The organism is Paracoccus onubensis (genome assembly GCF_003591515.1).
GTDB lineage: Bacteria > Pseudomonadota > Alphaproteobacteria > Rhodobacterales > Rhodobacteraceae > Paracoccus > Paracoccus onubensis.
The window spans coordinates 227564-284618 of sequence record NZ_QZCG01000004.1 but is presented as its reverse complement, the minus strand read 5'-3'; the positions used below and the strand labels follow the sequence as shown (position 1 = coordinate 284618).

General features: G+C 60.5%; 52 protein-coding genes (2 of these 52 cut by a window edge). 24 read left to right on the top strand and 28 right to left on the bottom strand.

What is annotated here, in order from left to right; translation table 11 throughout:
- The 3 genes in view from D3P04_RS07935 to cobO are tightly spaced (at most 24 nt apart) and all read left to right on the top strand, a layout consistent with a single transcriptional unit that may run on beyond the window.
- Positions 1–948, top strand: partial view of a S41 family peptidase gene (locus D3P04_RS07935; RefSeq protein WP_119747592.1) — the 3' portion only. 471 nt of this gene lie to the left of the window's left edge; the window shows 948 of its 1419 coding nt (coding positions 472–1419); its start codon lies beyond the left edge, outside the window; it ends in the stop codon at positions 946–948.
- A complete protein-coding gene (locus D3P04_RS07930; RefSeq protein WP_119747590.1) occupies positions 945–1457 on the top strand; it encodes an RNA pyrophosphohydrolase in 513 nt (170 codons plus the stop codon). Before D3P04_RS07935 ends, D3P04_RS07930 begins: the two co-directional genes overlap by 4 nt.
- A 24-nt stretch (positions 1458–1481) precedes the next feature.
- Positions 1482–2111, top strand: a complete 630-nt coding sequence (gene cobO, locus D3P04_RS07925) for a cob(I)yrinic acid a,c-diamide adenosyltransferase (RefSeq protein ID WP_408634363.1) — start codon at positions 1482–1484, stop codon at positions 2109–2111.
- Positions 2112–2224: 113 nt separating this feature from the next.
- Here the strand turns inward: cobO and D3P04_RS07920 are convergent, their stop codons facing one another.
- Positions 2225–3607, bottom strand: a complete 1383-nt coding sequence (locus D3P04_RS07920) for an L-serine ammonia-lyase (RefSeq protein ID WP_119747588.1) — start codon at positions 3605–3607, stop codon at positions 2225–2227.
- Between the two features lie 242 nt (positions 3608–3849).
- On the opposite strand from D3P04_RS07920, the gene dusB reads away from it, so the two are divergent.
- The 5 genes from dusB (at position 3850) to ntrX (ending at position 11131) form a co-directional block, all read left to right on the top strand.
- Positions 3850–4866: a tRNA dihydrouridine synthase DusB gene (dusB, locus tag D3P04_RS07915; RefSeq protein WP_119747586.1), complete on the top strand. Its 1017-nt coding sequence runs from the start codon at positions 3850–3852 to the stop codon at positions 4864–4866.
- Entirely contained in the window at positions 4863–5981 is a 1119-nt protein-coding gene (locus tag D3P04_RS07910; protein ID WP_119747584.1) for a two-component system sensor histidine kinase NtrB, read from the top strand. Before dusB ends, D3P04_RS07910 begins: the two co-directional genes overlap by 4 nt.
- A 12-nt stretch (positions 5982–5993) precedes the next feature.
- A complete protein-coding gene (locus tag D3P04_RS07905; RefSeq protein WP_119747582.1) occupies positions 5994–7406 on the top strand; it encodes a response regulator in 1413 nt (470 codons plus the stop codon).
- An 84-nt stretch (positions 7407–7490) separates the two neighbouring features.
- Positions 7491–9743, top strand: a complete 2253-nt coding sequence (locus tag D3P04_RS07900; RefSeq protein WP_119747580.1) for a sensor histidine kinase NtrY-like — start codon at positions 7491–7493, stop codon at positions 9741–9743.
- Positions 9740–11131: a nitrogen assimilation response regulator NtrX gene (ntrX, locus tag D3P04_RS07895; RefSeq protein ID WP_119747578.1), complete on the top strand. Its 1392-nt coding sequence runs from the start codon at positions 9740–9742 to the stop codon at positions 11129–11131. Before D3P04_RS07900 ends, ntrX begins: the two co-directional genes overlap by 4 nt.
- A 40-nt stretch (positions 11132–11171) precedes the next feature.
- Here ntrX and hisH read toward each other — a convergent pair whose 3' ends face one another.
- Genes hisH through D3P04_RS07875 form a run of 4 tightly spaced genes read right to left on the bottom strand, consistent with a single transcriptional unit; the run spans position 11172 to position 14427 of the window.
- Positions 11172–11801 (bottom strand): imidazole glycerol phosphate synthase subunit HisH, encoded by a 630-nt coding sequence (gene hisH / locus D3P04_RS07890; protein ID WP_119747576.1) that lies wholly within the window; start codon positions 11799–11801, stop codon positions 11172–11174.
- Positions 11801–12388: an imidazoleglycerol-phosphate dehydratase HisB gene (gene hisB / locus D3P04_RS07885; RefSeq protein WP_119747575.1), complete on the bottom strand. Its 588-nt coding sequence runs from the start codon at positions 12386–12388 to the stop codon at positions 11801–11803. Before hisB ends, hisH begins: the two co-directional genes overlap by 1 nt.
- 45 nt (positions 12389–12433) lie before the next feature.
- Positions 12434–13774, bottom strand: a complete 1341-nt coding sequence (locus D3P04_RS07880; RefSeq protein WP_408634361.1) for a TrkH family potassium uptake protein — start codon at positions 13772–13774, stop codon at positions 12434–12436.
- Positions 13771–14427, bottom strand: a complete 657-nt coding sequence (locus D3P04_RS07875) for a potassium channel family protein (protein ID WP_119747571.1) — start codon at positions 14425–14427, stop codon at positions 13771–13773. The genes D3P04_RS07880 and D3P04_RS07875 overlap by 4 nt, the downstream gene beginning before the upstream one ends.
- Positions 14428–14813: 386 nt before the next feature.
- Between D3P04_RS07875 and D3P04_RS07870 the strand changes: the two genes are divergently transcribed.
- From D3P04_RS07870 to zapA, 3 genes are all read left to right on the top strand, one after another.
- The gene (locus D3P04_RS07870; RefSeq protein ID WP_182912772.1) at positions 14814–16466 is read left to right on the top strand and encodes a BCCT family transporter; all 1653 of its coding nucleotides are present in this window, start codon (positions 14814–14816) and stop codon (positions 16464–16466) included.
- Positions 16467–16572: 106 nt separating this feature from the next.
- Positions 16573–17196, top strand: a complete 624-nt coding sequence (locus D3P04_RS07865; RefSeq protein WP_182912771.1) for a hypothetical protein — start codon at positions 16573–16575, stop codon at positions 17194–17196.
- On the top strand, positions 17197–17559 hold the full coding sequence (gene zapA, locus D3P04_RS07860; RefSeq protein ID WP_119747567.1) for a cell division protein ZapA: 363 nt from the start codon (positions 17197–17199) through the stop codon (positions 17557–17559).
- Between the two features lie 65 nt (positions 17560–17624).
- Here zapA and D3P04_RS07855 read toward each other — a convergent pair whose 3' ends face one another.
- Positions 17625–18398, bottom strand: a complete 774-nt coding sequence (locus tag D3P04_RS07855; protein WP_119747565.1) for an alpha/beta fold hydrolase — start codon at positions 18396–18398, stop codon at positions 17625–17627.
- A 94-nt stretch (positions 18399–18492) separates the two neighbouring features.
- Between D3P04_RS07855 and D3P04_RS07850 the strand changes: the two genes are divergently transcribed.
- The gene (locus D3P04_RS07850; protein WP_119747563.1) at positions 18493–18852 is read left to right on the top strand and encodes a hypothetical protein; all 360 of its coding nucleotides are present in this window, start codon (positions 18493–18495) and stop codon (positions 18850–18852) included.
- Positions 18853–18945: 93 nt separating this feature from the next.
- The gene (locus D3P04_RS07845) at positions 18946–20130 is read left to right on the top strand and encodes an MFS transporter (protein ID WP_119747678.1); all 1185 of its coding nucleotides are present in this window, start codon (positions 18946–18948) and stop codon (positions 20128–20130) included.
- Here D3P04_RS07845 and D3P04_RS07840 read toward each other — a convergent pair.
- Entirely contained in the window at positions 20051–20812 is a 762-nt protein-coding gene (locus D3P04_RS07840) for a DUF599 domain-containing protein (protein WP_119747561.1), read from the bottom strand. The genes D3P04_RS07845 and D3P04_RS07840 overlap by 80 nt on opposite strands.
- 579 nt (positions 20813–21391) lie before the next feature.
- Between D3P04_RS07840 and D3P04_RS07830 the strand changes: the two genes are divergently transcribed.
- On the top strand, positions 21392–21844 hold the full coding sequence (locus D3P04_RS07830; protein WP_119747557.1) for an Hsp20 family protein: 453 nt from the start codon (positions 21392–21394) through the stop codon (positions 21842–21844).
- 123 nt (positions 21845–21967) lie between these two features.
- Here the strand turns inward: D3P04_RS07830 and recR are convergent, their stop codons facing one another.
- The 9 genes from recR to D3P04_RS07785 form a co-directional block, all read right to left on the bottom strand.
- Positions 21968–22567, bottom strand: a complete 600-nt coding sequence (recR, locus tag D3P04_RS07825; RefSeq protein WP_119747555.1) for a recombination mediator RecR — start codon at positions 22565–22567, stop codon at positions 21968–21970.
- 4 nt (positions 22568–22571) lie between these two features.
- Positions 22572–22916: a YbaB/EbfC family nucleoid-associated protein gene (locus D3P04_RS07820; protein WP_119747553.1), complete on the bottom strand. Its 345-nt coding sequence runs from the start codon at positions 22914–22916 to the stop codon at positions 22572–22574.
- A gap of 3 nt (positions 22917–22919) precedes the next feature.
- Positions 22920–24713: a DNA polymerase III subunit gamma/tau gene (locus tag D3P04_RS07815; RefSeq protein ID WP_119747551.1), complete on the bottom strand. Its 1794-nt coding sequence runs from the start codon at positions 24711–24713 to the stop codon at positions 22920–22922.
- Positions 24714–24769: 56 nt separating this feature from the next.
- A complete protein-coding gene (locus D3P04_RS07810; RefSeq protein ID WP_119747549.1) occupies positions 24770–26254 on the bottom strand; it encodes an inorganic phosphate transporter in 1485 nt (494 codons plus the stop codon).
- A gap of 106 nt (positions 26255–26360) precedes the next feature.
- On the bottom strand, positions 26361–27386 hold the full coding sequence (locus D3P04_RS07805) for an oligopeptide/dipeptide ABC transporter ATP-binding protein (protein ID WP_119747547.1): 1026 nt from the start codon (positions 27384–27386) through the stop codon (positions 26361–26363).
- Positions 27383–28408: an oligopeptide/dipeptide ABC transporter ATP-binding protein gene (locus D3P04_RS07800; protein ID WP_119747545.1), complete on the bottom strand. Its 1026-nt coding sequence runs from the start codon at positions 28406–28408 to the stop codon at positions 27383–27385. Before D3P04_RS07800 ends, D3P04_RS07805 begins: the two co-directional genes overlap by 4 nt.
- Position 28409: 1 nt before the next feature.
- Entirely contained in the window at positions 28410–29333 is a 924-nt protein-coding gene (locus tag D3P04_RS07795) for an ABC transporter permease subunit (RefSeq protein ID WP_119747676.1), read from the bottom strand.
- A 6-nt stretch (positions 29334–29339) separates the two neighbouring features.
- Positions 29340–30263 carry an oligopeptide ABC transporter permease OppB gene (oppB, locus tag D3P04_RS07790; protein ID WP_119747543.1) on the bottom strand — a complete coding sequence of 308 codons (924 nt, stop codon included), beginning with the start codon at positions 30261–30263 and terminating at the stop codon, positions 29340–29342.
- 114 nt (positions 30264–30377) lie between these two features.
- Positions 30378–31982: a peptide ABC transporter substrate-binding protein gene (locus tag D3P04_RS07785; protein WP_119747542.1), complete on the bottom strand. Its 1605-nt coding sequence runs from the start codon at positions 31980–31982 to the stop codon at positions 30378–30380.
- Between the two features lie 126 nt (positions 31983–32108).
- On the opposite strand from D3P04_RS07785, the gene cobU reads away from it, so the two are divergent.
- The 5 genes from cobU to D3P04_RS07760 all read left to right on the top strand — a co-directional run bounded on the left by cobU (position 32109) and on the right by D3P04_RS07760 (position 36924).
- A complete protein-coding gene (gene cobU, locus D3P04_RS07780; RefSeq protein WP_119747540.1) occupies positions 32109–32639 on the top strand; it encodes a bifunctional adenosylcobinamide kinase/adenosylcobinamide-phosphate guanylyltransferase in 531 nt (176 codons plus the stop codon).
- The gene (gene cobT / locus D3P04_RS07775) at positions 32626–33579 is read left to right on the top strand and encodes a nicotinate-nucleotide--dimethylbenzimidazole phosphoribosyltransferase (RefSeq protein ID WP_119747538.1); all 954 of its coding nucleotides are present in this window, start codon (positions 32626–32628) and stop codon (positions 33577–33579) included. Before cobU ends, cobT begins: the two co-directional genes overlap by 14 nt.
- Complete coding sequence (cobS, locus tag D3P04_RS07770) at positions 33572–34285, top strand: adenosylcobinamide-GDP ribazoletransferase (RefSeq protein WP_232844925.1); 714 nt, start codon at positions 33572–33574, stop codon at positions 34283–34285. The genes cobT and cobS overlap by 8 nt, the downstream gene beginning before the upstream one ends.
- Positions 34286–34414: 129 nt before the next feature.
- Positions 34415–35056, top strand: a complete 642-nt coding sequence (locus D3P04_RS07765; RefSeq protein WP_119747534.1) for a TRAP transporter small permease subunit — start codon at positions 34415–34417, stop codon at positions 35054–35056.
- A complete protein-coding gene (locus D3P04_RS07760) occupies positions 35053–36924 on the top strand; it encodes a TRAP transporter large permease (protein WP_119747532.1) in 1872 nt (623 codons plus the stop codon). Before D3P04_RS07765 ends, D3P04_RS07760 begins: the two co-directional genes overlap by 4 nt.
- A gap of 166 nt (positions 36925–37090) precedes the next feature.
- Here D3P04_RS07760 and D3P04_RS07755 read toward each other — a convergent pair whose 3' ends face one another.
- Positions 37091–37921: a phosphogluconate dehydrogenase C-terminal domain-containing protein gene (locus D3P04_RS07755; RefSeq protein ID WP_119747530.1), complete on the bottom strand. Its 831-nt coding sequence runs from the start codon at positions 37919–37921 to the stop codon at positions 37091–37093.
- A gap of 98 nt (positions 37922–38019) precedes the next feature.
- Here D3P04_RS07755 and D3P04_RS07750 point away from each other — a divergent pair, with 98 nt between their 5' ends.
- A complete protein-coding gene (locus D3P04_RS07750) occupies positions 38020–39381 on the top strand; it encodes a four-carbon acid sugar kinase family protein (RefSeq protein WP_119747528.1) in 1362 nt (453 codons plus the stop codon).
- A 68-nt stretch (positions 39382–39449) separates the two neighbouring features.
- Here D3P04_RS07750 and nanR read toward each other — a convergent pair whose 3' ends face one another.
- The 7 genes from nanR to D3P04_RS07715 form a co-directional block, all read right to left on the bottom strand.
- Positions 39450–40169, bottom strand: coding sequence for a transcriptional regulator NanR (gene nanR, locus D3P04_RS07745; protein ID WP_119747526.1), 720 nt, complete (start codon positions 40167–40169; stop codon positions 39450–39452).
- A gap of 32 nt (positions 40170–40201) precedes the next feature.
- Positions 40202–41953: a hypothetical protein gene (locus D3P04_RS07740; RefSeq protein WP_119747524.1), complete on the bottom strand. Its 1752-nt coding sequence runs from the start codon at positions 41951–41953 to the stop codon at positions 40202–40204.
- Complete coding sequence (locus D3P04_RS07735) at positions 41950–42972, bottom strand: Gfo/Idh/MocA family protein (protein ID WP_119747522.1); 1023 nt, start codon at positions 42970–42972, stop codon at positions 41950–41952. Before D3P04_RS07735 ends, D3P04_RS07740 begins: the two co-directional genes overlap by 4 nt.
- 14 nt (positions 42973–42986) lie before the next feature.
- Complete coding sequence (locus tag D3P04_RS07730) at positions 42987–44054, bottom strand: ABC transporter permease (protein ID WP_119747521.1); 1068 nt, start codon at positions 44052–44054, stop codon at positions 42987–42989.
- The gene (locus D3P04_RS07725) at positions 44051–45619 is read right to left on the bottom strand and encodes a sugar ABC transporter ATP-binding protein (protein ID WP_119747520.1); all 1569 of its coding nucleotides are present in this window, start codon (positions 45617–45619) and stop codon (positions 44051–44053) included. The genes D3P04_RS07730 and D3P04_RS07725 overlap by 4 nt, the downstream gene beginning before the upstream one ends.
- 1 nt (position 45620) lies before the next feature.
- Positions 45621–46265 (bottom strand): DUF2291 family protein, encoded by a 645-nt coding sequence (locus D3P04_RS07720; protein WP_119747519.1) that lies wholly within the window; start codon positions 46263–46265, stop codon positions 45621–45623.
- Positions 46266–46337: 72 nt separating this feature from the next.
- Positions 46338–47285 (bottom strand): D-ribose ABC transporter substrate-binding protein, encoded by a 948-nt coding sequence (locus D3P04_RS07715; RefSeq protein WP_119747518.1) that lies wholly within the window; start codon positions 47283–47285, stop codon positions 46338–46340.
- A 133-nt stretch (positions 47286–47418) separates the two neighbouring features.
- Here D3P04_RS07715 and oiaX point away from each other — a divergent pair, with 133 nt between their 5' ends.
- A complete protein-coding gene (gene oiaX, locus D3P04_RS07710; RefSeq protein WP_119747517.1) occupies positions 47419–48678 on the top strand; it encodes a 3-oxo-isoapionate-4-phosphate decarboxylase OiaX in 1260 nt (419 codons plus the stop codon).
- A gap of 130 nt (positions 48679–48808) precedes the next feature.
- Here the strand turns inward: oiaX and D3P04_RS07705 are convergent, their stop codons facing one another.
- The 3 genes from D3P04_RS07705 to D3P04_RS07695 all read right to left on the bottom strand — a co-directional run bounded on the left by D3P04_RS07705 (position 48809) and on the right by D3P04_RS07695 (position 52249).
- Positions 48809–49492 (bottom strand): ZinT family metal-binding protein, encoded by a 684-nt coding sequence (locus D3P04_RS07705; protein ID WP_119747516.1) that lies wholly within the window; start codon positions 49490–49492, stop codon positions 48809–48811.
- A gap of 251 nt (positions 49493–49743) precedes the next feature.
- A complete protein-coding gene (locus tag D3P04_RS07700; RefSeq protein ID WP_119747515.1) occupies positions 49744–51546 on the bottom strand; it encodes an ABC transporter transmembrane domain-containing protein in 1803 nt (600 codons plus the stop codon).
- 70 nt (positions 51547–51616) lie between these two features.
- Positions 51617–52249, bottom strand: coding sequence for a 5'-methylthioadenosine/S-adenosylhomocysteine nucleosidase (locus D3P04_RS07695; protein WP_119747513.1), 633 nt, complete (start codon positions 52247–52249; stop codon positions 51617–51619).
- Positions 52250–52306: 57 nt separating this feature from the next.
- Between D3P04_RS07695 and zapE the strand changes: the two genes are divergently transcribed.
- The 3 genes from zapE to pnp all read left to right on the top strand — a co-directional run bounded on the left by zapE (position 52307) and on the right by pnp (position 56128).
- A complete protein-coding gene (gene zapE / locus D3P04_RS07690; RefSeq protein ID WP_408634360.1) occupies positions 52307–53461 on the top strand; it encodes a cell division protein ZapE in 1155 nt (384 codons plus the stop codon).
- Between the two features lie 140 nt (positions 53462–53601).
- On the top strand, positions 53602–53871 hold the full coding sequence (gene rpsO, locus D3P04_RS07685; RefSeq protein ID WP_119747511.1) for a 30S ribosomal protein S15: 270 nt from the start codon (positions 53602–53604) through the stop codon (positions 53869–53871).
- A 112-nt stretch (positions 53872–53983) separates the two neighbouring features.
- Positions 53984–56128, top strand: coding sequence for a polyribonucleotide nucleotidyltransferase (gene pnp, locus D3P04_RS07680; RefSeq protein WP_119747509.1), 2145 nt, complete (start codon positions 53984–53986; stop codon positions 56126–56128).
- Between the two features lie 54 nt (positions 56129–56182).
- Here pnp and D3P04_RS07675 read toward each other — a convergent pair whose 3' ends face one another.
- On the bottom strand, positions 56183–57055 hold the 3' portion of the coding sequence (locus D3P04_RS07675) for a glycosyltransferase family 8 protein (RefSeq protein ID WP_182912770.1). Its footprint extends 33 nt past the window's final position; only the last 873 of its 906 coding nucleotides appear in the window; the start codon falls outside the window, past its right edge; the stop codon is at positions 56183–56185.

Sequence of the window (57055 nt, the reverse complement as noted above, 5' to 3'; positions counted from 1 at the left end):
CCGGTCGGCAGCGAACTGACCATCACCATCCTGCGGGAGGGAGAGAATGAGCCGTTCGATGTCAAGATCACCCGCGACACGATCAAGCTGACCGTGGTGAAGACCCGCATCGAAGGACATGCGATCATCCTGAGGGTTTCGACCTTCAATGACGAAACCTATGACACGTTGAAGGCGGAAATCGAAAAGGCCGTGGAAGAGGCGGGTGGCATCGAGAAGGTCACTGGCTTCGTGCTGGATCTGCGCAACAATCCGGGTGGCTTGCTTAATCAGGCGATCAACGTGTCGGATGCGTTCCTGAATGCCGGCGAGATCGTCTCGACCCGCGGGCGCAAGCCCGAGGAAAGCGAAAGATGGAACGCCGAGGAGGGCGATCTGGCCGAGGGCAAGCCGATGGTCGTGCTGATCAATGGCGGCTCGGCCAGTGCTTCCGAGATCGTCACCGGCGCGCTCAAGGATCATCGCCGCGCCATTGTCGTGGGCGAGAAAACATTCGGCAAAGGCTCGGTCCAGACAGTGATGCCGGTCACCTCGGAAAGCGCGATCCGGCTGACGACAGCCCTGTATTACACACCGTCGGGGCGCTCGATTCAATCTCTGGGCATTCAGCCCGACATTATCGTGGCGCAGCCGAAACGCGCTCCCGAAGAGGAGAATGCGGACGAGCCGCGCACCAATTCGAGTTTCAACCGCTCGGAAGCCGATCTTCGCGGTGCGCTGAACAACGATTCGATCAGCGACGATGAACGCAAGCAGATGGAAGAAGAAGCCGCCGAGGTCGAGGCGACCGCCAAGCTGCGCGAAGAGGATTATCAGCTTGCCTATGCGGTTGACGTGCTCAAGGGGCTTGCGGCGGTGAATTTCAATGCGTCCCAGATACCCGCCGACACGACTCCGGCAGTGACCGGCGAGGGTTCGGTGGATAATGAAGGGGCGGCTAACGAATGACCGGCGCTTCCGGACCGGAGGACCTGCCTTACCGGCCCTGCGCCGGGGTGGTGCTGCTTAATCGGGAAGGGTTGGTTTTTGCGGGTCAGCGTATCGACCGGCCCGCTGACCGTCCCGCCGCCTGGCAGATGCCGCAGGGTGGGATCGATAATGGCGAAACACCGGCGCAGGCGGCGCTGCGCGAACTGACCGAGGAAACGGGGGTCAGTGCCGACCGGGTGGAAGTGCTGGCCGAGACTCCTGACTGGGTCTATTACGATCTGCCCCCCGAACTTCTGGGCAAGGTCTGGAAAGGAAAATATCGGGGGCAGAAGCAGAAATGGTTTCTGATGCGTTTTCTGGGCGAAGATACGGATATCGATATCAAGACCGATCACCCGGAATTCGATCGCTGGCGCTGGATGGCCGCGGATGATCTGATCACCCATATCGTACCCTTCAAGCAAGCGGTTTACCGCAAGGTCTTCACGGCCTTTCGCGATATGCTGACAAGAGCCGGCACTGCCTGACGCATCGCTTGAAAGGATGAATTCTTGACCGATAGCCGCGACATCACCGAAGAGGAACAGATCCGCCATGCGCAGAAAATGGCGAAGATCAAGGCCGCGCGGGACCGGATGATGGCGGGCAAGACCGGCGAAAAGGGCCTGGTGATCGTCCATACCGGACCCGGCAAGGGCAAATCCAGTTCCGGTTTCGGAATGATCATGCGCTGCATCGGGCACGGGATGCCCTGCGCGGTGGTGCAGTTCATCAAGGGAAGCTGGGACACCGGAGAACGCCGGATATTGACCACGCATTTTTCCGAACTCTGCCAGTTTCATGTCATGGGCGAAGGGTTCACATGGGAAACGCAGGACAAACGCCGCGATATAGAGGCCGCGGGCGCGGCATGGCGGCGGGCGCAGGAGCTGATCCGCGATCCGGCGATTCGCATGGTGCTGCTGGACGAGATCAATATCGCCTTCCGCAATGGCTATCTGGACCCGGCAGAGGTCGTTTTGTTTCTTGCGGATGAAAAGCCTCCCATGACCCATGTCGTGCTGACAGGGCGCAATGCGCCTCCTGTCCTGATCGAAGCGGCGGATCTGGTCAGCGAAATCACCGTGGTCAAACATCCATTCCGCGAAGGGATCAAGGCTCAGCCCGGCGTCGAGTTCTGATCCCGCGGGGTCTGACGGCTCGGATGATGCCGCCGCCTTTTTCCGTGGATTTCAAGCCGCTTTCGTGATGACAGTGAAACCGGGCGGGCGCGATATGCTCTGATCACGCGGAATCAGCAATTCGGCACATTGACGGCCAGACCGCCCAGCGAGGTTTCCTTGTATTTCTCACTCATGTCCTGACCGGTCTGGCGCATGGTTTCGATGGCGGAATCCAGCGGCACCAGATGGCTGCCATCCCCGCGCAGGGCCAGACTGGCCGCACTGACCGCCTTGATTGCCCCCAAACCGTTACGCTCGATGCAGGGGACCTGCACCAGCCCTTTCACCGGATCGCAGGTCATGCCCAGATGATGCTCGAGCGCGATTTCCGCGGCATTCTCGATCTGGTGGGGCGTGGCTCCCAGTACGGCGGCCAGACCTGCCGCCGCCATGGCAGCGGCGCTGCCGACCTCGGCCTGACAACCGCATTCCGCCCCCGAGATCGAGGCGTTATGCTTGACCAGCCCGCCGATAGCGGCGGCTGTCAGCAGGAAATCCGGCAGGTCGCGTTCGCTTGCGCCCGGCACGTGATCCAGCCAGTAGCGGATCACGGCAGGCACCACCCCGGCGGCGCCATTGGTGGGGGCCGTGACGACCTGCCCGCCTGCCGCATTCTCTTCGTTCACGGCCATGGCATAGGTGGACATCCAGTCATTGATGACATGCGGTGCGGTCAGATTCATGCCCCGCTCGGCCATCAGCTTCTCATGTATCCCGCGCGCGCGCCTGCGGACATGCAGCCCGCCCGGCAGGATGCCCTCGGTGCTTAGCCCGCGCTCCATGCAATCGCGCATGACCTGCCAGATCCGCAGCAACCCGTGACGCAATTCGGCCTCATTGCGGAAACTCAACTCGTTGGCGCGCTTCATCGCGGCTATGGATTTTCCCGACCGTTCCGCCATCTCCAGCATTTCGGCGGCATTGGCGAAAGGATAGGGAACCTTGTCGACGGCATCGCTGCGATCTTCGTCACCTTTGCGGGCCAGTTCCTGATCGGTCAGCACGAAGCCGCCGCCGATCGAATAATAGATCTGATGAAAGATCACATCGCCCTGCGCATCTGTGGCCGATAGCGTCATGCCATTGGCATGACCGGGCAGGGAATTCTCGAAATCGAAGCAGAGATCCCGTTCGGGGTCGAATTGCAATTCGCCCAGCCCGTCGACGGTCAGCACCCGATTCTCGCGATTGGCGGCCAGCACCGTCTCGGCGGCATCGGCATCCATCGTCTCGGGGACGAAGCCGGCCAGCCCAAGGATCGTCGCCCGGTCCGTCGCATGGCCTTTGCCGGTGAAGGCGAGGCTGCCATGCAGGCTTGCCCGCAGCCCATGCGGCTGGAATGGGCTGTTCCGCAATGCCTCGAGGAACCGCGCACCGGCCACCATTGGACCCATGGTATGTGACGAAGACGGGCCAACGCCGATTTTGAACAGATCGAAGACCGACAAGAACATGAATCGCCTTTCATTGCCGCCTGATGCGGATTGAACGCCAAGTAATCAGCCCGCGCGCCAAAGCTCCATGCCGGATGCGACGGACTGGTATGCGAATTGCGACATGGCGTCGGAAACCTTCTGCCTATATTGTAAGCAGTAAGCATGAAATTTAAGCAGCACCTCGCATCCTCGATATGGGAAGGCCGAGGCTGGGGGGCAAGCACTTGCGGCGAGCCCGCGGCGGGACGAAGGAACAGGATATGCAATCACCCGATCCGATCATTCTTGGCGAAACGCGACTGGGCATGCCGGTCTTTCTGGCGCCGATGGCCGGAATCACTGATCTGCCATTTCGCCGCGCCGTGGCCCGGTTCGGGGCGGGATTACTGGTCAGTGAGATGGTCGCCTCGACCGAAATGGTGACACCGCGGCCCTCGACGCGGGCGGCGGTACGGGCAAAGGCATTGACCGAAGGGGGCCTGTCCGTCTCGGTGCAGATCGCAGGGCGCGAGGCCGCAGCCATGGTCGAGACCGCGCGGATCGTTCAGGGAATGGGTGCGCGAATCATCGATATCAATATGGGCTGTCCGGCCAAGAAGGTGACGGGTGGATTGTCGGGTGCGGCCCTGATGCGCGATCTTGATCACGCGCTTGGGCTGATCGATGCCGTGGTGGCGGCGGTTTCCGTTCCGGTGACGCTGAAGATGCGGTTGGGTTGGGATGACAGTAGCCTGAATGCCGCCGAACTTGCGCGGCGCGCGGCGGATGCCGGGATACGGATGCTGACCGTGCACGGCCGAACCCGGGCGCAGTTCTACAAGGGCCGCGCGGATTGGGCGAAAATCGCAGCGGTTGCAAATATCCCGAACCGTCCGCCTTTGGTCGCGAATGGCGATGTGGTCTGCGCGGCATCCGCGCGGGCGGCATTGGCGGCCTCGGGGGCGGATGCGGTCATGGTCGGGCGGGGTGCACAAGGCGCGCCGTGGCGGCTGGCGCAGATCGCGCATGAGCTTTGGAATGCGCCCGCCCCCAGGATTCCACGCGGCGCGGCGTTGGCGGAACTGGTCGAAGAACATTACGAAGACATGCTTGATTTCTACGGGTCCGAATTGGGGCTACGGGTCGCCCGCAAACATCTGGGCTGGTATGCCGAGGCGAACAATGCCCCGCTTCGCGCCGAAATGCTGCGCGCGCCCAGCGCCCCTGAAACCATCGCCCTGATCCGCCGCGCCTTCGCCGAGGCGCCGGGGCAGGCGGCAGGACGGGTTGCGGCATGACAGATGCCCGCTCGGTCGATTTCCGGCAGGCGGAGCCCGGTCCGGGCTGGATGCAATTGCCGATGCCGGCGCTGATCATTGACCGGCAGGGGCGTGTGGCAGAGATGAACGACGCTGCCGAGATATGGCTGAACATGTCGCGCAATTCGACGCTGGGCAAACCGCTGGACGGAGACGGCATGATCGCGCGGCTGCGTATCCGGCCGTCGCTGCAACCGCTGTTCAACCGGGTGATCGCAAGCGATGACGTATTGCACCAGCCCGGAGTGCATTTCGAAATAGGCGACCGGGCGGGCGGGCACGAAACGCGGCCTGCCTCGGTCCATGCCGGACCGGTGGAGGGACTCCCGGGCACGGTCTCGATCCTGATCGTGCCCGAGGGGGGCGGCGGGATGCAGTATCAAAGCCGTGCCGTCCGCTCTGCTGCCCGCAGCGCTATCGGCATGGCCGAAATGCTGGCGCATGAGATCAAGAACCCGCTGGCCGGGATCAGGGGCGCTGCGCAGCTCATGGCGATAAACGCCTCGCCCGAGGATCGTGAAATGGCCGAACTGATCGTCAGCGAATCCCGGCGGATCGTTACGCTGCTCGAACAGGTCGAGCGTTTCGGGGATACCTCGACCCCCGATCTTCAACCGGTGAATATCCATGATGTGCTTGAGAAGGTCCGGCATTCGGCGCGGGTCGGTTTTGCCCGAAAGGCGCATATCGTTGCAGATTACGACCCCTCGCTTCCCCTTGCGCTTGCCGACGCGGATCAACTCATGCAGGTCTGCCTGAACCTCGTCAGAAATGCCGCCGAGGCATTTGGCAAGGGGCAGGGCGGCACCATCCGGCTGCGCAGCTCTTATGATCATGTGCTGCGCCTGCCGCCCGAGGACGCTTGGCCCCAGGGCCGGGCCCTGCCGCTTCAGATCGAGATCGAGGATGACGGCCCGGGCCTGCCCGAAGCCATCGCCGAGCAGGTGTTCGAACCATTCGTATCCGGGCGTGAGAATGGCACCGGGCTGGGTCTGGCGCTGGTCAGCAAGATCGTGACCGATCACGGCGCATTGATCCGGGTGGACAGCAGGCCCGGACGCACATTGTTTCGCATTTCACTTCCCAAGGCATAAGGACCAGACCTCATGGACGGAACCGTTCTGATCGCCGATGACGACCGCACCATCCGCACGGTGCTGACGCAGGCATTGACGCGGGCGGGCTGCCGGGTGCACGCGACCGGCAGTCTCTCGCAATTGTCGAAATGGGTCGAGGAAGGTCGCGGCGATCTGGTGATTACCGATGTGATGATGCCGGATGGCAACGGGATCGATCTGATCCCCCGGATCCGCGGGCAGCGGCCCGATCTGCCCGTTATCGTCATCTCGGCACAGAATACGATCGTCACGGCGATCCGGGCAACCGAGGCGGCGGCTTTCGAATATTTGCCCAAACCCTTCGATCTGCCGGATCTGATGACCAAGGCCGGTCAGGCACTGTCCCGCAGGCCGCGAAAATCGGATCCAGCACTTGAAAGCCCGTCTCCGCGCGAAGGGGCCGATCCGGCCATGCCTCTGATCGGCCATGCGCCTGCCATGCAGGCATTGTTCCGCATGGTTGCGCGAGTGCTGAACGCGGATCTGCCGGTGCTGATCGCCGGAGAGCCCGGCACCGGGAAATCGATCATTGCCCGCAGTTTCCACGATCTTTCAGACCGCAGCGGCAACGATCATGCGGTCCTGACTCCGGCGGATGCGGGTGAGGAAACTTTTAGCCGCATCATCGAAAAAACCCGTGGCGGCACGATCATCATAGAGAATCCGTCCTCTTTCGATCAGGCGGGGCAGGCGCGGCTGATCGGTCTGATCGAGACGCTGGAGGCACGGGCGGAGCGTGCGAATTTGCCACGGCTGATCAGTACGACTGGCGCGGATCCGCAACGTGAAATGGTGGCGGGCAGTTTGCGCTCGGATCTCTATTACCGGCTTGCCGGCGTTACGATTTCGGTTCCGCCCCTGCGCTCCCGGGTGGACGATATCCTGCCGCTGGCCGATCATCTGCTCGCCCGGGCTGCCGTGCAGGGTTTGCCGGAACGAAAGCTGTCGGAAGAGGCGGCAGGAAATCTGCGGGTGTATTCCTTCCCCGGAAATGTGCGCGAGCTCGAAAACCTGATGCGCCGTCTTGCACTTACCGCGTCGGGCCCCGAGGTTTCGGCGGATGAGTTGCGCGAAGCGCTGGATCAGCCGCGCGGTCAAGATGCTGCGGTTGTGCCGGACGCGGGGGCAAGCGGGATTTCGGTGACCAGTGCGCCGCTTTCCGATATGGTCGAAGCACATCTGCGCCGTTATTTCGACCTGCATGGCGGCGAATTGCCGCCTCCTGGCCTTTACGAGCGCATATTGCACGAATTCGAACGGCCGCTGCTGGAGGTCGCATTGGATGCAACGGGGGGAAATCAGCTTAAATGTGCCGATTTGCTTGGAATTAATCGCAATACGCTGCGCAAGAAGCTGACAGATCTAAATATCGAGGTGACACGCCGCCGCAAACTGATGTAAAACCGCCACATGAAGTGGTGCCTGAGTCACGGCGCTGCAACAGTCAAGCCGCGATAGACGGCTAGCGAAGGTTAGGGCGGGTCCGTGTCCGGGCTGAGTTGGGATAGTTTAGCGCAAATCCGGCTTGGCCGGCAGTGGCGCGGCATTGTATTCTGGAGCCTGCTGACTGCTGGTGGCCTGTTGATGCTGGCGACGCTGGCGGTTCTGGGGCCGATCAATATCGATGCGCAGGGGCAGTCCCTTCGCACGGTGTTGCTGCTTGATCTGTTTTACCTGATCATCCTGATTGTCGTCGTGATCGCCCGGATGGCGCGGTTGATTACGGCCCGGCGCCATTCCGGCAATGCGGGCGCGCGGCTGCATCGAAGACTTGTGCTTGTGTTTGCCGGTCTGGCGCTTGTTCCGACGGTTCTGGTCGCGTTATTCGCAGGCTTTCTTGTCAATATCGGGCTTGAAGGATGGTTCTCGGAGCGGGTGCAGCAGGTGGTCACCAATTCCCAGGCCGCCGCCGAAGCCTATCAGGAAGAACATCGCCGGGATCTGACCGAGGATGCCCATGCTCTGGCAGGCGTATTGGTGCAGGCGGGGCGCGCCAATCCGCTGATTGACGATGGCGAGATGCGCCAGCTTCTGGTGCAGGGCCAGTCGCTGATCCAGCGCGGTCTGCGCGAGGCTTATATCATCGACGGCTCGGGCGAGATCCGTTCGCGTGGCGAGCGCAGTTATCAGTTCTGGTACGAGGCGCCGGGCAGCGAACAGCTTGACAAGGCGCAGTCCGATGGGCTGGTCCTGATCGAAGACTGGGAGAATAACGAGTTCCGGGCGCTTGTCGCCTTGCCGCCGCTGGCGGATCGCTATCTTTATGTGACCCGCGATGTCGATGGTAATCTGCTGGGGCTTCTTGACGAGACCCGCGCCACGGTCGGCGACTACCGGCAATTGAAAGAGACGCGCGGGCAGGTGCTGTTCGAGTTTTCTCTGGTCTATCTTGGCTTCGCTTTGCTGTTGGTTGCGGCCGCGGTCTGGATGGGCCTGTGGTTCGCAAGTCGTCTGTCGCGCCCGATCGGCCTTCTGGCGGATGCAAGTGAACAGGTCGGGCGGGGCAATCTGGATCTTCAGGTGCCTGAGCTGGATACCGGTGACGAGATTCAGATACTTGGGCAAAGCTTCAACCGTATGACACGGCAGCTCAAGACGCAGCGCGAAGAACTGGTGGAAAGCTATCGCGCTTCGGATGAACAGCGGCGGTTATTCGACAATGTGCTGAGTTCGGTGACATCAGGGGTGATTGGGCTCGATCCGCAGGGTGGGATCGATTTTCTGAACCGTTCGACCATCCGCCTTCTGGGCCTTGACCCGCAGCGTGACATCAACGCTTTGCTTTCGACGGCGGTGCCGGAATTTGCACCGCTGTTCCAGCGTCTTTCCGGCTCTGTCGCGGAAACCTTGCAGGATGAGGTGCGCCTGACACGCGACGGGCAGCTGCAAAGCCTTCTGGTGCGGATGGCGGTTCGGCGTGCGGGGGATGGCGGGCTTGAAGGCTTCGTGGTGGCTTTCGACGATGTAACGGAACTGGTCAGTGCCCAGCGGATGGCCGCATGGGGCGACGTCGCGCGGCGCGTGGCCCATGAGATCAAGAATCCCCTGACCCCCATTCAGCTTTCGGCCGAACGTTTGCGGCGCAAACTGACTCCGCTTGCCGATCCCGAGGAAAAGACCTCGTTGGATCAGTATGTTGATGTCATCATCCGCCAGACCAACGATTTGCGCCGGATCGTCGATGAGTTCAGCCGCTTTGCCCGGATGCCCGAGCCGGATCGCAGCGAAGTCGATCTTGCGGCGCTGTTGCGTGAAGCCGTGCTGCTTCAGCAGGACGCGCTGCAAGGGGCAATCGAGGCGAGTATCCCGGAAGAACCGGTCGTCGTGGACTGTGACCGGGGGATGCTGAGTCAAGCCTTCACGAACTTGCTTAAAAATGCAGGGGAAGCCGTTGAAGAACGGGCGAAATCCTCTCCTGAAGACTGGCATCCGCGGGTCGCCGTCACGATGAAGACAGGTTCGGATTTCGTCACGATCCGCATCATCGACAACGGGCCCGGTCTGCCCGCGGACCGGTCGCGTCTGTTCGAGCCCTATGTGACGCTGAAATCGCAGGGAACCGGACTGGGATTGCCGATCGTCAAGAAGATCGTCGAGGAACATGGCGGCAGTCTTGCCCTGACGGATGCTCCGGATCGTGACGGCGCCATGGCCGAGATCCGGCTTCCGCGAGAGCGGAACCCCATACGCGGCAAACAACGTAAACCCAAAGAGAAAGACGAGGCAGGTGTGATATGAGCGATATTCTGATCGTCGATGACGAACGCGATATCCGTGAACTGGTCGCCGATATTCTGAAGGATGAAGGCTTCGCGACCCGGACGGCCGCGAATTCCGATGAGGCGGTCGCGGCGTTGAATGACGGGGAGCCCGCGCTGATGATCCTTGATATCTGGCTGAAAGACAGCCGGATGGACGGGATCGACATTCTCAAACAGGTCAAGCGCGACAATCCCGACGTTCCGGTGATCATCATTTCGGGCCACGGCAATATCGAGATCGCGGTCGCCGCCATCCGGCAGGGCGCCTATGATTTCATCGAGAAACCGTTCAATATCGACCAACTCATGGTGGTCATCAATCGCGCGATGGAAACCAGCCGTTTGCGGCGCGAGAACAGTTCCCTCAAACGCGGGGACAGCCGTCCGACCGAAATGATCGGGCATTCCGTTGCCTTCAAGCGGTTGCGCGACAATCTGGACAAGGTAGCCAAGTCGAATGGCCGTGTCATGCTGGCAGGAGAGCCGGGAACCGGCAAGGAACTCGCCGCGCGTTATATCCACGCCAATTCCCCTCGCGAATCCGCCTCCTTCATCACGGTCTCATGCGCCGCGATCGAACCCGAGCGCATGGAAGAGGTGTTGTTCGGTCGTGAAAGCCCCGAACGCGGGGTCGAGCCGGGGCTGCTGGAACAGGCGCATGGCGGGGTGATCTATTTCGATGAGGTCGGGGATATGCCCCTTGGTACCCAGCCCAAGATCCTGCGCGTCCTGACCGAACAGCAATTCACCCGCGCGGGCGGCTCGGACAAGGTGCGGGTCGATCTGCGGGTGATTTCTTCGACCAATCGTGACCTGCCGGCCGAAATCGCGGCTGGCCGTTTCCGGCAGGAGCTTTACGACCGCCTGAACGTGGTTCCGCTTGCCGTTCCCTCATTGGCAGAGCGGCGCGAGGATGTCGGGCCACTGGCATTGCATTTCATCGAGCAGTTTCAGAAGCATCAGGGATTGGTTGCCCGGGAATTGCCGGATGAAACCATCGCCGCGCTTCAGGCCATGCGCTGGCCGGGCAATATCCGCCAGTTGCGCAATGTGATCGAGCGCGTCCTGATCCTTGCCGAGGAAACCGGATCGATCAAACCGTCCGAGCTTGAGCCGCAAGGGGCCACGCCCGACAACAGCGACGCCCTGAGCCTTGGTCCGCAGGTGATCGCCATGGCATTGCGCGAAGCGCGGGAGATGTTTGAACGCGAATATCTGCTTGCCCAGATCAACCGTTTCGGCGGCAATATCAGCCGCACAGCGCAATTTGTCGGGATGGAGCGCAGCGCGCTGCACCGCAAGCTGAAATCCCTTGGCGTTGTCGGCGGCGTTCGCAACGATGAAGAGATGATCAGCGGAAAGTAAAGCGGCGGCCATAGCTGTTGCCGCCGGATCCGGATCGGTCTTAAGGGGCCCACCGCAGGAAATTGGCGATCAGGTGCAGGCCGATCTTTTGCGATTTCTCGGGGTGGAACTGAGTGCCGACGATATTGTCCCGGCCAACCACCGCCGTAACCGCGCCGCCATAGTCGACATGGGCCAGAAGATGCCGGGGCTCGGCCACGCGGAATTGCCAGCCATGGACGAAATAGGCGTGATCGCCCGTGCTGATACCCTCAAGTATCGGGTGCGGCCGGTCGATCACCAGATCGTTCCAGCCCATATGAGGCACCTTAAGCCCCGGTGCATTGATCGCTTCCACCTCTCCGCCGATCCAGTCCAGCCCTGTCGTTTCCCGATATTCGTAACCCCGGGTTGCCAGCATCTGCATGCCGACACAAATTCCCATGAAGGGAATGCCACGCCCAAGAACGGCTTCGCACAAGGCCTCAGCCATACCATTGACCTCGCCCAGTGCCGTGCGACATGCGGGAAAGGCCCCGTCGCCGGGCAGCACGATCCGGTCGGCCCGCGCAGCGATGTCCGGATCCGACGTCACGATCACCTCGGCGCCCGCATCACGCCCCATAAGCTGGAACGCTTTTGCTGCCGAATGCAGATTGCCGCTGTCATAATCGATCAGGGCGACCCGCATCACAGTGCGCCCTTGGTGGAAGGTAATGCGTCCGACATGCGGGGATCAGCCTCGACCGCTTCGCGCAGGGCGCGGGCAACCGCCTTGAAGCTGGCCTCGGCGATATGGTGACTGTTGATCCCATGCAGCCGGTCGACATGCAGGGTGATGCCGCCATGCGTGGACAGGGCCTGAAAGAACTCTCGCACCAGTTCGCAATCGAATGTGCCGATCTTCGGGCTGGGAAAATCGACATTCCAGATCAGATATGGCCGTCCCGACAGATCCAGCGCAGCACGCAGAAGCGCGTCATCCATGGCCAGATGAAAGCTGCCGTAGCGCCGGATCCCGATCTTGTCCCCAAGTGCCTGCACCAAAGCCTGCCCGATGGCGATACCGGTATCCTCTACCGTGTGATGATCGTCGATATGCAGGTCGCCATCCGCGCGGATCGTCAGATCGATCAGCGAGTGGCGCGATAGCTGGTCCAGCATGTGATCGAAGAACCCCACGCCGGTCCGGTTGTCATATTGGCCGGTGCCGTCGAGATTCAGCGTGACCTCGATTTTCGTCTCGGCGGTCTTGCGGGTGATCGTGGCCTTGCGCATGGGATTCCCTTTCATATCGGGGCGCTTATAGGACGGGCGCGGCCATCAGCCAAGATGCACCTGACCTTCCGGATAGCGGACGCGGGGTGTCACCCGCGCGGCAAGGAAGAAGCCAAGTGTCAGAGGTCCGACCCGTCCCAGAAACATTATCATCATGATGATTGTCCGACCTAATCCATCCAGTTCTGATGTATATCCGCGCGACAGGCCGACATTTCCGAAAGCCGAGACGACTTCAAAACCGATCGCCAGAAAATCACCATCCTGCGTGGCCAGCATCAGGAATGTTGCGGAAAACACCAGAACGACGGCAATGGCGATCAGGGCCATGACCTTCAGCACCTCTTCCAGCCCGATCGAACGCCCGAAGGCCCAGATTTCGGTCCGGCGGCGGAAGAAAGCCAGCGTTGCCAGCAGCATGACCACAAGCGTCGTGACCTTGATACCTCCGGCCGTCGAGGTCGATCCGCCACCGATCACCATCAATGCCATGTAAAGAAGCGAGGTCGACTCATGCAGCGCGCCGGTATCGATGGTGACAAAACCCGAGCTTCTTGGCGTCACTCCGTGAAACCATGCCAATGTCATACGCGCCGCAACGCTGTCATAGGCTCCAAGCGTGTGCGGATTGTTCCATTCCAGAAGGGCGGTCAATCCTACGCCCACCACGATCAGCGCCGCGCTTCCAACCAGCATCAGCCGCGTATGCAGTGACCAGCCATGCCAGAACCGTTGGTGGAAGATATCCGAGATGACGACATAGCCGATGCCTCCTGTGATGAAGAGCAGAGGGATCACGCTGTTCACTACGGGGTCGGTCGCATATGCTGTCAGACCTTGCGGAAAGGTCGAGAATCCCGCGTTGTTGAAGGCCGAGATCGAGTGAAAGACCGCATGCCACAGCCCCGGCCCCAGCCCGGTGCTGGGAACGAAGGTCAGGCATAGCAGCAACGCACCGGCAATCTCTGCCAACAGCACGACACGGAATATCGTCTTTACGAGCTGGATCAGCCGCTTGTATGAAGTCTGTTTCAGATCCTCGCGCAGATAGGTGTGATGGGTGATCCCCAGCGGGACACCCAAGGCGGACAGGACCAGCACGGCGAAGGTCATCAGCCCCAACCCGCCAAGTTGTATCAGCAGCAGGATCACCAGATGACCCCAGAATGTCAGCATTTCCGCTGTATTGATCACTGCCAGTCCGGTCACGGTGACTGCCGCGGTCGACGTGAACAGCGCATCACTGATGCTGATGGCCCCATATGTCATGAAGGGCAGTTTCAGGGCGGCCGCGCCCAGAACGATCAATGTCATGTACGAGATGGCCAGCACGGCGGGCGGGGGCGTCCGTCCGAGCCATGCCTGCACCGCCCTGCGAGGCGTCACAGCTGGTCGCCGAATTGCGTCAGCTCCGCCCGTTTGCCCAGCAGCAGCAGCCGGTCATTGGTCAGCAGCCCCGGATCCCCCCCGTGAAGATCGACATATTCGGTGCCACGCATGATGCCCAATGCGATAATCCCCTCGCTGAACGGCAGCTCCGAAAGTTTCCTGCCCTCCAGCCTTTCGGGGATCAGCAGATTGACCACCGAGAAACCGTTGCCCAGATTGATGTAATCCTGCACCGCCGGGTTGTTCAGCATTTGCGCGGTATGCTGTCCCATCTCGGTCTCAGGCAGAACGATCCGGTCCGCGCCGATCTTCGAAAGGATGCGGTGATGGGTGCGGTTCAGCGCCTTGGCCCAGACCGTCTCTACCCCGATCAGACGGAGATTCATGGTGGCAATAATGCTGCTTTCCAGATCGTTGCCGATCGAGATCAGCCCGACATCATATTGCCCCGCCCCCGCTTCTCGTAGCGCACCTTCGTCGGTGGCGTCCAGAATAACGACATTCGAAAGCTGTTCGGCCAGCGCTGCCACTCGTTGGTGATCCTTGTCGATACCCAGAACCCGATTTCCGAATCGCGCCAGCTCGGTTGCGACCACGCCGCCGAAAGAGCCAAGGCCGACTACGACGAAAGTTCTGTTTGGTTTGCCCATCGGGTCCCCGGCCGAATGTCCAAATGCTTACATTCTGGATCTGCGCTGCAAGAAAGGTCAAGACGAAGCGGGGAAGAGTCGCTTCTGCCGTTTAACATGTCGTTATTTTGGCTGTTTTTGCAGCCCCTGGGTCATTGTGATACGGATGTGAATGTGAGTGAGCGTTGTGTGAGGTTTTCCGATCGATAGCAACATCGATGGCAACGCTGAATCGACCCGATCGACACATAATGAGAAAGGGACGCATGTCAGATCAAACTCCAAATCCGCCCGGTAAGGACCCTAAAAAGGGACATAAGGGCCGCCCAGGCGATGAGCGGCGAGAACGTGAAGTTCTGGGCGGTCGCCACGAACCGGAGCCAACGCCCGATACTGGCCAAGAGGCTATGCCAGTGCCCGAAGGACCGACCGAGATCATCAAGACATCATTCCAGGTCGGACAGGATAATATCGAGGGTGAAGCACCGTTTCCGTTCGATATTCATAATCCGGTCTTTGTGATTTCCGCAGGTGCCGTTGTTCTCTTTACGGCCATTACGATCATCCTGCAATTTGCGACTTCCGTTCCGCCGATAGATGGCGCGGAGCAGGTAAGTGGCGTGCAGGTGGCATTCGAAGGAGTGCGCGATTGGGTGACATCGACTTTTGACTGGTTCTTCCTGATTGCAGGCAACATCTTTGTGCTGCTTTGCCTCGGGTTGATCGTGACGCCGCTGGGCAAGGTCCGCCTGGGCGGGCCCGAAGCAACGCCAGACTTCACGATGATCGGCTGGTTCTCGATGCTTTTTGCTGCCGGTATGGGCATCGGCCTGATGTTTTATGGCGTCAGCGAACCGCTGGGGCATTTCCAGGCCGCCTTCACTGGTCCGGTCGTGGAAAACGGCGTACGGACGGATTGGGCGCCTCTTGGCGGCGCCGCGGGAGACGAGGCTGCCGCGCGGAGTCTGGGTATGGCGGCGACGATCTTCCATTGGGGACTTCATCCCTGGGCGATCTATGCTGTGGTGGCGCTGTCGCTTGCGCTGTTTGCTTATAACAAGGGCCTGCCCTTGACGCTGCGCTCGGTATTCCATCCGTTGCTTGGCGAGTCCGTCTGGGGCTGGCCGGGGCATATTATCGATGTGATGGCAGTGCTGGCGACCCTGTTCGGTCTTGCGACTTCGCTGGGTATCGGGGCCGAGCAGGCCGCGGCCGGGTTCGCGTTTCTTGGCATGTTTGAAGCAAGCGATACCGCCAAGGTGGTTCTGATTGTAGCGATTACCGCCGTGGCAACCATGTCGGTAGTCCTTGGCGTCGAAAAAGGTGTCAAGCGCCTGTCCGAGCTGAATATGGGTCTGGCGGTAATACTGTTGTTCTTCGTCATCCTGGTCGGACCAACCGGCGAGATTATCGGTGGATTCTTCAGCAGCCTGGGCGCTTATGCGAAGGAAATCGTGCCACTGTCGAATCCGTTCGGGCGCGATGACGACAATTTCCGCCATGGCTGGACGGCGTTTTACTGGGCATGGTGGATCAGCTGGTCTCCCTTTGTCGGCATGTTTATCGCCCGCGTGTCGCGTGGCCGCACCGTGCGCGAATTCCTGATCGCCGTGCTGATCGTGCCGATGCTGATCTCGGTTCTGTGGATGACTGCGCTTGGCGGCACCGCAATTACCAAGACGATCGAAGGGATTAGCACCATCGGCGATGCGGCGCTGGAAATCCAGCTATTCGAGATGCTGCTGCATCTGCCGCTGACCACTATCACCAGTACGGTGGGGATCATTCTGGTCATCGTATTCTTCGTGACCTCGTCCGATTCCGGTTCATTGGTGATCGATACGATCTCGGCGGGTGGCAAAGTCAATGCGCCAGTTCCGCAGCGGATTTTCTGGTGCACGATCGAGGGTGTCGTGGCGCTTGCCTTGCTGTTGGGCGGCGGTCTGGGCGCCCTGCAGGCGATGGCGGTTTCGACCGGCTTGCCCTTTACGCTGGTGCTGCTTGGCGCAAGCTGGGCGACGGTCAAAGGGCTGCTGGCAGAGCGGCGAGAACTTGCCTGAATTTACCTTCTTAGAGATCGGAACGGGCGGGATTTTCCTGCCCGTTCTTGTTTTATTGTCTTATGGGTGCGAAAACCGGGAATAACGATTCCGAAGGACTGCCAAGATGAGCGATATTGCCGCCAGTGAACGCCGCCTCAGCGCTGCACTCGACCGGATGGATCAGCTTCTGGATTCGAGCGTTTTTCCGAGGAACAAGACCGGAGCTGTCATCCCGGACCCGGATATTAGCCAAGAACTCGCAGCGGTAAGGGCCGAGAATGCGCAACTCCGCGCCGAGATCGACGAATTGCGCCGGGTAGAAGAATCCGTCGCTGCCACAACTTCCGAGGCCGCGGTTGACGAACGTCTCGCAGACGCGGGCGAGCAGGCGGCCCGGCTTGCAGCGGCGAATGACGATCTGGCTGCGGCCAACCAGGCCCTGATCGAGACTGTGTCGGGACAGGGCGATGCGGATGCGGTCACCTCGATCCGGCAGGCTCTGGAGGCCGAACTGGAAGCGTTGCGCGCGGCGCGTGCCGCCGAGATTTCCAACCTTGGTGATATCATCATGGAGCTTGAAAGGCTGTTGCCCGATGATGATGGGGTATCGGCATCCGGTGGTCACGCGGAAGAGGATGCGGATCGGACCGGGTCGGGCGGTGCTGCCGAGAATCGGCAGGGTGTCTTTTCCGCGGTTTACGATGATGCATCCGATGACGGTGACGATACCGGGCAGGAGGACAAGTAAATGGCGGAAGTGGAATTCACGATTGGCCACAAGGAATACCAGCTTCGTGCTCAGGATGGCGAAGAACGGTTGCTTGAACGGGCTGCCGCGGTGCTGGATAACGAAGCGCGGCAAATCCTCGAACAAGCGGGGCGTATGCCGGAACCGCGGCTTTTGCTGCTTGCCGGTTTGATGCTGGCGGATCGTTTCGTATCGCTGGAGGCACGGGCCGAGAAGGCTGAACGTCTTGCCAACCGGCTGCAATCAAATCCGGCGCGGGTTGAGGTGCCGGTCATTCCCGCAGATCTGAAGGAAGCGATGGCCGAACTCGCCGCCCGCGCCGAATCCCTGGCCGAGCGGCTGGAGGAAGAGCGGGCGGGCTGAAGAACCATCCCCTGTCTGCTTCATGGGCCATCCGATGCCATGATCACTGGCCGGAGGCGGGCGCGTTAACCCTTGCCCAGAAATGCCGCCAATGTTTCGGCGACTGCTTCGGGCGCATCCGCATGCATCCAGTGTCCCGCATGTTTGATGCGCAGTAATCGTGCCTGTGGGAAATAGCTGCGGATCGCTGCCTCGCCCGTATCGTCTACATAATCGGACTCGGCTCCGTTCATGAACAGGGCCGGGCCGTCGAAACTGGCTTTCGGCAGATCCTCGGGCCAGCCGGTCGCCCGATCCATGCCGTCCCGCAGGGCAGGCAGGTTCAATTGCCAGCGCGGCGGATCGGATTTCAGATCGAGCGATTGCAAAAGAAACGCGCGCAGCCCGTCACTATGGATATGCTCGGCCAGTCTGCGGTCGGCTTCGCTGCGGCGATCCACGCCGTTCAGATCGATGGCTTCCATGGCATCGATCAGATGGGTCTGGCTATGGTCATAGGTTACTGGCGCGATATCCATCACCACCAGTTTGCGGATCAGTTCGGGACGGGTCAGGGCCAGCATCATGGCCGCCTTGCCGCCCATCGAATGCCCGGCCAGATCGGCGCGTCCGCCTTGTGCCTCGATCACCTCGGCCAGATCACCCGCCATTGCGGCATAGCTGTGATCAGGCGTGTGGGGACTGTCGCCATGGTTGCGCTGATCGACAAGGACAACCCTGCGATATTCGCTGAGTCGGCGGGCGATCGCGCCAAGATTCCGCCCTCGTCCGAACAGACCATGCACCAGCAATATCGGCAGGCCCTGATCCTGCCCGGAAACGGTGAAATGCAGCTTCATATCTGTGATCCTAAGATGTCTGGCGTGTCCTTGCCATCCCGTTTATGACATTGCCATGAGCCGGAATGCACATTCAATCGATGATGTCCGTGAAATGAGCCACGAGATCGCGCGCCTGATGGCCGAGCGGCTTGGCGGGATACGGCGGGGTGAAATGCCGGATATGCAGGTGATGTTGCGCCGCCGGGGTGGATCGCTGCCGCGGAAACAGCGGCGGGCGGCAAGGGTTCTGGCCGAGGCGGAATTGCATAGCGCACAACCGAAGATCGCTCGTCAGATGGACCTGAACGCCATCAGCCGGGCTTACAATTCCCTGACGGATTATCTGCTGCCTTTGGGCGGGATGAGCCGCTGGCGCAATCGGATCCTGAATTTTGCGGCCTCTGTGACCCTTGGCCTGATCGTGGTTACGGCGGTTGTGATCTGGCTTCTGGTCGAACGCGGATATCTTTGATCTGCAATTCCTGCAATGCAGCCTTGTCTGTGATATGCCTTGCCAATGCTGCGGCGCAGCATGATTGTGGCGCCGAAGCAGAAAGGATGCTCGATGAGTGATTCGCAGAATTTGCGGCCCGCCATTCTGGCCCTCGCATTGGGCTCGTTTGCGATCGGAACCTCTGAATTTGCGGCAATGGGGCTGTTGCCGTATTTCGCCGCCGATCTTGGCGCGACCGAACCTCAGGCTGGTCATGTCATCAGCGCCTATGCGCTGGGGGTGGTGGTCGGTGCGCCGCTGACCTCGATCCTTGGGGCCAGACTGCCGCGCCGGCGCTATCTTGCGGCGCTGATGGCGTTTTACGGCGTGATGAACCTGCTGGCTGCGATCCTGCCCGGGCTGGCGGTCCTGACCGGCACGCGGTTTCTGGCCGGGTTGCCGCATGGCGGTTTCCTGGGCGTGGCGATGCTTTATGCGGCAGATGCGCTTCCGCGCGAACATCGGGCAAGGGGAGCCGCGCAGATTATTCTGGGGCTGACTGTCGCAAATATCGCCGGCGTGCCGCTGGCCGGGGCTTTGGGGCAGGGGATCGGCTGGCGCTGGGGATTCGCGCTGCCCGGGCTGCTTGCCTTGATCTCTGCATGGGCGATCCTGCGGCTGGCGCCCCGCGTGGGCGGCAATCCAGATGCGCGGCCCCTCGATGAGTTGCAGGCGCTGCGCAATCCGCGGGTGCTTTGGCTGCTGGCGGTAGGGGCCATCGGTTTCGGGGGGTTGTTTGCGGTCTATGCATTCCTGACGGCGGCGATGCTGGCGACGACGGATGCGCCGGGATGGGCGATTCCTGTGGCGCTTGCGGCTTTTGGGATGGGCGGCACGCTTGGTACCTGGGCGGTCGGTCTGATCACCGAGCGGCTGGGCCATATCCGCACGGCCTATATCAGCCTTGCCACCATGGGCGTAACACAGGCTTTCGCGGCGGTGGTTGTCGGAGATTGGGTGCTGATGATCCTGTCCTCCTTCCTTCTGGCGGCGGGTTCGGGACTGGTCATCCCCTTGCAGACCCGGCTGATGGATGTGGCAGGATCCGCGCAAAGCATGGCCGCCGCCATGAATCATGCGGCATTCAACGCCGCCAACGCTCTGGGTCCGTTTCTGGCGGGCGCGGCGCTTGCCGCCGGATGGGGCTGGCGGGCCCCCGGGCTGGTCGGGATTGCGCTTACTGCTGCGGGGGCGGTGGTGCTGACGCTGGCGGTCTGGCAGGATCGGGCAACTGCGGCACCGGAAGGCTGCGCATGATGACCCGGCGCGAATTCGAGGCGAATTCGCGCCGCCAGGTCACGTAGAACACGATGATTGTCGCCGCGATCAGTGCCCATGCCCCGCCAAGCCACGCCAACCCTCCAAGCGCGAAATAAACGCTGCGCAACCCGGCATTGAAACTGCGGGCGGCGGTGATATTCAGTTCTGCTGCCTGAGATGCGCGTTCACGCGCCATCGGATGATCGATCTCATTCGGAACCGCCGCCATCATGATCGCGCAATAGCCGAACAAACGGTGAGACCAGACGAATTTGAGAAATGCGTTCACCACGAAAAACATCGGTACAAGCAGCTTGAACTCCCACAAGAGGGTATTGCCCTGTTCGAGTTCAAGCCCCTGAACGATGCTGCGCAGCCGGTCGGTATTGCCGATCAGGGCCAAAGTGCCACCGATCGCGATCATGCAGGCCGAGGCGAAGAATGCCGTGCCGTCGCGCAGGCTGGACAGGATATTGCCGTCGAAGATGCGCGGGTCACGGGTGACGAAATGCTTCATCCATTCGCGACGATAGCGCATCATTAACACCGAGACCGAGGGCTTTCCGGCGGGTGGGCTCTCGATGATCCAGCCCACCCCAAGCCATGCCGTGAAGAACAGCAGAACAGCCACAAGATCGGGTATGGTCAGGTTAGTGGCAAAGGGAATATCCGTGAGCATGCTTGGGTCCAGAATTGCGATTAATCGTGCCTGCCGGATGTCTTGCCGGTCCGGGCCTTCACTATATCACGGGTATGACGCCTATCGGAGTGCCGTTTATTCTGCATTCGATCGGAACTGTCCTGTTCGGTTTCCATGCTATCCGCTGCGATCCCTGTCACGCCCAGATGACAGGGAATCTTGAAGCGCCGGTTCTTCTCGGCCCTCCGTCGCGACCATGAGTTCAGCCAGCGCCGAAATCCGTGCATGCCATACCTCGCCATGTCGCCCTCCGTCATCTGCGCCAGACATCCGGACCGCAATATCCTTGTGCTGAAGCCGTGCGATCTGGCGTTGCGCGATGGGCCAATATGAGTTTCCTGCCTGCGATTGTCCTGGAATATCCGGCAGGGACAGGTTGCCATCAAAACCCGATGCGGGAAACGGGTCAAGATGATGGGAAAACTTTATACAGGGCCTTGAAACCGCCGAATCCATCACCAGATTTTTGCCATCCGCGGCCGGAATGGCGCGGGTAAACCGCCCGCCCGGTCACCGGGGGGCAATCGATACAGCATCGCTTATGAAAGGATGTGACTGATGCGTAATCTTGACCTGGCTCCGCTTTATCGTGCCACCGTGGGGTTTGACCGCTTGGCCGATGTCATGGATCGTGCGCTTACCGCCGATCTGGCTGCGCCAACCTATCCCCCTTATAATATTGAGAAAACCGGTGATGACAATTACCGTATCTCGGTCGCTGTGGCCGGATTCAGTGCCGATGATCTGAGCGTTGAACTTCGTGACGGCGCAGTGATCGTTTCGGCGAAGAAAGCCACCGAGGACGAAGACCGCAACTATTTGCATCGCGGGATCGCCACCCGTGCTTTCGAGCGCAAATTCACCCTTGCCGATCATGTCCGTGTTGATGGCGCCAGCCATGTCGATGGCATGCTGCATATCGACCTCGTACGCGAGATTCCCGAGGCGCTGAAACCTCGCCGGATCGAGATCGCCAAATCGGCCCCCAAGGTCGAGAAGCTGGACGCCTGAACGGTGTTTCGCGAAGGCCGGGGGCGCTGCCCCCGGACCCCCGAGGTATTTACCACAAAGAAGAAAGAGGCGGTTTTCGAACCGCCCTTTGTTTTTTCGAATGGCGTTTTCGGGCCGATGATCCTACAGGCTGCGGCGCGCCCTTAAGGCGGCACTGATCGTGCCGTCGTCGAGATAATCGAGTTCCCCGCCGATCGGCACGCCTTGCGCCAGACCGGTGACGACGACCTCGCTCGATTCCAGTGCGTCGGCGATGTAATGCGCCGTCGTCTGGCCGTCCACGGTCGCATTGAGGGCGAGGATCACCTCGCGGACGCCTTCGCTCGCGATACGGTCGATCAGGCCGGGGATGCCGAGATCTTCGGGGCCGATTTCGTCCAGCGCCGAAAGCGTGCCGCCAAGGACGTGATAGCGACCACGAAAGGCGTGACCGCGTTCGAGCGCCCAAAGGTCGGCCACGTCCTGCACCACGCAGATTTCGCCATTGGCGCGGGCCGGATCGGAGCAGATCGCGCAGATGTCGCGATCGGTGATATTGCCGCAGGTCAGGCATTCGCGCGACGCATTGGCGACGCTGTCCAGAAGCTGGGCGAGCTGGGTCATCTGACCGTTGCGTTTGCGGATCAGGTGCAACACGATCCGCCGGGCCGAGCGGGGCCCGAGGCCGGGCAGCCGCGCGATCAGCGCGATCAGCGCCTGAATATCGTCGCTGCCCTCGGCCATGCGCCTAGAAGGGCAGTTTCATATCGGCGGGCAGGCCAAGTTCCTGCGTGATACGCGACATTTCGGATTGCATCTTGTCCTGCGCACGGCGCTGCGCGTCCTTGATGGCGGCAAGGATCAGATCCTCGACCACCTCCTTTTCGCTTGGCTGGAAGATCGACGGGTCGATATCAAGTGCGGTCAGTTCCCCCTTGGCGGTGCAGCTGGCCTTGACCAGACCTGCGCCGGATTCGCCGGTCACGATGATCTTGTCCATGTCTTCCTGCATCTGCTGCATGCGGTCCTGCATGTCCTTGGCGGCTTTCATCATCTTGGACATGTCTCCAAGCCCGCCCAATCCCTTGAACATTATCTAATCCTCATCTTCGAAAGGGTCCCATTCCTCGACTTCGGCGACGGGGCCGTCGATGTCATGCGGGTTCGTCGCACCCTCGGCTGCTATTTCCTCGGTCTTCGCAGTCTCAGATACGAGGCGGGTGACGTTTTTCAACTCGGCTTCCGGAAAGGCCGCGAAAATCTGCTGCACGATGGGCAGTTGCAATGCCCTTTCACGCGCCTCGTTCGCGTCCGCTTCGCGGGTTTCCGCGATTGTCGGGGCGCCGCCGCTATTCGAGACAGTGACCACCCAGCGAGCGCCCCCCGTCCAGCCACGCAACCGCTCGGCCAGACGCTGCGCGAAATCGGCGGGGGGATTGGCTCGGGGTTCGAACTCGATCCGGCCGGGGGAATAGCGGATAAGCGCGACATGACGCTCGACCTGCATCAGCAGAAGCATGTCGCCCATGCGCCGGATCATCTCGATGACCGAGGCGAAATCGGGATAGGCTGCGAAAACATCCGGCGACAAGGCAAGCGCGGTTGCCGCGCCCGAAGGTTGCACCATTGTCAACGGGGCAGGGCGCGCGGCGCGGGGCGCCTGGCCGTTCGGTGCCTGACCGTTCACGGGAGGGGTGGCATTGCCGCGCGCGAATTCGCCCGCGCTTTGCGCCTGCTGAACCTTGCGGATCAGTGCCTCGGGGTCGGGAAGGTCGGCCACATGCGTCAGGCGGATGATCGCCATCTCGGCGGCCATCATGGCGTTGGGCGCGGCAGAGATCTCTTCCAGCGACTTGAGCAGCATCTGCCACATCCGGGTCAGCACCCGCATCGGCAGGCGTCCGGCCAGATCCTGTCCGCGTGTGCGTTCGTCCGGGGAAATGGTCGGATCTTCCATCGCCTCGGGTGTGATCTTGACGACCGAGATCCAATGCGTGATCTCGGCCAGATCGCGCAGAACGGCCATCGGATCGGCGCCGTCGGCATATTGCGATTGCAGTTCGGTCAGGGCGCTTGCGGCATCGCCGCGCAGGATCATCTCGAACAGGTCGATGACCCGGCCGCGATCCGCCAGCCCAAGCATCGCCCGCACCTGATCGGCCCCGGTTTCGCCCGCGCCGTGGCTGATCGCCTGATCCAGAAGGCTGGTCGCATCGCGTGCGGAACCTTCGGCGGCGCGGGTGATCAGAGCCAGCGCCTCATCGGTGATCTGCGCCTCCTCGGCCGTGGCGATGCGGTGCAGAAGCGCGATCATCACCTCGGGCTCGATCCGGCGCAGGTCGAAACGCTGACAGCGTGACAGGACGGTGACGGGCACCTTGCGGATTTCGGTCGTGGCGAAGATGAATTTCACATGAGGCGGCGGTTCTTCCAGCGTCTTCAAGAGTGCGTTGAAGGCGCTGGTCGACAGCATGTGAACTTCGTCAATGATATAGATCTTGTAGCGCGCCGAAGCCGCACGGTAATGCACCGAATCGATGATTTCGCGGATATCGCCGACGCCGGTGCGCGAAGCCGCGTCCATTTCCAGAACATCGACGTGGCGGCCTTCTGTGATCGCGGCGCAATGTTCGCATTGTCCGCAGGGCTCGGTTGTCGGTCCGCCCTGACCGTCGGGGCCGATACAGTTCATGCCCTTGGCGATGATCCGGGCGGTGGTGGTCTTTCCGGTGCCGCGGATACCGGTCATGATGAATGCCTGCGCGATGCGGTCGGCGGCAAAGGCATTCTTCAGGGTGCGCACCATCGCATCCTGCCCGACCAGATCGGCGAATGTCTCGGGCCGGTATTTGCGGGCCAGCACCTGATATGCGGGTTTTTCGTCGCTCATGCGTTCCTCGGCAGTCGTGCCACTCTAGCCATGGCGGCGATGGCGGGCAACAGGGCTTACGATGCGATCAGCCTGATCCCAAGGAAAATGACGCTCGACAGCAGTGCGGCGGCGGGAACAGTGACGATCCATGCAGCCGCGATGGTCAGCACATGAGAGCGGCGGACCAGTTTGCGGCGGCGGCGCTCATTCGGGGCAAGCCGGGGACGGTCGGGGATCGCAAGATGCGCCATGCGCAACCGGCGCTCGGAATCCCATTCCCGGAAAAATCCAACGCCGAACACCGCACCGACGGCGATATGGGTGGAACTGACCGGCAGGCCAAGCCAGCTTGCCAGAATCACGGTGATTGCCGCCGACAGCGCGACGCAATAAGCGCGCATCGGGTTCAGCTTGGTGATCTGGCTGCCCACCATGCGGATCAATTTCGGTCCGAACAGAAACAGCCCGAATGAGATTCCAAATGCGCCGATCAGCATCACCCAGAGGGGAATGCTGACGGATTCGGTAAAGTTGCCGGTGGCAGAGGCCGAGACGATGGCGGCAAGCGGTCCGACCGCATTTGCAACATCATTCGCACCGTGGGCGAAACTCAGCAAGGCGGCCGAGACGACCAGCGGGATGCCGAACAGTACTTTCAGCGATTTGTTCCGGTTTTCCAGCCCATGCGACTGATAGCGGATGATCGGAATCATCGCCAGCCAGACCAGCACGCCCAACACGACACCGATCAGCATTGCCGTGCCCATCGAGATCGTAAGGACATGTTTCAGACCCTTCAGGGCAAGATAGGCGGCGAAGGTGCCTGCCATGATCCCGACCAGCACAGGAACCCAGATTCGCGCGGCGGCGATCTTGTCGTCGCGATAGATGATCCGCGCCTTGATGAACCACAGGAAACCGGCGGCGCATAATCCCCCGAGGGCCGGTGAGATCACCCAGCTTGCCGCGATTGCGCCCATTGTGCCCCAACTGACCGCAGTTATCCCTGCGGCCGTGATTCCGGCCCCCATGACACCGCCGACAACGGAATGGGTGGTCGAGACCGGTGCACCGATCCATGTCGCCAGATTCACCCAAAGCGCCGAGGCCAGAAGTGCCGCCATCATCGCCCAGATGAAAACCGCGCTGTCGGCCATGCTTGAGGGCGCGATAATTCCCTTGGAAATGGTCGAGACGACGTCTCCACCGGCAATCAGGGCCCCCGCGCTTTCGAAGATCGCGGCGATGGCAATGGCGCCGCCCATGGTCAGCGCATTGGCGCCGACCGCCGGACCCATATTGTTGGCAACATCGTTGGCGCCGATATTCAGTGCCATATAGGCCCCGAAGCCCGCAGCGATCGTTACGATCAGGGCGTTGTTCTCATGCCCAAGGAACAGCAATGCGGCGAAGCCGGCCAGCACGATGAAGACAAGGGCAATGCCCGGGCCGATCAGCGAACGGCCGATATTGGCCGTGGCCATTTCGAGATTGGAGAACCGGCCAAGATCGCGGTCCAGCGTCTCGAGATGGCGCGCTTCGAAATTCTTGTCCGCCATAACAGCTCCTTGCAGACGAATGTTCTGCCTATGAGCGATTCACTCCGGTGGCAAGTGGTGCCTGCGCATTGGCCGGTTGTTGCCGATCGGAACGGTGTCGTTCCGGCTAGGCCGCTTCGATACGCCGTGCCGCCGCGATTTCCTCTTCGGTCAGCGGGCCGGGGAAGTGGCAGGCGATCTGATGCGAATCGCCGGATGGAACCGGTGTTTCCGCAGCGCATTTCCCGGTCGCGCGCGGGCATCGCGTGCGGAAGACGCAGCCGGAGGGAGGCGCGAAGGGCGATGGCAGATCGCCCGCCAACGGCACGATTGAGGCGGCCATGTCATGGGTGGGATCAGGGACCGGCACCGCCGACAGAAGCGCCTGAGTATAAGGATGCAGCGGTGCGGAATAGAGCTCGGCCGTCGTGGCGGTTTCCATGACCTTGCCCAGATACAGCACCATCACCCGATCGCTGATATGTTTCACTACCGACAGGTCGTGGGCGATGAAGATCAGTGCAAGGCCGAATTCTTTTTGCAACCGGATCAGCAGATTGATGACCTGTGCCTGAATCGAGACATCCAGCGCACTGACCGGCTCGTCGCAGATGATCAGTTTCGGTTCCACGATCAGGGCGCGGGCGATACCGATCCTTTGGCACTGTCCGCCGCTGAACTCATGCGGATAACGGTTGATCTGATTGGGCAGCAAACCGACCTTTTCCATGATCGCCTTGACCCGCTCTTTCACCTCCGGGCGTTTCAGCCGTGGGTTATGCGTGATCAATGGTTCGGCGATGATCTGGCCCACGGTCATGCGCGGGTTCAGCGAGGCCAGAGGGTCCTGAAAGATCATCTGGATATCGTTGCGGTATTTCATCATCTTGCCGGGAGACAGCCCGATCAGATCCTTCCCGTCGATCCATTCCGCCTGACCTTCGGCAGGCACCAGCCCGATCAATGCGCGCGCCAATGTCGATTTCCCGCAGCCGGATTCGCCCACGATACCCAGCGTCTCTCCGGGGTTAAGGCTGAAATCGACTCCGCTGACGGCATGCAGATTGCGCGGAGGGGTCCACGGCCAGTCGCCTTCACGGCGCAGGTGAAAAGTCACGCGAAGGTCGCGCACGTTCAGCAGGGGGCGGGTCATGCCTGTCCTCCTTGCGTCACGTGTTGGGGCGCCGGGGGCGGGGGCAGGCGGTGCTGCAACACGTCATCCAGGGGAACAAAGCACGCGCGAGACCGTGCGTCCGCGAAGGGTTCCAGCACCGGGCGGCTATTTGCGCATTCCTCGCGCGCATAGGGGCAGCGCGGCTCGAAGGCGCAGCCCGCCGGCGGGCGTGTCATATTGGGCGGCGCGCCGGGAATCACGGCAAGCTCGTCGCCGTCATGGTCGATCCGCGGGATCGCATGCAGCAATCCTTGCGTATAGGGATGGGCGGGGCTGGCGAAAAGCGGGCCGACCGGACCGGTCTCGCGGATACGGCCGCCATACATGACCGCGACCTGCTTGCATGAACTGGCGACGACGCCCAGATCATGGGTGATCAGGATCATTGCCATGCCGAAATCGCGCTGCAATTCGGCCAACAGCGTCATGATCTGCGCTTGCACCGTCACGTCAAGCGCCGTCGTCGGTTCATCCGCAATCAGCAATTGCGGACGGCATAGCAGCGCCATCGCGATCATGACCCGTTGCCGCATCCCGCCTGAAAACTCATGCGGATACAGGCGCACCCGCCCTCTGGCATCGGGGATATGAACAGCATCCAGCATGCGGATGGATTCGGTTACGGCGTCGCGCTTGCTCATGCCTTTATGCAGGGTCAGAACCTCTGCCATCTGGTCCGAGACGCGCATATAGGGATTCAGAGAGGTCATCGGATCCTGAAAGATCATCGCGATCTTCTCGGCCCGGATGCGGTTCAGGGTTTTCAGCGGCGCGTTCAGGATTTCCTGCCCGTCGAAGCGTACCGAACCCGTCGCCCGGCCATTCCGCGCCAGAAGCCCCATGATGGCGAAAGAAAACTGCGACTTGCCGCTGCCGGATTCGCCCACCATGCCCAGCGTTTCGCCCGGCTCCAAGGACAGATTCACGTCATTGACCGCGTGAACCGTGCCGTCATTGGTCTGAAAGCTTACATTCAGATCGGTTATGTCCAGTAAAGCCATATCAGCGATCCTTCGGATCAAGCGCATCACGCAGACCGTCTCCGATGAAGAAAAAGGCGAACAGCGTGATGACGAAGAAAAACAGCGGGAAGGCAAGCTGCCAGATCGTGCCGTAGGTGATCGTATCGGCGCCTTCCGAGATCAATGCGCCCAGCGAGGTCAACGGTTCCTGTATCCCAAGCCCTAGGAAACTGATGAAACTTTCAGTCAGGATCATCAGCGGCACCAGCAAGGTGGCATAGACGGCCACCACCCCCAGAAGATTGGGAACGATATGGCGAGTGATGATCTTCCAGCCCGGCACACCCGTGGCGCGGGCGGCCTCAATGAATTCGCGGTTCTTCAGGCTCAGGGTCTGGCCGCGCACGATGCGCGACATTTCCAGCCAGGAAATCATGCCGATGCCCAGAAACAGCATGCCGATCGAACGTCCGAACATCACCAGCATCAGGATCAGAACGAACATGTAAGGGATCGACATCAGGATATCGACAAGCCGCATCATGATCTGATCCACGCGCCCGCCGATGAATCCGGCCGCCGCGCCGTAAAGCGTGCCGACGATCATTGCGATCGCCGCGCCGACGACGCCCACCATCATCGAGATCTGGGTGCCCTGTACGGTGCGCGAAAACAGATCCCGGCCCAGATCGTCGGTGCCGAAATAATGGCCGTTCTCGATCGAGGGCGCGCCCATCTGGGCAACTTGCCCCATGACGGCGAAATCCAGCTCTTCATTCGACCAGACCGCGAAGAATTCCCCGAACAATGCGAACAGGACCACCAGCACCAGCAGCGGCAGCCCGACAATCGCCGCCTTGTTGCGGAAGAACCTCTTTCGGGCATCGGCCCAGGGACTGCGGCCCTTGACGTCGTCCTGGACCATCCGATCGGCGAGGCTTTGCATCTTGGCTTGCTCGATCATCATGGTTCAATACCGGATCTTGGGGTCGATCCATACGTAAAGGATATCGACCAGCAGGTTGAACAGGATCGTCAGCGTCCCCAGCAGGATGGTTACACCCATCATCACCGCATAATCGCGGTTCAGGGCGGAATCGACGAAGGATTTCCCGATGCCACCGGTCGAGAAGAACATGTCGATCACGACCGAGCCCGTGATCATCGAGACAAAAACCGGGCCAAGATAGCTGATGACCGGCAGCATGGCAGGTTTCAGGGCGTGCCGCAGGATTACCCGGCGCTCTGGCATGCCTTTGGCGCGGGCGGTGCGGATATGGTTCGAGCCCAGCACTTCGAGCATGGACGAGCGGGTGATGCGGGTGATCGAGGCCATATAGCTTGTTGCAAGAGCGATGATCGGCATGATCCAGAATGTCGGATCGCTGAAGCTCCAGCCGCCGCCGGGCAAAAGCCTGTACCACAGCGTGAAGATCAGCAGAAGGATCGGCGCCATGACGAAATTAGGCAGGACCTGCGCCCCGATCGAGATGCCGACGGCCAGATAATCCAGCCAGCTATTGTGCCAGATCGCGGCTGTCACACCGAGCATGACACCGACGAGGACCGCAAGGAGGAACGACAGAATTCCATAGGTCAGCGTCACCGGAAAACCCTTGGCGATCAACTGGTTCACCGTCAGGTCGGGATAGACGAAGCTTGGCCCGAAATCGAAATGCACGACGATACCGTAAAGATAATCCCAGATCTGCTTCCACAGCGGATCGTCAAGTCCGTATTTCGCATTCAGATTGGCCAGAACCGCCGCCGGAACCTCGCGGTCCTTCGAGAAGGGTCCGCCGGGGGCGAAATGCATCAGGATATAAGAGATGATGATCAGCAGCAGCAGCGTGGGTATCGCTACGGCCAGCCGTCGCATGACATATGCGAACATCCGGGAGCCTCCCTGAAAATTAAGAGATCGGTACCTGTGACAGTTGTTAGGTCAGGGCTTATGACCGAAACCGGGAAAGGATGAAACCCCTCCCGGTGAATTCTTCGGATGCGATTACTCGGCCACGCGATACAGGTTCTTGGCGTACCAGTCGCCCATCACGTTATCCAGCGGAACACCACGCAGATCGGGCTTGATCATGTTCGGCTGTGCATAGTGATAGACCGGGGCCAAAGCCATGTCGCCGATCAGAAGCTGTTCCATCTTCTTGTAATTCTCGGCCGGGTTTTCCTCGGTGGCGGCATCTGCCAGCAACTGGTCGTATTCCTCGTTCGACCACATGCCGTTATTGTCGCCATCGGTCCGGAACCAGTCGAGGAAGGTCGAGGCTTCGTTGTAATCCGCGCACCATGCATAGCGCTGAACCTCGAAATCCTGATTGTTGCCCTTGTCGACAAATACTTTCCATTCGTAGTTTTCCAGCGTCAGTTCCACGCCGATGGCTTTCCAGAACTGCTGCACCGCGATGGCGATCTTCTTGTGATCCTCTGACGTGTTATACATCAGCTTGAGTTTCAGCGGGTTGTCGGGACCGTAACCTGCCTCGGTCAGCAATTCCCGGGCTTTCTCCATCCGTTCGGGCTGCGTCCAGTTCGCCATTTCGATCTCGGGCTCTTCGAAACCCTCCATCGCCCAATGGGTCCAGTAATAGGCCGGCTTCTGTCCGCCCTGAAGTACCTTGTCCACGATGATATCGCGGTCGATCGCATAGGATAATGCTTGCCGCACGCGCAGATCCTTCAAGGCTTCGGGGCCTTTTTCCGAAAGATTGAAGACGTAACCATAGGAGCAAGCCCAGGGGACCGAGATCGCCTCGTCCGGAAATTCCTCCTTGAGCTTGGGATATTGCCCGGCGGGGATCAGGTTGAACCAGTCGATCTCTCCCGCCTGATAGCGGGTCAGCGCGATGTTCTGATCGTTCACGGTGATGAAGTTCACCTCATCGATGATCGTGTTTTCGGCATCGTAATACTGATCGTTCTTGACCGCCGTGGCCTTGACGCCAAGATCGTGGCTTTTCAGTACATAGGCGCCATTGCCGACCAGATTACCGGGTTGCGTCCATTGCTGACCATGTTCCTCGATCACTTTCTGCGGGGCGGGGTAGGTCGTGGCATGATCCAGTGTTTTCAGGAAATACGGCGTGGGCTTTGACAGCTTGACCTCAAGCGTCTTGTCGTCAATTGCCGTTACGCCCAGTTCTTCCGGCGATGCCTCGCCCTTCACCACTGCGGTTGCGTTCTCGAGATTCATCAATTCCACGAACCACGCATATTCCGAAGCTGTCTCGGGATCCGCGGCGCGGCGCCACGCATAGACGAAATCGCCTGCGGTGACCGGGTCGCCATTCGACCATTTCGCATCGCGCAGATGGAAGGTATAGGTCAGCTTATCGTCGCTGATATCGTGGCTTTCGGCCATGCCCGGGACCATCGCCCCGGTGTCATCCTGTGTCATCAGCCCTTCGAAAAGCTGCCGGATCATGTCCGAATCGGTGCGCGACTCGGTCAGTTGCGGGTCCAATGTCTTGATCGCATCGAGAATCCAGAAGCTCAGGCTTTGATCCTCGGCCAGTTTTTCTCCTTCGGCGGGCTGGGCGGCATAGACAGGCAAGGATAACACAGCCACGAGTGCCGTTGTTGCTAAGAACTTGGTCATGGGGTTCCTCCATGTTGATTATCGGCGCTTCTGCGCCTTGATGAACCCAATGCTAAAACATCGGTTCGCGCGGTAAAGCCGATTTGTCGCTTTCCTATCAAAGGCGATTGTGGAAAAGAGAACCGGATGACGGCATTCAGGCATATCACGCTGGTTACCGGCGGTGCACGATCGGGCAAATCTGCATTGGCCGAACGGTTGGTCGCGCGCCATGATCTGCCCCGCATCTATATCGCCACGGCACAAGGGGGCGATGATGAGATGAAAGAAAGAATCAAGCAGCATCAACTGCGTCGCGGGGAAACCTGGAATTTGATCGAAGAGCCGATCGCACTTGCCGGAGCGTTGCGCAAGACCGACGGTCAGGGTGTCCGGCTTGTCGATTGCCTGACCTTGTGGCTTGCGAATTGTCTGGACAGCGCGGATATGCAGGAACTGATAATAACCTTACGTCAACAAGCCTCGCCGGTGGTGCTGGTAACGAATGAACTGGGGCAAGGGATCGTCCCCGCGAATGTGACGGCACGGCGATTCCGCGATCTTCATGGCTGGATGAATCAGGCCGTGGCCGAGGTCGCGGACGAGGTCTGGATGGCGGTCAGCGGCCAGCCTCTCATGCTGAAACCCGGGCGGGAGGATATCGATGAGAACCTTTGACGAAGCGGTGGCGACTGCCGCGCTGGCGCGTCAGAACAATCTGACCAAACCTCCGGGTTCTCTGGGCAGGCTTGAAGAACTGGCCGTGTTCATGGCTGGCTGGCAAGGGCGGGAACGCCCCCGGATCGATCGGGCGCAGGCCATTGTGTTTGCGGGCAATCACGGCATCGTCGCGCAGGGTGTGAACCCGTTCCCGGCCGAGGTAACGGCGCTGATGGTTCAGAATTTCCGCGCTGGTGGGGCGGCGATAAACCAGCTTTGTCGCGTGGCGGGGGCGGAACTGGTGGTTTTGCCACTGGAGCTGGAACGTCCGACCCGTGATTTCACCCAAGGTCCCGCGATGGATCTGTCCGAGGTCGAAGAGGCGATGGCGGCGGGGGCGGGCGCGGTCGATCCGGATGCGGATGTGCTTCTGCTGGGTGAGATGGGGATCGGCAATTCCACCGTTGCAGCAGCACTTGCCGCCTGGATTTTCGGAGGAGGCGCGGAAGACTGGGTCGGACCGGGAACCGGCGCCGGGGGCGAGGTTCTGGCCAGGAAACAACAGGCGGTCGAAGCGGGGCTGGCGCTGCATCGCCCGGCCACTGCGCGCGAGGCTCTGTCGGCCTTTGGCGGGCGCGAGCAGGCGGCCATCTGCGGTGCCGTGCTGCGCGCGCACGAACTGGGGTTGCCGGTGCTGCTGGACGGGTTCATCTGCACGGCTGCGGCCTCGGTTCTGACGCGCGACGATCCGGATGCGCTGCGCCATTGCCTGATCGGACATGAAAGCGCCGAACCCGGGCATCACCGCCTGATCGAGGCACTGGGGATGAAGCCGGTATTGTCGCTGGACATGCGCTTGGGCGAGGGGTCGGGGGCTGCGGTGGCGTTGATGTTGCTGCGGGCTGCCATCGAGTGCCACAATGGCATGGCAACATTCGCGGAGGCCGGCATTGGCTAGGTGGCATCAATTCGTTCTGGCGCTGGTCTTCCTGACACGTCTGCCTCTGGAGCGTCTGCTGCCCCGGCATATCCTGTCACTGGCGAAAAGCAGCTGGGCATTTCCGTTGGTCGGGGCCATTGTCGGCGCGATCGCGTCGCTGACCTTTCTGTTGCCGGGTCCGTCGCTGCTGCATGCCGCGCTTGCGCTGGCGCTGGCGGTCTGGCTTACCGGGGCGCTACACGAGGACGGACTTGCCGATTTCGCGGATGGCGCGGGCGGTCGCGACCGCGAAGACCGGCTAAGGATCATGCGCGATTCGGCGATCGGCAGTTACGGTGTGATCGCATTGATCCTGACCAGCCTGATCCGGGTGGCGGCGATTACTGCGCTGGGGCCGTGGCATCTGATTGCCGCCGCCGCCTGCGGCCGTACGGCGATCATTCTGGTCCTGGGCGGGCTTTTGCCTGCCCGTCCGGATGGGTTGGGTCATGCCGCCGGCACGCCCGGCGCGCGCAATGTCGGCATGGTTTCGGTCATTGCGCTTCTGTTTTTGCTGCTGGCCGGAGACGGCGCGATATTTGCCCTGATCGCCGGTTTGCTGGCAATGGCGGTGACGATCCGTCAGGCCCGGGTCTGGCTGGGCGGGCATACCGGAGACGTGTTGGGCGCGGCGTCAGTCCTGACCGAGACCGCGGTTCTTGCCGCTTTTGCGCTCTGGATCTGAGAGTTCAGGACGGTTCAGAGATTTTCTTGACGCCTGCATATGCTTAACGCATACCCCCTGCACCATTCATAAGAGCCGGAAAACCGGTGGACCCGCAACTGGCGGGCAAGACATAAAAGGGGGGAACCGATGGGCGGGCTACTTATTTTGTCGCGCGGCATCGACCGCGTGAACAGCCTGATTGGGCGCGCTGCGTCATGGCTGATCCTGATCGCCATATTCGTTAGCGCGGTAAATGCGGTGATCCGCAAGGTTTTCAATGAATCATCAAACGCCTGGCTGGAGCTGCAATGGTATCTTTACGGTGCCGCGTTTCTGCTGGCAGCGGCCTATACCCTGATGGAGAACGAGCATATCCGCATCGATATCCTGTATGGAGGCCGCTCGCGGCGCACCCAGCACTGGATCGATCTGATCGGGCATGTGTTCTTCCTGATGCCGCTGGTGATTCTCACGCTTTGGCTGGCATGGCCGTGGCTGATTATCAGTTATGATCGGCACGAGATGTCGATGAATGCGGGCGGTCTGGTTCGCTGGCCGGCAAAAGCGATGCTTGTCGCGGGATTCGTGCTGCTGTTCTTCCAGGGGATATCCGAAATCATCAAGAAAATCGCGGTGATGCGTGGATTGATCAAGGATGATCACATGCCCACCGGGCATCAGGTGCCGCTGGATGTGGATCCGGAACTGCTGGCGCAGGCGGGGCTGGGTCCCGAAGCCGACAAGAAGGACGACGTGACCAGCAAATCGGGCGAGGAGACACGCAAATGATGGAACTCATCGCCCAGAACATGGCGCCGATCATGTTCGTTTCGCTGATCATCTTCCTGCTGCTGGGATATCCGGTGGCGTTTTCGCTGGCCGCGAACGGCCTGTTGTTCTTCATCATCGGGGTAGAACTCGCACCACTGTCCGGAGGCAATATCTATCTGGACTGGCCGCTTCTCCGCGCCTTGCCAGACCGGTTCTTCAACGGGGTGGTCTCGAATGAGACGTTATTGGCGGTGCCATTCTTCACCTTTATGGGGATCGTGCTTGAGAAATCCGGCATGGCCGAAGATTTGCTTGATACGATCGGCCAGCTTTTCGGGCCAATCCGGGGCGGGCTGGCATATGCGGTGGTCATCGTCGGTGCGCTTCTCGCCGCGACGACCGGCGTCGTAGCGGCATCGGTCATCGCTATGGGGCTGATTTCCCTGCCGATCATGCTGCGCTACGGCTATGATCGCCGGCTCGCGACCGGCACTATCGCGGCTTCGGGTACTTTGGCGCAGATCATTCCGCCCAGCCTCGTGCTGATCGTGCTGGCCGATCAGCTGGGCCGCTCGGTTGGGGATATGTATAAGGGGGCGCTGATTCCCGGGCTGGTGCTGACCGGGATCTATCTGCTCTATATCTTCGTGATGTCGATCATCCGGCCGAAATCTCTGCCCGCATTGCCGATAGAGGCAAGAACATTGGGTTCGGGGGTAACTTCTCTTTTCGTTGCGCTGGCGGCGGGCGTGGCGATTTTCTACCTGGTGCTGAAATGGCTTTACCCGACTCATGGGAACAACGCCGATATTCTGGCGGCCGCGGTGGCAGTGATCGCCATCTATCTTGTCGCGGTGCTGGACAGGATGCTGAAAATCGGCGTGATGTCGCGTCTGGCTCAGCAGGTGGTCATCGTGCTGATCCCGCCGCTGGCACTGATCTTTCTTGTGCTTGGCACGATCTTCTTGGGTATCGCCACCCCGACCGAGGGCGGCGCCATGGGCGCGGTCGGGGCGCTGGTGCTTGCGGCAGGCAAGGGACGGCTGAACCTTCAGGTAATCAGTCAGGCGCTTTCCGCGACAACCCGGCTCTCGGCCTTTGTGATGTTCATCCTGATCGGAGCAAGGGTGTTTTCGCTTACCTTCTACGGTGTGAATGGCCATTTGTGGGTCGAGCATCTGCTGACCTCGTTGCCGGGGGGTGAATACGGCTTCCTGATCGCCGTCTCGCTATTGGTGTTCTTCCTTGCCTTCTTCCTCGATTTCTTCGAACTGGCTTTCATCATCGTGCCGTTGCTTGCGCCGGCGGCGGAAAGTCTTGGCATCGATCTGATCTGGTTCGGGGTGATCCTGGGTGTGAACATGCAGACCAGTTTCATGCATCCTCCGTTCGGGTTTGCGCTTTTCTACCTGCGTTCTGTTGCGCCGCGGGAATCCTATATCGACAGGATCACCGGGCGCTCGATTGCGCCGGTCAAGACCAGCCAGATCTATTGGGGCGCGGTGCCCTTCGTTGGCATCCAGATCCTGATGATCGCAATTGTGATCAGCTTCCCGCAACTGGTGATGCATTACAAAGGCGCGCCGATCGATCCTGCGAGTATCACCTATGAGGTTCCCTCCGGCGGAATGAGTCTTGGTAGTGGAAGCGGCTTTGGTGAGCTTGGAGGGCTGGGTGGTTCTCCCTACGGTCAGCCCGGCGGTGACGCGCCAGCAGAGGCGGCCCCGGGTGATTCCGGCGGTTCGGGCGCGCTGGACGGCCCTCCGGATTTCGGCGCATCGGCAGTTGACGGGCCGGAACCGGACGCTGCCGAGGAGCAGCCCGCCGGTGATCCGGGTGGCGGATTGAGTCTGGACGGCCCGCCGCCGGGGCTTGGCGGAAACTGAAGCGTCTTGGGTTTGACACGAGATATCGACAGAGAGGCCGGGCAATCTGCCCGGCCTTTTTTTAGAATTTATCCAGCTTCGTCGTGGGCGTGGTTTCGAATGGACCAGTCTTTAAACGTGACAGTCCGGTATTTTCCTACATAGTGGGCTGCGCAACCAAGCCCTGTCAGGTGATCCGCCGGATGCTGTCGGCGATTTCGTCCCATTCGAAGACCCGTTTCCAGTCGTCGCGCATCAGTACCGGCTTACCGAATTCGATGGCCTTGTTGCAGGCGTCGGAAAAGGCGCCCTCGCGCTCTTCGAAGATCACGGCGCCCAGGATGTTCATATGTCCAAGCAGGAAATCCCGCGCGCATTCCTTGCTGACGCCGCTGCGGCGGACACATTCATCCATTGCTTCCCGCATCACGCTGAGAAGCGAGGCGCAAACGGTCTCGGACAGGCCCGGCTCCAGCATCGCCATCTGTTTGACGGTGACTTCATATGTCCGGGCAACGGGGGCATAGATGGCGCGGGCGATCCGCTCGCCCAGTTCGTAATGCTCACGCGGACCCTGCATCAATGCGTTTACGACGCCTTGTTTTGCCGCGATTCCGCCGAAATGGTCGCGGCGGCCCTCTGCGGTGGTTTCGTCGTTGAAGATCGGCGGGTGGCAGGGATGGGTGACGAAATAGGTGATATCGTCACGTTCCGGCAAATGCCCCGCGAAAGGGGCCGCAGCATCGAGAATGACGATCATGGTGCCGGGCGCGACTGCCGGGACGACCGTGGAAGCGACCTTGCCAATTACCGTGTCCGGCACCGCAAGGATCACCACATCGGCCCCATCAAGCGCCTGATCCTGATCGATGCAGTCAAATCCCAGTGCGTCCTTCAGCCGGGAGCGGCCATTTTCGCTTGGCTCGACATGGCGAACCTGAAAACCGGTTTTCGCCAGATTGGCGGAAAGGCGCAGGCCCATTTTGCCACCCGCTCCGAACAACGCGATATTTGTCATCTGATCTCGATCCTTTCGGGAAATAGCCGCTTGCTTAACTGGTATGATAAGATGATAATGATATGAATATGTCAAGGGCTTCGAGGGAAGGAGACAGGATGACCGGCTCGCAAGCGCCTTGGGTGACGTGGTTTGGTGACGATTTCACCGGTTCGGCGGCGGTGATGGAGGTTCTGGCCTTCGCGGGGCTGCCTTCGGTCCTGTTCACGGATATTCCGTCATCGGGGACGCTGGCGCGATTTGCGGATTGCCGTGGGATCGGTATCGCCTCGACGGCCCGCAGTCACGGCCCCGGCTGGATGGAGGCAAATCTTCCCGCGCCGCTGCGTTTCCTGCATGGGCTGGGAGCGCCGATCCTGCATTACAAGATCTGCTCGACCCTCGATTCAGCGCCGGAGACCGGCTCGATCGGGAAGGCGATCGAAATCGGACTTGGCATCCGGCAGGCGGCTGCGGTGCCATTACTGACCGCCGCGCCCGCGATACGCCGCTATCAGGCTTTCGGGAACCTGTTCGCAGCCACGCTGGACGCTGTTCACCGGCTGGACCGTCACCCGGTCATGGCACATCATCCGGTTACGCCAATGGCGGAAGCGGATCTGTTGCAGCATCTTTCGGCCCAGACCGATCTGCGGGGCGGGCTGATCGATCTTGAAGCACTGAATGGCGATCCGCAAACCTGTCTGATACGCCTTGTCAAAGAAGGCGCCCGGATCCTGTCGCTGGACAATATGGACGTCGTGTCCGAATTGGCAGCGGGCAAGCTGATCTGGGAAAACCGCGATATGCTAAGCTTCGTCGCGGGCAGCCAGGGCGTCGAATACGCGCTTGTGCGGCACTGGCAGGAATGCGGAATGCTGCCGCCGCCGCCCAAGGCACAGGGTGCGGGTCGCGCGGATCGGATCGTTGCCGTTTCCGGTTCTGTCTCGCCCGTCACGGCGCGTCAACTGAACTGGGCCGGCCGGCATGGTTTTACACTTCTGGCTTTCGACGCCTCTGCCGCATGTGCGGATCCTCATCTGCTTGCGGCCGAAGAGGCGCGGCTGATCGAAGCCGCCGTTGAGGCAGCCGAACACGGCGCCAGCCCATTGGTTCATTCGGCGTCGGGGCATGATGGGCCTGAAATAGAGCGATTTCGCGCGGCATTGATCCGGGGAGGGATTGATCCCGAGACCGCCAACCGCCGGATTGGCGAGGCATTGGGGCGCATCCTCGATGCGGTTCTGCAAAGGACGGGCATTCGTCGCGCGGTCATTTCTGGCGGCGATACCTCGGGGCATGGGATGCGGCAACTGCGGCTGTCGGCATTGGTGGCCAAGGCGCCGACCATACCGGGCGCGGCGCTTTGCACGGCCTATGGCGATGGTCCGCATGACGGGCTCGAGATCGCATTGAAAGGCGGCCAAATGGGATCAGAGGATTATTTCGGCTGGATCCGCGATGGGGGAGGGGAAAGATAATTCTCTGCCGGAAGTCTGCTGACCTGACCTTGCCGCCATGAGAGCTGTCAGAACTTGAGAGCAAGCCGTCATTCATGCGGCTCGAATGCCACCCGGGCGCGTTCCAGATGGCGGCGCATCTCGTTAATAGCGGCGTCGAGATCGCGGGCCTCGATGTGATCGACGATCTTGGCATGTTCCAGCAGGGTGATCTCTTCGCTGTCCGAGCGATGCAGCAGGCTGACGTGATATTCGAACAACCAGCCCAGCATCGCATCCGAAACGGAAAGGATGATCGGGTTGTCGCAAAGCGAGGCAAGCTTGCGGTGAAAGGCCATGTCGATCGAGATGAAGGCCGTGGGATTGCCCAGCTCGCCCCGCTGCCGCTCGACCAGTTCCCGGAGACTGGCGATGTCGGCCGCCGTCGCCTTTTCGACCGCGACGCGCACCATGCCCAGTTCGAACATCTGCCGCGCATGTTTGAGATGATCCAGATTGCCGGGTGCCGAGCTCAGCACCAGCCGGGCAAGCTCATCCGACTGATGCAGGACCGTAGCGGGATTGATCTCGTTCACGCGGGATCTTTCGCCGTGATTGATGGTGATCAGCCCGCTGTTATGCAATGACTGCAAGGCTTCGCGCACCGCAGGCCGTCCCACCCCGAAACGGTCCATCAGGGCGCGCTCGGACGGCATGAAATCGCCCGGTTTCAACTCGTGGCTGCGGATCATGTCATGCAGGCGCTCAAGCACCTGATCGGACAGCTTTCGCCGGACAATCTTGTCGTCGTTGGGCGCTGTCCTTGTCATCGCTTTCCTCCTGCCATTCCGCTTGCGACAGGTTAGCCGCCTTCGCGCTGCTTCACAATTCCCGCAGCTTCCCAGCCGAAGGCGTCAAGCCCGTCATTTTCATGCGCCGTCAGATTGGCGCGAAGCTGGTGGTCCCCGACTTCCAGTGTGGCCACGCCATTCCTGATCCGGGCGGATCTGACGGGTTTTCCCGTCAAAGCGGCAAGCTGTCTCAGCACCCTCACGATAGGCCATGACCCGGATATGCCGCGTGCTCCCAGTACCGCCGCCGGGGTCCAGACCGCGATGTCATGAGGTGCAAGCGCGGTGGCCAGCCCCAATGCATAGGCTGCCCCGAATGCGCCGCGATGGCGTGGATCGTCATCCGTCATGCAGATCCGGGCATGACCGGGATTCGGGATCGTGCGTGAGCCATAGGGGTTCTGACGCATGGCGATCGTCGCCGGACCGATACGGTATTCCTGGCCTGCCGCGATTGCCCGGGCAGAGGCCGCGATATGAGGAACGGCTTCCAGCGTTTCCATGACCGACAGATCATCCGCCGCGTGAACGATGGGGCAAAGGCCATGCATGATGAAATCAAGTAACTCGACCGGAGGCCTTTTACGGTTCAACTCGGGAAAGAAGCTTGCCATGCCTCCGCCACGCGCGAGTTCGGGAAAGGCACGAGCGGCGGCCGCGTGGATTTCTGCCAGTGGCGGGCATTCCGGCCATTCAGATCCCGGCGGCGTCGATTGCCGGTCGACCGAGGGACAGACAAAGACTGACGCCGGCGTGAAACCGGATTGTGACATGGCGCGGCCATGATCCGTCAGTTCGGTTTCCGGTGTTTCCGCACCGCCGAACCGGCAGATCAGTTCAAGATCAAAGGACAGGTCGGGCAATTCCGACTGCAGCGCCGCGAAAGCCGCAAATTGCGGGGCGACCTGACCCGCTGCCGCATCGACATGACATAACAATGCCTGCGGACCGACGGACTCGACAGCCGCGATTACCTGACCCTTCAGCAGGGCGTCACCGGCAGAAAGCGCCAGCGCCATCCGGGGAAAGTGCGGTCCGGCGGGCAAAGCGGGCCACTCGGCAGGTTTCGCGAAACCAGTCTTGTGCCAACGGATGTCCACCGTTTGCCGCAGCTTTTCACCGTCTTTCAGCAGATAGGGCCAGGGCAGGGCCAGCGGGCGGTTATAGGTCTTGAAAGAGGCATCGCCCCATTGCCGCTGATCCTCCATCTCGAAGATATCGCCGGAAAATGCGCATCTGACCGCCAGCCCGTTCGCCCGATGCTCTAACGCGGCGATATCCATGAAGGGCTGCCAGGGCTCGATCAGCAGCGGAAAATTGCCCGCCTCCTGCCTGCCATCCGAATGGGTCACGATTGCCGGAGCGCCTGCGACGCCATCGATGGGATGCAGAAGCGTAAAGCCCGCGCGATTGGTCTCGAAATCACCCTTGGCTTCGCCTTCGGCGGTCACGGTCAGACCCGTGCTCGTAATGCGGGCGGTTACGGTGATGACCAGTTGCGATGTCCCATTACGAAAGCGCATCGGTTGGGTCAGGCGCAGATCGTCTCCGCGCGTCTGGATGATTTCACCCAGTTCCGGTTGGATCGTCCCCCAGTCCCGGTCGCGGACCAGAAAAGCGACGCTACGTATCGCCTCGACGCCATTGACGCGGATGTGTCTGAAAGCCCCCGACTGGAAGCCCAGACTGACGCCGCCATATGTAATGGTTTCGTAATCGTCGGGCGGCTGTTCGGTGCCGTAGAGTTGCGCCGATCCGATCATGGCGCTTCGGGCCGGATACTGCGCCCTTCGGCGGCAGAGCGATAGGCCGCTTCGACAAGGGCGAAAGTTCCAAGATTGTCGCGCCCCGAGGTTTCGGGCTGTTTCCCATCCCGCAGGCAGGCAATGAAATCCCGCTGAATGATAGCGACGCTTTCCTGAATATTGTGCCAGGGCTTCTCGGTCCAGGGGAGCAGCGGAGGGCTGACATCGCGGGTCTCGCTACGGTCGCCGTTCTGGATCGTCAGCCGATAGCCTGTATCCAGTCTTAAGCTGCCCTCGGTTCCATCGATCTCGATCAGCGTTTCGGGGAAGGTTTCGGGCTCCCGTTTCGTCGCATAGGAGCAGTCCACAACCGAGGTCACGCCGCTTTTGTGCCGCAGAAGCATGGTGGCGACATCCTCGCCGTTTATATCCGGATTGATGCGGCGGGTTTCGGCGGTGATCCGTTCGGCATCCCCGAACAACGCACGCGCGATATCGAGGATATGGATGCCCAGATCCTCAATGATGAACCTTTCGCCCTCTGCCAGATAGGGTTGTCCCGAGAACACGTCATAACCCGAACGAAAGGAAATCCGCCCGAAGAAGGGCGAGCCGATTTCACCCCCGCGCAATGCGTCGATCACCTTGCGGATCGGGGATTGCCAGCGGAAATTTTCATGCACCATCATGATCCTGCCAGCGCGTTCCACGGCCTCGACCATGTGGCGGGCGTCAATCAGCGTTGGCGCGACGGGTTTCTGACAGATGACGTGCTTGCCTGCCGCCGCCGCCATCTCGACCAATGCACGGTGGGAGGGAACGGTCGTCGCGATATCGGCTACGTCGAATCCACCCTCGGCGAACATTTCGGCGGCATCGGTATAACGGCGAGCAATGCCGAAACGGTCGCCGGCAACGTTCAGCCGGCTTTCATCGCGGTCGCAAAGCGTCACGACCTCGGCTCCCTCGATCCCGGCCCATGCGTGCAACTGGTTGCCTGCGAAGAATCCGCAACCGATTACGGCAATTTTGATCATCCGGCCTCTCCGTCCTATTTCCCAAGCACCGCCTGAGCCTGCAATGCGGCCCGTGCCTCGACGCGCTGCTGCGCCTGATCGATGACGACGGCGGCGATGATGACGATCCCCTTGATGACCGTCTGCCAGAAGGCAGAAACCCCCATCATCACCAGCCCGTCGGACAGGACTCCGATCACGAAGGCCCCGATGATCGTGCCACCGATCCGGCCCCTGCCGCCCGACATCGAGGTGCCGCCTAGCACTGCCGCCGCGATCGCGTTCAGTTCGAACGTATCGCCCGTGGCCGGATGTGCCGCCACAAGCTGCGAGGCGATGATGATCCCGACAAGCGCGGCGCAGAAGCCCGAGAACATATAGACGAAAAACTTGATCCGGGTCACGCGTACGCCCGACAGTCCGGCGGCCTTTTCATTCCCGCCCACGGCATAGATATACCGGCCCAAAGGCGTACGCCGCGCGATATAGGCCGCCGCGACCCCTACAATCACCAGCATCCAGATCGAGACCGGGATTCCAAGGATGTTGCCGGTACCGATCCAGCGGAACGTGTCCGAGCCGTATTCCGGATTGCCGCCGAGATTGGGGAAGGTGCGCCCGTCCGAGGACAGCATGGCCGCGCCGCGCGCGATATATAATGTCCCCAGCGTGGCGATGAAGGGCGCGACATTCAGCTTGGTGATCAGAAAGCCGTTCAATGCCCCGATCGCGACTCCGACCGTGACGACGATCAGGCAGATCTCGAATGTGTTGAACTGAATCGACCAGCCGAAACCCGGATTGATGCCGTGAAGCACCAGCCAGCCTGCAACCATCCCGCATAGCCCCACGATCGATCCGACCGACAGGTCAATGCCCCCTGATACGATGACGAATGTCATGCCTATGGCCAGAAAGGCGTTCAGGGCGACATGTTTCGACATGATGACCAGATTTGCCGCCGACAGGAAATTCGGCGCGAAGACGGAAAAGAACAGCAGCACAAGGATCAGGGCGATAAAGGTTCGCGCCTTCAGCAATAGCAACAGCGCGCTGCCTGAAGCTGCCTGTCCTGCGGAAGTTGGTATGGTTGAATCACTCATCCTGTAGCGTCCTTGGGTTCAGGATCCGCAGGAGCGTCGGGCACGTGGCCTTTGGCCGACGCTTCGACCAATGCGGTTTCGGTTGCGGTGCCATGGGTGAATTCCCCGCTGATACGCCCGTTCGACATGACGATGATCCGATCGGACAACGACATGACCTCTTCAAGATCCGAGGTGACGAAGATGATGCCCAATCCTTCCGCGGCCAGTTTGCGCATGACGCGGAAGACCTCGGCCTTGGCGCCGATATCGATCCCGCGCGAGGGTTCGTCCATCAGCAGGATCTTCGGTTGGGTCATCAGGGCCTTGGAAATCACCACCTTCTGCTGATTTCCTCCGGAAAGCGAAGAAACCTCGTATTCCGGTGAGGCGACCTTGACCGTCATGCGATGGATGAAGTCTCGCACCGTCTCGGCTTCGCGCTTCAGCGACAGATGAACGCCCCGTGTCAGGGTTTTCAGACTGGACAGGGTCATATTCTCGCGGATCGACAGGATCTGAATCAGCCCGTCGGATTTTCGATCCTCGGGGATCAGGGCGATGCCTTTGGCGATGCGCCCGGCGACCGTCCGCGATGTCAGGCGTTGGCCATTCACAAAAAGATCGCCCCGGTAATCACGCCTGTCGCCGATGATGCATTCCAGCAATTCCGAGCGACCCGCGCCCATCAGGCCATAGATGCCCAGTATTTCGCCCGCCCGCAGCGAGAATGACACATCCTGTACATCGAAACCGCCATGGCGGTTTGGTGCGGTGATTTGCTCGGCGCGGAAAATCTCGGGGCCGTATTCATGATGAATCTCTTTGGCGAAATCCTTCGACGCCTGGCCGATCATATGCCGGACGATCCAGGGGATATCGACGCCTTCCATCGATTGCGCGCCGGTGATGACGCCGTCGCGCAGCACCGTGATGTAATCGCCCACCCGGATCAGCTCTTCCAACCGGTGCGAGATATAGACGATGCCGACGCCGGAGCCGCGCAGGTCATCGATCACCCGGAACAGGATCTCCACCTCTGCCGCTGACAGGGCCGAGGTCGGCTCGTCAAGGATCAGGATGCGGGCATCCTGCGCAAGGCTTTTGGCGATCTCGACGATCTGCTGCTGCCCGACCTTGAGATCTCCGACAAGGATATCGGGATCGATATCATGCTCCAGCCGTTTCATCAGGGCACGGGTCATGTCGCGTTGCGCGGCCATGTCGATATCGATTCCCAGCCGGGTCTTTTCGCGGGAGATGAAGATGTTCTCTGCGACGGTCATGTTGGGAAACAGGTTCAGTTCCTGAAACACGATCCCGATCCCATGCCGCGCGGCATCCTCGGTCGAGCGGAACTGAACCTCTTGTCCGTCGAGGATCAGCTTGCCGCTGGTCAGTTGCTCGACGCCCGCGATGACTTTCATCATCGTGGATTTGCCGGCGCCGTTCTCTCCCACAAGCACATTGACCGCGCCCATATGCAGGTCGAAATCCACATCCTTCAGTGCAACGGTGCCGGGATAGACCTTGCTGCCGCCTCGGATCGACAGGCCGATGGGGTGGATCTTCTCGGGCTGCCTCATCTCAGCCTCCGATCTCCAGCATGACGGGCACGAGTTCGATCATGGCCGGGTCGCGCAGGGTAAAGACGCCTTCGAAACGCAGATCCTGGCCGATGACATCGCCTTCCGGTTTGGGAGTGCTGGCATGCGCCATGCCGTTCAAGGCAGTTGCCAGCTTGGCGAATTCGATCTGATCGCGGAAATCGGTGAAATCGATAAAGGGCATCGCATCGCGCAGGGCCGTACCGCGAATGACCGGGCCAAGCTGCACGGTGACGTCCGCCGCGCCGTCTCCTGTCGTATCGACGCCCAGCTTGGCGGCCCGGCTGTCCAGTTTGGCCTCGATGATCTTTCCCTGCCCCGAGACGGCGAAGTTCCACGGATTCGCCTCGCCCTTTGGACGCAGCCCGAATTTTTCGCCCGCCGCATCGGTATTTTCGGCCAGAGCCGCCCGCAACTCGTCCAGAGGAACAAGGTTTTCCTGAATGACTGGTAGCACTCTGGCTTCCCAGTTCTCCTGCGCGAATGCCTCCATCCGTGCTTCGTCCGTTTGGCCGACGCTGGCAGAGCCGATCTCTGTCGGATCGGGATCGGGAACGATCTTGCAGCCTGTCACAGCTATCGCTGCTACCAGACAGAATGCGGAAAGGTGAAAGACGTCGCGCATCGGGCGTTACATCCTATTCGGGATCGGCATGTTGGGCGGCGCGCCTTGTCCTGCAGGCGCGCCGTGACGGGATCATTCGCTTAAAGCGAATGTTTCCAGCTTGTCGGCATTGGTTTCGTCGATCAGCACGCAATCCATGAGCTGCTTTTCATCCTGCCCGGTCGAACCGCTGGTCAGGTATTGATCGGCCTGCTCGACCGCAAGCTGCGCCTGCCGATAGGCCGGCTGCAGCACCGTCGCCTTGATCCCGCCCGCCTTGATCGAGTCGCGCACATCGTTCGAGCCGTCGAACCCCACGACAATGACATCGGTGCGCCCTGCTGCTTCAAGCGCGGCCCATGCGCCCATCGCCATCGTGTCATTGCCCGAGATGACGCCCTTGATATCGGGATTGGCCTGAAGGATCGATTCCATCTTGCCGTAAGCCTCGGTCTGCGACCAGTTGGCGGATTGCTGGGCAACCATGTTCAGGTCGGGATATTGGTCGATGACATCGTGATAACCCGAGGACCGGATCCCGGCATTGGTATCCGACTCGCGGCCCAGAAGTTCCACGTAATTACCCTCTTCGCCCATCAGCTCAACGAATTTTTCGGCCCCGAGCTGGGCGCCCTGATAATTGTTCGAGACGATCTGGCTGACGGCGATGCCGCTTTCCTTGATCTCGCGGTCGATCAGGAATGACGGGATGCCCGCATCCTTGGCCCGCTGGACCGGCGCGACCGTGGCGTCGGCACCGGCATTGTCCAGTATGATCGCGTTTGCCCCGCGGGCGATTGCCGTATCATACATCTCGGATTGCTTGTTCGGATCGTCGTCATGAACAAGTACAAGTGTTTCATAGCCCAATTCCTGCGCCCGCTTTTCCGCGCCCACGGCCTCGGCCTTGAAGAACGGATTGTCGTGGCTGGGCGTGATGATCGCGATCAGGCCCTTGTCCTGCGCATGAGCCGCAAAGCTCACCGACAGGGCCGTAGCCATGGCAAGCGATGAAACGAAAATTCGACGTGTGATGGTCATGGACCTTTAACCTCCCTGAACTCAGCCGACCGGTCTTGGCCGCTCCCCGCTGATATGCGTAGCCTGTGATATCATAATTTTGTTGTCAACAGGTATAATGAGTATTACATGATATAAGGCAAGGGAGATATTCATGGCCGCAGACCTGATCCGCGTGACTTACCGCATCGAATGCGAAGGTGATGTGGCGCAGATGGCGTCAAGGATCGCATCGGATCAATCGACCGGCACGTTCACGGAATTGCCCGGCGAAACCGACGATATCCGCCGCCGCTGCGCCGCACGGGTCGAATCGGTCATTGCCTTGCCGCCAGCGGATCACCCGTCATTTCCGCATTCCGGCACGGGCGGGCCAGTCAACCGGGGCGATGCGGTGATCGCCTATCCGCTTGACGCTATAGGAACCGATTTCGCGGCTTTGATGACGATCACCGTCGGCGGCGTGTTCGCGATCCGGGGATTGACGGGAATCAGGGTGATGGATTTCGACCTTCCCGAAGCCTTCGCCAGCCATCCGGGTCCACAATTCGGCATCGACGGTTCGCGCCGCCTGACCGGTGTCGCGCAAGGGCCGATCATCGCCTCGATCATAAAGCCTTCGCTTGGTCTTGCGCCGGATGAGACGGCACATCTTGTCGCGGAACTATGCGAGGCGGGCGTCGATTTCATCAAGGACGACGAGAAACTGATGAGCCCGGCATATTCACCCTTGTCCGCGCGGGTCGCCGCGATCATGCCCGTGATCCGCGATCACGAGCAGCGGACGGGCAAGCGGGTCATGTATGCTTTCGGGATTTCCTCGGCGGATCCCGACAGGATGATGCGGAATCATGATCTTGTTGCGGATGCGGGTGGTAATGCGGCTGTCGTGAATATCAATTCGATCGGCATCGGCGGCATGAGTTTTCTGCGTAAACGTTCGCGTCTCTGCCTGCATGCGCATCGCAATGGCTGGGATATCCTGACCCGACATCCCGGCCTTGGAATGGAATTCCGCGCCTATCAGAAAATCTGGCGGCTGCTTGGTGTGGACCAGTTCCAGATCAACGGAATTCGCGCCAAATACTGGGAGCCGGATGACAGTTTCGTCCGGTCGTTCCATGATTGCATGACACCGATCTTTTCACCGGCGGACCGCCCTCTGCCGGTCGTTTGTTCCGGGCAATGGGGCGGGCAGGCGGTCGAAACCTATCAGCGGACCGGCCGCACCCTGGACCTGATGTATCTTGGCGGGGGTGGCATTCACGGCCATCCCATGGGTCCGGCGGCAGGCGTACGCGCGATCCGGCAGGCATGGGTTGCGGCAGAACAGGGCACGACACTTGAGACAGCGGCGAAAACCCAGCCCGAACTTGCCGCCTCGCTGGCAAAATTCGGGGGCGATGCCGCCTAAAGCGTATCGTGCCCGATCGCCTTCATCTCCCTTCTTCTTTGCCCAAATACCTCGGGGGTCCGGGGGCAGCGCCCCCGGCCTGTTGGTTCACCACCGCTTCAAGAGACCTGTCGGTATCCATGGCTGCGGATCAATGCGCGATCATCTCATGCGCGATCTGTTCGGCATTCAGTCCCGACGGGTAATAGGTTGGCCAGTTGACCACCTCTTCAAGCAACGCCGCACGGTCGTCTCCCCAATAGAGATGGAAGTGATCCGCAGGGGCGGGGGCGATGCGATGATCGCTGAACTGGATGAACTGAGGCGCTTCTTCATCCCCTTTGGTCTTCCTGAAGATAAAACGCACGCCGCGATTGCCCTTTTCGTAGGTCAGGACCTCGTAGCCGTCGCTTTCATAATTCCCGCCGAAATTATCGTCGCCATTGTGGAAGGTGACATTGTCCCCGTCAATGACAAGGCGATCCATGTCGGTCTTGTAGCCGGTTTCGTAGTAGGCGTGGTATTCCTCGGCGGTCTGATCGCCATGCTCTGCCTTGTGAGCCATGACCTCATCCAGACTGCCGTCCCGGAGCAGGGGATAAACCGACTGCCAGTCGCCTTCCCAATCGGAAAGATCCCGATCGGCGATCTGATCGTCGTCGAAATAGCCATTATAGATGGCATCGTCGTCCCCATGAGAATGATCATGCTGATGCGCGTGATCATGGCCCGCGGATTTATCGCCGCCTTGTTCCGCATGCGCCGTTGTCGCCGCAAGAACAAGCACGAGTCCCGCTATGAGATTATTGATATTCCTGAGGATATCCATTTGCATTCTGTAGGGCCTTTCCTGCTTTTCAGTATCGAGCAACGCAACTGCCATCAGCCTCTGTCAGCCGATAATTTTGTTACGTTATATCGTATCGATTTATATGACCAAACCGCCGATATTTGGCAACAGACAAGTTCAGTACCCGGCCAGGAACGGCTCAAGGCTCAACAGATGCGGAGGATCTGAAAGCATGATCGAATGAGCACATCCGATCAAAACCCTTGTCGATTAGGTCAATGACCAGCCCGCTATCATCAAAGCGCTTCGGGCGCCGGTGCAAGCGGACCATCGGTGAATTGCATCCGCGCAAGCCGTGCATATAAACCATCTTCGCGAACCAGATCTTCGTGGCAGCCCTGTGCGACAATGCGTCCCTGGTCAAAAACCACGATCCGGTCGGCCTTTTTGACGGTCGCAAGGCGATGGGCGATGACCAAGGTCGTGCGTCCTTCCGACAGGCGGGTGACGGCGGCCTGAACAAGGGCTTCGGACTCGGCATCCAGCGCGCTTGTCGCCTCGTCCAGCAGCAGCACCGGAGCGTCGCGCAGAATGGCGCGGGCGATGGCGATACGCTGGCGCTGCCCGCCCGATAGCATCACGCCGCGCTCGCCCAGCGGCGTGTCATAGCCCCGGGGCAGAGCCGCGATGAATTCATGGGCATGTGCCGCGCGGGCAGCCCGTTCTATCTGCGCATCACTCGCCTCGGGATCGCCCAGCGCGATATTTTCGCGTGCCGATGCGGCAAAGATCGCCGGATCCTGGGGAACAAGCGCCATTGCCCTTCGGAAATCGTCACGCCGCATCTCGCGCAGGTCGATACCGTCCAGCGTTACCCGGCCCGTCATCGGATCCCAGAACCGCTGAAGCAATTGGATAACGGTGGTTTTCCCCGCGCCCGAAGGGCCGACCAGTGCAATCGTCTCTCCGGGCTGAATGGTCAGGCTGACATCTTCAAGGGCCGATATATCGGGACGGGTCGGGTAATGAAACACGACCTCTTCCAGCGTGATCCGGCCCTGAACCGGGCGGGGCAGAGCGACGGGATCGGCTGGGTCGGCAAGGTTATCGCTGGCTGTGAGCAATTCCGCCAGACGCTCGGTTGCGCCTGCCGCCCGCTGCAACTCGCCCCAGATTTCAGACAGGGCGCCGGTCGAACTGGCGACGAGAATTGCATAGATCACGAACTGTACCAACTGCCCGGCGGTCATCGCTCCTTCGCGAACATCCCGCGCTCCGATCCACAACACGCCGATAACTCCGGCGAAGATCAGGAAGATCACGATCGCGGTCATCAAGGCGCGGGTCCGGATCCGGATCAGGGCAACGTCATAGGATTGTTCGGTGACATCGGCAAAACGTGCGGCGGCCCGTGCCTCGTTCGTATAGGATTGCACTGTCTGCGCGGCCAGCAGACTTTCCGATGCCGCACCGGAACTGGAGGCGATCCAGTCCTGATTGCTGCGTGACAATTGGCGCAGCCTTCGGCCAAGGGTAACGATGGGCAGGATGATCACCGGCACGATCAGCAGCACCAGCCCGGTCAGTTTGGCCGAGGTCAGGGCCAGCATCGCAAGCCCCCCCGCGAGGATCAGCATATTGCGCAACGCGATCGAAAGGGACGAGCCGATCACGGACTGGATCAGTGTCGTGTCGGTGGTGATGCGCGACAGGATCTCCCCGGTCATGATCCGCTCGAAGAAGCCGGGGCTAAGGGTGATGACGCGGCTGAACACCGCCTTGCGGATATCGGCGACGACACGTTCGCCCAGCCGGGTGACGAAATAGTAGCGGGCGGCGGTCCCCACCGCCAGAAGCGCCACGATGGCAAGGGCGGCGGCAAAATACTGGTCCAGCAGCCCGGCGCCGTCATCGAACCCGTCGACGACCCGGCGCACGGCCACGGGCAGGATCAGGCTGATGCCCGCGGTCAGAACCAGTGCGATCAGTGCCAGAAACCCCTGTTGCCGATAGGGGCGGACAAAGGGCCACAACGCACGCAGCGCGCCGACCTTTTTGCTGGTTGGTCGATCCTCGGTGATGCTGTTGCCGCGCGCCATGTCTGCCTGTCTTTAAAATTGATCCGACAGCCGGTTTAGGCGTAGCGGCGCGCGAGGTCCAGCGGAAGGACTAAAGGACAAGACTTCCGTCTGCCAATGCGGCTTCAAGCAGGTCCACCGACGCGGCGAGCTTTTCATCTATCACATGCAGATATTGCGTCCAGCCTGACAGTCCGCGCAGCGCCTCATCACCGTCCGAGATGCCGCGCAGACCGATCAGCGGAATGCCGAAATGCTGGGCGCTGCGCAGAATGGCGAATGTCTCCATATCCACCATATCCTCGGCAATGTCCTGATATGCCGCGCCGCTGACGACGCTTGCACCGGTTGCGAGTGTGGCGGCAGGCAGTCCGGGGATGCGATAGGGCAGGTCCACGAGGGCGGGCAGGTCGAGAAGCGGGGTCCGTCCGCGCTCGAACCCAAGGGCGGAGGCGTCCATATCGCGATAGGCCACGGCACTGACCTGATAGATCTCGGCTTGTGCCAGCCGGTTTGATCCCGCGGAGCCCAGCGAGATGATCAACCGGGGTTTCTCTGGCATTCCCGCCAGCGCCGCCATCAGTTGCACGGCGGATTCGACCGGACCGATACCGGTCATCAGCGGAGTGATCCGCTTGCGCAGATGCGGGCCGTATTCCGGCTCGGCTGCCATGACGAACAATACGGGCTGACCGGCGATCCGGTCGGGATGAAACTCTGGCATCTGGTTCTCCTTCGAGTGCCGGAAGTTGCATGCGCCCTGCAAGGGGTCAAGCGCCGTATGGCTCTTGCGGGCGGGCAAGGGTCGTGGCAGTTGGGCGAAATGGGCATTGTGTCAGAGATTTATCGGCGGCATGCGACGGAAGGGCGGATCAAACCCGATCCCGCCCAGGAAGCGGTATTGCCGGAGCTTGACCGTGTGGTTGCAGGGCTGCGCGAAACGGATATGGCGCAGCCGCGCCGGAAGACCGGCTGGCGGGCCCTGTTCGGCAGCGCGGCGCCCGAGCCGGTCCCGGCGCAAAAGGGGCTTTATCTCTGGGGCGGAGTCGGGCGCGGCAAGTCCATGCTGATGGATCTGATCGTGGAGGCTACGCCCGGAAAAGCGGTGCGCCGGGTGCATTTCCATGAATTCATGCAGGAAATCCAGTCCGGGCTGAACGAGGCCCGAAAGCGCGGGGATCAGGACACGGTGCGCCCGGTGGCCGAAGATGTTGCCTCGAAGGTCAGGCTGCTTTGTTTCGATGAGATGCAGATCACCGATATCGCCGATGCGATGATTGTCGGGCGGCTGTTCCAGATCCTGTTCGATCTGGGCGTCGGTATCGTGACCACCTCGAACCGGGTGCCTGAAGATCTGTATAAGCACGGGCTGAATCGCCAGCTTTTCCTGCCCTTCATCGACCTGATCCGCGAACGGATGGAGGTAGTCTGCCTGGACAGCGAAACCGATTACCGCCAGAATCGCAGCGGTGACCGGCTGGTCTGGTTCGTGCCCGCGAATGATCAGACACATGCTGCGCTGGATATGGTGTGGGATGATCTGACCGGAGGCGCAACGCCCGAAGCCTGCGAGATCCAGATGAAGAACCGAAGCTTCCAGCTTTCGGCCTGTGCGGGCAGGGTCGCGCGCTCGGGCTTCTGGGAACTTTGCGGCCAACCGTTGGGTGCGGCGGATTATCTGGAACTGGCGCGCCGGGTCGATGTGCTGATCATCGACGGCATTCCCCGGCTTGGAATCTCGAATTACAACGAAGCCAAACGTTTCGTGATCCTTGTGGATGCATTATATGAAGCGAAGGTCAGGCTGATCGCCAGCGCCGCGGACGAGCCCGAACAGCTATATAACGAAGGCGAGGGCAGTTTCGAATTCGAGCGTACGGCCAGCAGGCTGCGCGAGATGCAGGATGCAGGTTGGGGTCGGCAGGCCGAGGCGTGACGAAACGCTTTTCTTTTGCGGCAAAACCTTTTATAGGCATGCAGCCGCTTGGCATGCGCCACAGCGGCGATACTCCATGGGCCAATGCTGGACGACATCCCGGCTTGTGCCATAACTCTCTGATATGAAAGGAGACCCCGGTGTCGATTACTGTTGAGGAAAAGGCCAAGGTCATCAAGGAATATGCCACCAAGGACGGCGACACAGGTTCGCCCGAAGTGCAGGTGGCGATTCTCACGTCGCGTATCTCGACGCTGACCGAGCATTTCAAGACGCATAAGAAAGACAACCACTCGCGTCGTGGTCTGCTGAAGCTGGTCGCGCAGCGCCGCAAGCTGCTGGACTATCTGAAGCGAAAGGACGAAGCGCGCTATACCGCACTGATCAAGAATCTGGGGCTGCGCCGCTGATCCAACTGGAACGCGCCCGCCGGTCGGGCGCGTTTTCATATGGCGCCGGGCAATGGGGTCTGGCGCCCGCATGATGAAGGTGCGGCAGGGGCCGTGCCGGTAAGGAAAATAGATGTTTGATGAAGTGAAGAAATCGATCCAGTGGGGGCAGGAAACCCTGACACTGGAAACGGGCAAGGTTGCCCGTCAGGCCGACGGCTCGGTCATTGCCACTCTGGGCGAGACGAGCGTCATGGCCAATGTCACCTTTGCGAAGGAACCGAAGCCCGGCCAGGACTTCTTCCCGCTGACGGTGCATTACCAGGAAAAATATTACGCCGCCGGCAAGGTGCCGGGCGGCTTTTTCAAGCGCGAGGCCCGTCCGACCGAGAAAGAGACGCTGACCGCACGCCTGATCGACCGGCCTTGCCGCCCGCTGTTCGCGCCGGGCTTCAAGAACGAAGTGCTGGTGATGTGCACCGTGCTGTCGCATGATCTGGTCAATGACCCCGATATCGTCGCGATGATCGCGGCATCGGCTGCGTTGACGATTTCCGGCGTTCCCTTCATGGGACCGATCGGTGCGGCTCGGGTCGGGTTCGTGGATGGCGAATATGTCCTGAACCCCGAAGTTTCGGATATGGACAAGCTGCGCAACAATCCCGAGCAGCGCCTTGATCTGGTCGTCGCGGGCACCAAGGACGCCGTGATGATGGTTGAGTCCGAAGCCTATGAACTGACCGAGGAAGAGATGCTGGGCGCGGTCAAATTCGGCCATGAGGCGCTTCAGCCGGCGATCGACCTGATCATTCAGCTTGCAGAGGCCGCTGCCAAGGAGCCTTTCGACTTCCAAAGCCCGGATTATTCGGCGCTTTACGCGCGTGTGAAGGAACTGGGCGAGTCCGATATGCGCGCCGCCTATGCCCTCCGTGATAAATCCGAGCGTCAGGATGCGGTGGCTGCGGCGAAGACGAAAGTCAAGGAAGCGCTGAGCGAGGAAGAACTGGAAGATCCGAATCTCGGTTCCGCGTTGAAGAAACTGGAATCGGGCATTCTGCGCGGCGATATCATCAATGGCGGTGCCCGGATCGACGGGCGCGACACGAAAACCGTCCGCCCGATCGTCAGCGAAGTCGGCCTGCTGCCGCGCACCCATGGTTCGGCGTTGTTCACCCGCGGGGAAACGCAGGGGCTGGTCGTGACCACGCTGGGTACCGGCGATGATGAGCAGATCATCGATGCGCTGCACGGCAATTTCCGCAGCAACTTCCTGCTGCATTACAACTTCCCTCCCTATTCGGTCGGTGAAGTTGGCCGCGTCGGTTCCCCCGGTCGCCGCGAGATCGGGCATGGCAAGCTGGCATGGCGTGCGCTTCAGGCGGTACTGCCCGCTGCTACCGATTTCCCCTATACGATCCGCGTCGTTTCCGAGATCACGGAATCGAACGGTTCGTCCTCGATGGCCTCCGTCTGCGGCGGTTCGCTGTCGATGATGGATGCGGGCGTTCCGCTGAAATCGCCGGTTGCCGGTGTTGCCATGGGCCTGATTCTGGAAGATGACGGCAAATGGGCGGTTCTGACCGATATCCTTGGCGACGAGGATCACCTTGGCGACATGGATTTCAAGGTTGCCGGGACTGAAGCCGGGATCACCTCGCTGCAAATGGATATCAAGGTTGCGGGTATCACGCCCGAGATCATGGAGCAGGCTCTGGCGCAGGCCAAGGACGGCCGGATGCATATTCTGGCCGAGATGGGCAAGGCCCTGACCGAAGGTCGCAACGAGTTCAGCGCCCATGCGCCGCGTATCGAGACGATGACCATCCCGACCGACAAGATCCGCGAAGTGATCGGCTCGGGCGGCAAGGTGATCCGCGAGATCGTCGAAACCTCGGGTGCCAAGGTCGATATCAGCGATGACGGCGTGATCAAGATTGCCTCGGCAAATGCTGAATCGATCCAGAAGGCCTATGACATGATCCACTCGATCGTGGCGGAGCCCGAAGAAGGTCAGATCTACACCGGCAAGGTGGTGAAACTGGTCGATTTCGGTGCCTTCGTGAACTTCTTCGGCAAACGCGACGGGCTGGTTCATGTCAGCCAGATCGCCAATCGCCGTCTGGGCCATCCTTCGGAAGTGCTGAAGGAAGGTCAGGAAGTGAAGGTCAAGCTTCTGGGCTTCGACGATCGTGGCAAGGTACGCCTTGGCATGAAAATGGTCGATCAGGAAACCGGTGAGGAAATCATCGAGAATAAAGAAGAGGCAGCGGAAGAGTAAGATATCTTACGCTTGGTTGTTGAAGGAAGGGCGCCAGGACTTGGCGTCCTTTTTTCATTCCGGCCTGAGATCGGGAAAATCAGCCAGGAATTGCCTTAGCCGGCGGCGATAATGAAAGGTCGCCTTTCCTTTGCTGGACCAGATATCCTTTCGTGGGTTTCTCCAGGGTTTTTGTGGCCCGTGATAATGAATGATACGTGGCTCGTCTGGCAGCAACTCGTATTCGGGCAGATCCAGTTTTCGGAAAATCTCTCTGTGACGTTTGCTGCGGCCCCAGGATAAATTCCACATGATATCCAGAAAACGAACATTTCCCTTGAACAGGATGTTCAGGTGATCCTGATCTCCATGCGACATGTCCGAGGCGGCGCAGACGTCCTCTACATTCTGCATAAGCTCTGGTTCGCTGCGGATCTGATGGCAGTTGAAAAGCATGATACCCGCGTTGAAGTAATCCGTCGGCGGCGTCGGATGCAGAAGAGTCGTAACTTCGGATATCCGCGCCCTGCCATCATGACATGCAGCTTTCGGGTACGCGAGCCAGTGAAGCAGAGTGTAATCCCTGATGACCCCGGCATAGGCCGAACCAAGATCGATCTCGAATAGTGGCGTGACATCGTTCACCACCAATGTGTCACCATCGATATACAGCGCGTAACCGTCGATATATGCGGGAATGAACAATCGCCCCATTGTCGCGGCCGAGATGTAATCTTTGGGGCCATGCGCGCCTTTGAGATGCTCGGCTGCCAGGTTCTTCGTCAACAATGTGACATCGGGATTGATCGCCGCCACGCGTGAGATACTCTGCCAGTGTTCGTCATCGAGGTTGTCGCCCCAGATATGCAATTCAGCCTTGCCGGATATGGTTTTGAGCAAGCTCCAGACCGAGACGAGCGTGGGTTTCAGAAACCCCGCGTCGGTCAC

Coding starts and splice junctions, on each gene's coding strand:
- D3P04_RS07930 (WP_119747590.1), top strand. CDS start 945: ATGACCGGCGCTTCCGGACCGGAGGACCTGCCTTACCGGCCCTGCGCC.
- D3P04_RS07920 (WP_119747588.1), bottom strand. CDS start 3,607: ATGTTCTTGTCGGTCTTCGATCTGTTCAAAATCGGCGTTGGCCCGTCT.
- dusB (WP_119747586.1), top strand. CDS start 3,850: ATGCAATCACCCGATCCGATCATTCTTGGCGAAACGCGACTGGGCATG.
- D3P04_RS07910 (WP_119747584.1), top strand. CDS start 4,863: ATGACAGATGCCCGCTCGGTCGATTTCCGGCAGGCGGAGCCCGGTCCG.
- D3P04_RS07905 (WP_119747582.1), top strand. CDS start 5,994: ATGGACGGAACCGTTCTGATCGCCGATGACGACCGCACCATCCGCACG.
- ntrX (WP_119747578.1), top strand. CDS start 9,740: ATGAGCGATATTCTGATCGTCGATGACGAACGCGATATCCGTGAACTG.
- hisH (WP_119747576.1), bottom strand. CDS start 11,801: ATGCGGGTCGCCCTGATCGATTATGACAGCGGCAATCTGCATTCGGCA.
- hisB (WP_119747575.1), bottom strand. CDS start 12,388: ATGCGCAAGGCCACGATCACCCGCAAGACCGCCGAGACGAAAATCGAG.
- D3P04_RS07875 (WP_119747571.1), bottom strand. CDS start 14,427: ATGGGCAAACCAAACAGAACTTTCGTCGTAGTCGGCCTTGGCTCTTTC.
- D3P04_RS07870 (WP_182912772.1), top strand. CDS start 14,814: ATGCCAGTGCCCGAAGGACCGACCGAGATCATCAAGACATCATTCCAG.
- D3P04_RS07865 (WP_182912771.1), top strand. CDS start 16,573: ATGAGCGATATTGCCGCCAGTGAACGCCGCCTCAGCGCTGCACTCGAC.
- zapA (WP_119747567.1), top strand. CDS start 17,197: ATGGCGGAAGTGGAATTCACGATTGGCCACAAGGAATACCAGCTTCGT.
- D3P04_RS07855 (WP_119747565.1), bottom strand. CDS start 18,398: ATGAAGCTGCATTTCACCGTTTCCGGGCAGGATCAGGGCCTGCCGATA.
- D3P04_RS07850 (WP_119747563.1), top strand. CDS start 18,493: ATGAGCCACGAGATCGCGCGCCTGATGGCCGAGCGGCTTGGCGGGATA.
- D3P04_RS07845 (WP_119747678.1), top strand. CDS start 18,946: ATGAGTGATTCGCAGAATTTGCGGCCCGCCATTCTGGCCCTCGCATTG.
- D3P04_RS07840 (WP_119747561.1), bottom strand. CDS start 20,812: ATGCTCACGGATATTCCCTTTGCCACTAACCTGACCATACCCGATCTT.
- D3P04_RS07830 (WP_119747557.1), top strand. CDS start 21,392: ATGCGTAATCTTGACCTGGCTCCGCTTTATCGTGCCACCGTGGGGTTT.
- recR (WP_119747555.1), bottom strand. CDS start 22,567: ATGGCCGAGGGCAGCGACGATATTCAGGCGCTGATCGCGCTGATCGCG.
- D3P04_RS07820 (WP_119747553.1), bottom strand. CDS start 22,916: ATGTTCAAGGGATTGGGCGGGCTTGGAGACATGTCCAAGATGATGAAA.
- D3P04_RS07815 (WP_119747551.1), bottom strand. CDS start 24,713: ATGAGCGACGAAAAACCCGCATATCAGGTGCTGGCCCGCAAATACCGG.
- D3P04_RS07810 (WP_119747549.1), bottom strand. CDS start 26,254: ATGGCGGACAAGAATTTCGAAGCGCGCCATCTCGAGACGCTGGACCGC.
- D3P04_RS07805 (WP_119747547.1), bottom strand. CDS start 27,386: ATGACCCGCCCCCTGCTGAACGTGCGCGACCTTCGCGTGACTTTTCAC.
- D3P04_RS07800 (WP_119747545.1), bottom strand. CDS start 28,408: ATGGCTTTACTGGACATAACCGATCTGAATGTAAGCTTTCAGACCAAT.
- D3P04_RS07795 (WP_119747676.1), bottom strand. CDS start 29,333: ATGATCGAGCAAGCCAAGATGCAAAGCCTCGCCGATCGGATGGTCCAG.
- oppB (WP_119747543.1), bottom strand. CDS start 30,263: ATGTTCGCATATGTCATGCGACGGCTGGCCGTAGCGATACCCACGCTG.
- D3P04_RS07785 (WP_119747542.1), bottom strand. CDS start 31,982: ATGACCAAGTTCTTAGCAACAACGGCACTCGTGGCTGTGTTATCCTTG.
- cobU (WP_119747540.1), top strand. CDS start 32,109: ATGACGGCATTCAGGCATATCACGCTGGTTACCGGCGGTGCACGATCG.
- cobT (WP_119747538.1), top strand. CDS start 32,626: ATGAGAACCTTTGACGAAGCGGTGGCGACTGCCGCGCTGGCGCGTCAG.
- D3P04_RS07765 (WP_119747534.1), top strand. CDS start 34,415: ATGGGCGGGCTACTTATTTTGTCGCGCGGCATCGACCGCGTGAACAGC.
- D3P04_RS07760 (WP_119747532.1), top strand. CDS start 35,053: ATGATGGAACTCATCGCCCAGAACATGGCGCCGATCATGTTCGTTTCG.
- D3P04_RS07755 (WP_119747530.1), bottom strand. CDS start 37,921: ATGACAAATATCGCGTTGTTCGGAGCGGGTGGCAAAATGGGCCTGCGC.
- D3P04_RS07750 (WP_119747528.1), top strand. CDS start 38,020: ATGACCGGCTCGCAAGCGCCTTGGGTGACGTGGTTTGGTGACGATTTC.
- nanR (WP_119747526.1), bottom strand. CDS start 40,169: ATGACAAGGACAGCGCCCAACGACGACAAGATTGTCCGGCGAAAGCTG.
- D3P04_RS07740 (WP_119747524.1), bottom strand. CDS start 41,953: ATGATCGGATCGGCGCAACTCTACGGCACCGAACAGCCGCCCGACGAT.
- D3P04_RS07735 (WP_119747522.1), bottom strand. CDS start 42,972: ATGATCAAAATTGCCGTAATCGGTTGCGGATTCTTCGCAGGCAACCAG.
- D3P04_RS07730 (WP_119747521.1), bottom strand. CDS start 44,054: ATGAGTGATTCAACCATACCAACTTCCGCAGGACAGGCAGCTTCAGGC.
- D3P04_RS07725 (WP_119747520.1), bottom strand. CDS start 45,619: ATGAGGCAGCCCGAGAAGATCCACCCCATCGGCCTGTCGATCCGAGGC.
- D3P04_RS07720 (WP_119747519.1), bottom strand. CDS start 46,265: ATGCGCGACGTCTTTCACCTTTCCGCATTCTGTCTGGTAGCAGCGATA.
- D3P04_RS07715 (WP_119747518.1), bottom strand. CDS start 47,285: ATGACCATCACACGTCGAATTTTCGTTTCATCGCTTGCCATGGCTACG.
- oiaX (WP_119747517.1), top strand. CDS start 47,419: ATGGCCGCAGACCTGATCCGCGTGACTTACCGCATCGAATGCGAAGGT.
- D3P04_RS07705 (WP_119747516.1), bottom strand. CDS start 49,492: ATGCAAATGGATATCCTCAGGAATATCAATAATCTCATAGCGGGACTC.
- D3P04_RS07700 (WP_119747515.1), bottom strand. CDS start 51,546: ATGGCGCGCGGCAACAGCATCACCGAGGATCGACCAACCAGCAAAAAG.
- D3P04_RS07695 (WP_119747513.1), bottom strand. CDS start 52,249: ATGCCAGAGTTTCATCCCGACCGGATCGCCGGTCAGCCCGTATTGTTC.
- zapE (WP_408634360.1), top strand. CDS start 52,307: ATGGCTCTTGCGGGCGGGCAAGGGTCGTGGCAGTTGGGCGAAATGGGC.
- pnp (WP_119747509.1), top strand. CDS start 53,984: ATGTTTGATGAAGTGAAGAAATCGATCCAGTGGGGGCAGGAAACCCTG.